This window comes from Nitratireductor sp. (genome assembly GCF_017794765.1).
Taxonomy (GTDB): domain Bacteria; phylum Pseudomonadota; class Alphaproteobacteria; order Rhizobiales; family Rhizobiaceae; genus Nitratireductor.
On record NZ_CP051236.1, the window covers coordinates 3,024,612 to 3,081,560 of the forward strand.

General features: G+C 60.5%; 54 protein-coding genes and 1 other RNA gene (1 of these 55 cut by a window edge). 18 read left to right on the top strand and 37 right to left on the bottom strand.

What is annotated here, in order from left to right; all coding sequences use genetic code 11:
• Window positions 1-103: 103 nt before the first annotated feature.
• A complete protein-coding gene (locus tag HF949_RS14330) occupies window positions 104-685 on the bottom strand; it encodes a transglycosylase SLT domain-containing protein (protein WP_292896345.1) in 582 nt (193 codons plus the stop codon).
• Window positions 686-803: 118 nt separating this feature from the next.
• Window positions 804-1,544 (bottom strand): pyridoxine 5'-phosphate synthase, encoded by a 741-nt coding sequence (locus HF949_RS14335; protein WP_292896347.1) that lies wholly within the window; start codon window positions 1,542-1,544, stop codon window positions 804-806.
• Between the two features lie 119 nt (window positions 1,545-1,663).
• On the opposite strand from HF949_RS14335, the gene HF949_RS14340 reads away from it, so the two are divergent.
• Window positions 1,664-2,071, top strand: coding sequence for an STAS/SEC14 domain-containing protein (locus HF949_RS14340; protein WP_292896349.1), 408 nt, complete (start codon window positions 1,664-1,666; stop codon window positions 2,069-2,071).
• Window positions 2,072-2,107: 36 nt separating this feature from the next.
• On the opposite strand, the gene HF949_RS14345 is transcribed toward HF949_RS14340, so the two are convergent.
• From HF949_RS14345 to HF949_RS14365, 5 genes are all read right to left on the bottom strand, one after another.
• Entirely contained in the window at window positions 2,108-3,235 is a 1,128-nt protein-coding gene (locus tag HF949_RS14345) for an ATP-dependent DNA helicase (RefSeq protein ID WP_292896351.1), read from the bottom strand.
• Between the two features lie 48 nt (window positions 3,236-3,283).
• Entirely contained in the window at window positions 3,284-3,781 is a 498-nt protein-coding gene (locus HF949_RS14350; protein ID WP_292896353.1) for a hypothetical protein, read from the bottom strand.
• 143 nt (window positions 3,782-3,924) lie between these two features.
• Window positions 3,925-4,521 carry a LysE family translocator gene (locus HF949_RS14355; protein WP_292896355.1) on the bottom strand — a complete coding sequence of 199 codons (597 nt, stop codon included), beginning with the start codon at window positions 4,519-4,521 and terminating at the stop codon, window positions 3,925-3,927.
• 128 nt (window positions 4,522-4,649) lie between these two features.
• Window positions 4,650-5,222 (bottom strand): acetolactate synthase small subunit, encoded by a 573-nt coding sequence (ilvN, locus tag HF949_RS14360; protein WP_223021038.1) that lies wholly within the window; start codon window positions 5,220-5,222, stop codon window positions 4,650-4,652.
• An 85-nt stretch (window positions 5,223-5,307) separates the two neighbouring features.
• Entirely contained in the window at window positions 5,308-7,110 is a 1,803-nt protein-coding gene (locus HF949_RS14365) for an acetolactate synthase 3 large subunit (protein WP_292896357.1), read from the bottom strand.
• Window positions 7,111-7,445: 335 nt separating this feature from the next.
• On the opposite strand from HF949_RS14365, the gene HF949_RS14370 reads away from it, so the two are divergent.
• On the top strand, window positions 7,446-9,341 hold the full coding sequence (locus HF949_RS14370) for an ATP-binding protein (RefSeq protein ID WP_292896359.1): 1,896 nt from the start codon (window positions 7,446-7,448) through the stop codon (window positions 9,339-9,341).
• 170 nt (window positions 9,342-9,511) lie between these two features.
• Here HF949_RS14370 and HF949_RS14375 read toward each other — a convergent pair whose 3' ends face one another.
• Together HF949_RS14375 and miaA are read right to left on the bottom strand one after the other, a co-directional pair.
• Complete coding sequence (locus tag HF949_RS14375) at window positions 9,512-10,294, bottom strand: GGDEF domain-containing protein (protein ID WP_292896361.1); 783 nt, start codon at window positions 10,292-10,294, stop codon at window positions 9,512-9,514.
• Between the two features lie 90 nt (window positions 10,295-10,384).
• The gene (gene miaA / locus HF949_RS14380) at window positions 10,385-11,320 is read right to left on the bottom strand and encodes a tRNA (adenosine(37)-N6)-dimethylallyltransferase MiaA (protein ID WP_292900214.1); all 936 of its coding nucleotides are present in this window, start codon (window positions 11,318-11,320) and stop codon (window positions 10,385-10,387) included.
• 30 nt (window positions 11,321-11,350) lie between these two features.
• On the opposite strand from miaA, the gene serB reads away from it, so the two are divergent.
• Both serB and HF949_RS14390 read left to right on the top strand, forming a co-directional pair.
• A complete protein-coding gene (gene serB / locus HF949_RS14385; protein WP_292896363.1) occupies window positions 11,351-12,238 on the top strand; it encodes a phosphoserine phosphatase SerB in 888 nt (295 codons plus the stop codon).
• On the top strand, window positions 12,235-12,798 hold the full coding sequence (locus HF949_RS14390) for a GNAT family N-acetyltransferase (RefSeq protein WP_292896365.1): 564 nt from the start codon (window positions 12,235-12,237) through the stop codon (window positions 12,796-12,798). The genes serB and HF949_RS14390 overlap by 4 nt, the downstream gene beginning before the upstream one ends.
• A gap of 57 nt (window positions 12,799-12,855) precedes the next feature.
• Here HF949_RS14390 and HF949_RS14395 read toward each other — a convergent pair whose 3' ends face one another.
• The 7 genes from HF949_RS14395 to HF949_RS14425 all read right to left on the bottom strand — a co-directional run bounded on the left by HF949_RS14395 (window position 12,856) and on the right by HF949_RS14425 (window position 18,701).
• Window positions 12,856-14,355 (bottom strand): DegQ family serine endoprotease, encoded by a 1,500-nt coding sequence (locus tag HF949_RS14395; RefSeq protein ID WP_292896367.1) that lies wholly within the window; start codon window positions 14,353-14,355, stop codon window positions 12,856-12,858.
• Window positions 14,356-14,547: 192 nt separating this feature from the next.
• On the bottom strand, window positions 14,548-14,733 hold the full coding sequence (locus HF949_RS14400) for a DUF2065 domain-containing protein (RefSeq protein ID WP_292896369.1): 186 nt from the start codon (window positions 14,731-14,733) through the stop codon (window positions 14,548-14,550).
• A 12-nt stretch (window positions 14,734-14,745) separates the two neighbouring features.
• Complete coding sequence (hflC, locus tag HF949_RS14405) at window positions 14,746-15,675, bottom strand: protease modulator HflC (RefSeq protein WP_292896370.1); 930 nt, start codon at window positions 15,673-15,675, stop codon at window positions 14,746-14,748.
• Window positions 15,675-16,781 carry an FtsH protease activity modulator HflK gene (gene hflK / locus HF949_RS14410; protein ID WP_292896372.1) on the bottom strand — a complete coding sequence of 369 codons (1,107 nt, stop codon included), beginning with the start codon at window positions 16,779-16,781 and terminating at the stop codon, window positions 15,675-15,677. The genes hflC and hflK overlap by 1 nt, the downstream gene beginning before the upstream one ends.
• 147 nt (window positions 16,782-16,928) lie before the next feature.
• A complete protein-coding gene (locus HF949_RS14415; protein WP_292896374.1) occupies window positions 16,929-17,423 on the bottom strand; it encodes a dihydrofolate reductase in 495 nt (164 codons plus the stop codon).
• Window positions 17,424-17,436: 13 nt separating this feature from the next.
• Window positions 17,437-18,231, bottom strand: a complete 795-nt coding sequence (locus HF949_RS14420) for a thymidylate synthase (RefSeq protein WP_292896376.1) — start codon at window positions 18,229-18,231, stop codon at window positions 17,437-17,439.
• A gap of 158 nt (window positions 18,232-18,389) precedes the next feature.
• Window positions 18,390-18,701: a DUF2853 family protein gene (locus HF949_RS14425; RefSeq protein ID WP_223021050.1), complete on the bottom strand. Its 312-nt coding sequence runs from the start codon at window positions 18,699-18,701 to the stop codon at window positions 18,390-18,392.
• Window positions 18,702-18,852: 151 nt separating this feature from the next.
• On the opposite strand from HF949_RS14425, the gene ssrA reads away from it, so the two are divergent.
• Window positions 18,853-19,220: a transfer-messenger RNA gene (gene ssrA, locus HF949_RS14430) on the top strand.
• A gap of 117 nt (window positions 19,221-19,337) precedes the next feature.
• Here ssrA and HF949_RS14435 read toward each other — a convergent pair.
• Window positions 19,338-20,543 carry a multidrug effflux MFS transporter gene (locus HF949_RS14435; RefSeq protein ID WP_292896379.1) on the bottom strand — a complete coding sequence of 402 codons (1,206 nt, stop codon included), beginning with the start codon at window positions 20,541-20,543 and terminating at the stop codon, window positions 19,338-19,340.
• 164 nt (window positions 20,544-20,707) lie between these two features.
• Here HF949_RS14435 and HF949_RS14440 point away from each other — a divergent pair, with 164 nt between their 5' ends.
• The 4 genes from HF949_RS14440 to HF949_RS14455 all read left to right on the top strand — a co-directional run bounded on the left by HF949_RS14440 (window position 20,708) and on the right by HF949_RS14455 (window position 22,501).
• Entirely contained in the window at window positions 20,708-21,409 is a 702-nt protein-coding gene (locus HF949_RS14440; RefSeq protein WP_292896381.1) for a TetR/AcrR family transcriptional regulator, read from the top strand.
• Window positions 21,410-21,495: 86 nt separating this feature from the next.
• Entirely contained in the window at window positions 21,496-22,074 is a 579-nt protein-coding gene (locus HF949_RS14445; RefSeq protein ID WP_292896383.1) for an SspB family protein, read from the top strand.
• A gap of 2 nt (window positions 22,075-22,076) precedes the next feature.
• Window positions 22,077-22,274 (top strand): DUF4169 family protein, encoded by a 198-nt coding sequence (locus HF949_RS14450; protein WP_292896385.1) that lies wholly within the window; start codon window positions 22,077-22,079, stop codon window positions 22,272-22,274.
• Complete coding sequence (locus HF949_RS14455; RefSeq protein ID WP_292896387.1) at window positions 22,271-22,501, top strand: ribbon-helix-helix domain-containing protein; 231 nt, start codon at window positions 22,271-22,273, stop codon at window positions 22,499-22,501. Before HF949_RS14450 ends, HF949_RS14455 begins: the two co-directional genes overlap by 4 nt.
• An 8-nt stretch (window positions 22,502-22,509) precedes the next feature.
• Here HF949_RS14455 and HF949_RS14460 read toward each other — a convergent pair whose 3' ends face one another.
• On the bottom strand, window positions 22,510-26,316 hold the full coding sequence (locus tag HF949_RS14460; RefSeq protein ID WP_366931311.1) for an AsmA family protein: 3,807 nt from the start codon (window positions 26,314-26,316) through the stop codon (window positions 22,510-22,512).
• A gap of 195 nt (window positions 26,317-26,511) precedes the next feature.
• Window positions 26,512-27,930, bottom strand: coding sequence for an FAD-binding oxidoreductase (locus HF949_RS14465; RefSeq protein WP_292896389.1), 1,419 nt, complete (start codon window positions 27,928-27,930; stop codon window positions 26,512-26,514).
• 111 nt (window positions 27,931-28,041) lie between these two features.
• Between HF949_RS14465 and HF949_RS14470 the strand changes: the two genes are divergently transcribed.
• From HF949_RS14470 to HF949_RS14480, 3 genes are all read left to right on the top strand, one after another.
• Window positions 28,042-28,530 (top strand): thioesterase family protein, encoded by a 489-nt coding sequence (locus tag HF949_RS14470; RefSeq protein ID WP_292896391.1) that lies wholly within the window; start codon window positions 28,042-28,044, stop codon window positions 28,528-28,530.
• 8 nt (window positions 28,531-28,538) lie between these two features.
• A complete protein-coding gene (locus HF949_RS14475) occupies window positions 28,539-30,176 on the top strand; it encodes a chloride channel protein (protein ID WP_292896393.1) in 1,638 nt (545 codons plus the stop codon).
• A gap of 173 nt (window positions 30,177-30,349) precedes the next feature.
• Window positions 30,350-30,580 (top strand): hypothetical protein, encoded by a 231-nt coding sequence (locus HF949_RS14480; protein ID WP_292896395.1) that lies wholly within the window; start codon window positions 30,350-30,352, stop codon window positions 30,578-30,580.
• A 3-nt stretch (window positions 30,581-30,583) separates the two neighbouring features.
• On the opposite strand, the gene HF949_RS14485 is transcribed toward HF949_RS14480, so the two are convergent.
• On the bottom strand, window positions 30,584-31,462 hold the full coding sequence (locus tag HF949_RS14485) for a dienelactone hydrolase family protein (RefSeq protein ID WP_292896397.1): 879 nt from the start codon (window positions 31,460-31,462) through the stop codon (window positions 30,584-30,586).
• 151 nt (window positions 31,463-31,613) lie between these two features.
• On the opposite strand from HF949_RS14485, the gene HF949_RS14490 reads away from it, so the two are divergent.
• Both HF949_RS14490 and HF949_RS14495 read left to right on the top strand, forming a co-directional pair.
• Window positions 31,614-32,027: a MerR family transcriptional regulator gene (locus tag HF949_RS14490; protein WP_292896399.1), complete on the top strand. Its 414-nt coding sequence runs from the start codon at window positions 31,614-31,616 to the stop codon at window positions 32,025-32,027.
• A gap of 114 nt (window positions 32,028-32,141) precedes the next feature.
• Window positions 32,142-34,640: an ATP-dependent helicase gene (locus HF949_RS14495; protein WP_292896401.1), complete on the top strand. Its 2,499-nt coding sequence runs from the start codon at window positions 32,142-32,144 to the stop codon at window positions 34,638-34,640.
• Between the two features lie 36 nt (window positions 34,641-34,676).
• On the opposite strand, the gene HF949_RS14500 is transcribed toward HF949_RS14495, so the two are convergent.
• Window positions 34,677-35,138 (bottom strand): hypothetical protein, encoded by a 462-nt coding sequence (locus HF949_RS14500; RefSeq protein WP_292896403.1) that lies wholly within the window; start codon window positions 35,136-35,138, stop codon window positions 34,677-34,679.
• Between the two features lie 193 nt (window positions 35,139-35,331).
• The gene (locus tag HF949_RS14505) at window positions 35,332-35,700 is read right to left on the bottom strand and encodes a DUF488 domain-containing protein (protein WP_292896405.1); all 369 of its coding nucleotides are present in this window, start codon (window positions 35,698-35,700) and stop codon (window positions 35,332-35,334) included.
• 283 nt (window positions 35,701-35,983) lie between these two features.
• Between HF949_RS14505 and HF949_RS14510 the strand changes: the two genes are divergently transcribed.
• The 3 genes from HF949_RS14510 to HF949_RS14520 are packed head-to-tail and all read left to right on the top strand — an operon-like array spanning window position 35,984 to window position 37,616.
• On the top strand, window positions 35,984-36,115 hold the full coding sequence (locus HF949_RS14510; RefSeq protein ID WP_292896406.1) for a hypothetical protein: 132 nt from the start codon (window positions 35,984-35,986) through the stop codon (window positions 36,113-36,115).
• Window positions 36,116-36,152: 37 nt separating this feature from the next.
• A complete protein-coding gene (locus HF949_RS14515; protein ID WP_292896408.1) occupies window positions 36,153-36,731 on the top strand; it encodes an SCO family protein in 579 nt (192 codons plus the stop codon).
• A gap of 12 nt (window positions 36,732-36,743) precedes the next feature.
• Window positions 36,744-37,616, top strand: coding sequence for a 50S ribosomal protein L11 methyltransferase (locus HF949_RS14520; RefSeq protein WP_292896410.1), 873 nt, complete (start codon window positions 36,744-36,746; stop codon window positions 37,614-37,616).
• Between the two features lie 77 nt (window positions 37,617-37,693).
• Here the strand turns inward: HF949_RS14520 and HF949_RS14525 are convergent, their stop codons facing one another.
• Window positions 37,694-37,873 (bottom strand): hypothetical protein, encoded by a 180-nt coding sequence (locus HF949_RS14525; protein WP_292896412.1) that lies wholly within the window; start codon window positions 37,871-37,873, stop codon window positions 37,694-37,696.
• Window positions 37,874-38,103: 230 nt separating this feature from the next.
• Between HF949_RS14525 and HF949_RS14530 the strand changes: the two genes are divergently transcribed.
• Window positions 38,104-39,933 carry an aminopeptidase P family protein gene (locus HF949_RS14530; protein ID WP_292896414.1) on the top strand — a complete coding sequence of 610 codons (1,830 nt, stop codon included), beginning with the start codon at window positions 38,104-38,106 and terminating at the stop codon, window positions 39,931-39,933.
• A gap of 6 nt (window positions 39,934-39,939) precedes the next feature.
• Here the strand turns inward: HF949_RS14530 and HF949_RS14535 are convergent, their stop codons facing one another.
• The 14 genes from HF949_RS14535 to ftsW all read right to left on the bottom strand — a co-directional run.
• Window positions 39,940-40,242 (bottom strand): AzlD family protein, encoded by a 303-nt coding sequence (locus tag HF949_RS14535; protein WP_292896416.1) that lies wholly within the window; start codon window positions 40,240-40,242, stop codon window positions 39,940-39,942.
• On the bottom strand, window positions 40,239-40,967 hold the full coding sequence (locus tag HF949_RS14540) for an AzlC family ABC transporter permease (RefSeq protein WP_292896418.1): 729 nt from the start codon (window positions 40,965-40,967) through the stop codon (window positions 40,239-40,241). Before HF949_RS14540 ends, HF949_RS14535 begins: the two co-directional genes overlap by 4 nt.
• A gap of 93 nt (window positions 40,968-41,060) precedes the next feature.
• Complete coding sequence (ligA, locus tag HF949_RS14545) at window positions 41,061-43,172, bottom strand: NAD-dependent DNA ligase LigA (protein WP_292896420.1); 2,112 nt, start codon at window positions 43,170-43,172, stop codon at window positions 41,061-41,063.
• A 125-nt stretch (window positions 43,173-43,297) separates the two neighbouring features.
• Window positions 43,298-44,971: a DNA repair protein RecN gene (gene recN / locus HF949_RS14550; RefSeq protein ID WP_292896422.1), complete on the bottom strand. Its 1,674-nt coding sequence runs from the start codon at window positions 44,969-44,971 to the stop codon at window positions 43,298-43,300.
• An 8-nt stretch (window positions 44,972-44,979) separates the two neighbouring features.
• Complete coding sequence (locus HF949_RS14555) at window positions 44,980-45,822, bottom strand: outer membrane protein assembly factor BamD (protein WP_292900218.1); 843 nt, start codon at window positions 45,820-45,822, stop codon at window positions 44,980-44,982.
• A 169-nt stretch (window positions 45,823-45,991) separates the two neighbouring features.
• Window positions 45,992-46,930 (bottom strand): UDP-3-O-acyl-N-acetylglucosamine deacetylase, encoded by a 939-nt coding sequence (gene lpxC / locus HF949_RS14560; RefSeq protein ID WP_292896424.1) that lies wholly within the window; start codon window positions 46,928-46,930, stop codon window positions 45,992-45,994.
• A 275-nt stretch (window positions 46,931-47,205) separates the two neighbouring features.
• Complete coding sequence (ftsZ, locus tag HF949_RS14565; protein WP_292896426.1) at window positions 47,206-48,900, bottom strand: cell division protein FtsZ; 1,695 nt, start codon at window positions 48,898-48,900, stop codon at window positions 47,206-47,208.
• A gap of 66 nt (window positions 48,901-48,966) precedes the next feature.
• Window positions 48,967-50,283: a cell division protein FtsA gene (gene ftsA / locus HF949_RS14570; protein ID WP_292896428.1), complete on the bottom strand. Its 1,317-nt coding sequence runs from the start codon at window positions 50,281-50,283 to the stop codon at window positions 48,967-48,969.
• Complete coding sequence (locus tag HF949_RS14575; RefSeq protein WP_292896430.1) at window positions 50,280-51,200, bottom strand: cell division protein FtsQ/DivIB; 921 nt, start codon at window positions 51,198-51,200, stop codon at window positions 50,280-50,282. The genes ftsA and HF949_RS14575 overlap by 4 nt, the downstream gene beginning before the upstream one ends.
• On the bottom strand, window positions 51,188-52,114 hold the full coding sequence (locus HF949_RS14580) for a D-alanine--D-alanine ligase (protein WP_292896432.1): 927 nt from the start codon (window positions 52,112-52,114) through the stop codon (window positions 51,188-51,190). Before HF949_RS14580 ends, HF949_RS14575 begins: the two co-directional genes overlap by 13 nt.
• Window positions 52,115-52,422: 308 nt before the next feature.
• Complete coding sequence (gene murB, locus HF949_RS14585; RefSeq protein ID WP_292896433.1) at window positions 52,423-53,385, bottom strand: UDP-N-acetylmuramate dehydrogenase; 963 nt, start codon at window positions 53,383-53,385, stop codon at window positions 52,423-52,425.
• Entirely contained in the window at window positions 53,382-54,785 is a 1,404-nt protein-coding gene (murC, locus tag HF949_RS14590) for a UDP-N-acetylmuramate--L-alanine ligase (RefSeq protein WP_292896435.1), read from the bottom strand. The genes murB and murC overlap by 4 nt, the downstream gene beginning before the upstream one ends.
• Entirely contained in the window at window positions 54,782-55,906 is a 1,125-nt protein-coding gene (murG, locus tag HF949_RS14595; RefSeq protein WP_292896437.1) for an undecaprenyldiphospho-muramoylpentapeptide beta-N-acetylglucosaminyltransferase, read from the bottom strand. Before murG ends, murC begins: the two co-directional genes overlap by 4 nt.
• A gap of 1 nt (window position 55,907) precedes the next feature.
• Window positions 55,908-56,949, bottom strand: the 3' portion of a protein-coding gene (gene ftsW / locus HF949_RS14600; protein WP_292896439.1) for a putative lipid II flippase FtsW. It continues 113 nt past the right edge of the window; 1,042 of the gene's 1,155 nt are visible here — the last part of the coding sequence; its start codon lies beyond the right edge, outside the window; it ends in the stop codon at window positions 55,908-55,910.

Sequence of the window (56,949 nt, forward strand, 5' to 3'; positions counted from 1 at the left end):
CCGCTTCCGGGCAGAATGCGGGGAGCGTATGGACATTCTGTTGCTGCCTGGAGCATTCGCCGCGAGGCAGCACAGAGGCCCTTTCAGGAAAACCGATAAAGCTCTACCGCCCGCACTGGCGCATCTGCTGAGCGTATTGATTGGCCATGCTCGCGGCCTTTCGGGCCGATTTCTGCATATGGGGATTGTTGCGCCACACGCCGCGTCGATATCCTGCATGCCCGGCATAATAGTTTAGATAGAGCCCATAAGCGTCGTTGAGTGCGACACCGTTGGTCCTGTGGCTGGTCTGATGATACCAGCCGACAAAGTCGACGGCATCGGCAAAGCTCGTGCGCCGCGCCATCATATTACCGGTTTCGCGCTTGTAGCGCTGCCAGGTGCCATCGAGCGCCTGCGAATAGCCATAAGCGCTTGAAGCGCGTTTCCACGGTATGAAGCCGAGCAGCTTCCTGCGCGGCGGGCGTGCATCCGCATCAAAGCCGGATTCGATCCGGATCGTCGCCATCAACACCTCCGCAGGCACACCATATTTGCGCTCGGCGCGCTTGGCCTCCGTGTACCAACCGCCAAAAAGGCCCTGCTTCTGGTCGAAGACGGTACAAACATTGTTGATGCTGCGCGGCGTCGAAGCACAGCCTGCCAACGCCAGCGCGAGCAGCATGGTCACTGCAGCTATACGCATGGAACACCTCAAAACCCGCACCCCATGCATAGGCTGGCGAATCCTAAGAAACCCTATTCGCACGCGTTAACGCTCTGGGCAATTCCGTGACCAGATGCGGCTCAAATGGAGCGCAGGCTCACCCTTCGCAGGCCCGCATGAAGCGACGGACGGTTTGTGCCATGCCATGTTCCAGCGCATCGGCAGTAAGCCCATGCCCGATAGAGACTTCACAAAGGCCGGGTATGCGAAGCGCCAGCGCAGGAAGGTTCGCCACCGTCAGATCGTGCCCAGCATTGACACCGAGCCCGACCGCCATGGCGGCATCTGCCGTTTTACCTAGCTTTTCCAGTTCGATAGCGGCTTTTTCGGAATCATCGTGGCAAGCACCATACGGCCCCGTGTACAATTCGATCCGGTCCGCCCCCAGCGCGGCAGCGGTCGGCACCTGCTCCGGATCCGGGTCGGCAAAGAGCGAGACCCGAAAGCCCTGCTTTTTCAGCCGCGCGATAATGGGCTGAAGAAACTCGCCCTGCCCGGAAAAATCCCAGCCATGGTCCGAGGTCGCCTGCGCCGGGTCGTCCGGCACCAGCGTCACCTGTTCTGGCTGGTGCTCTTCCACGAGAGCAAGAAATTCCTCAGTGGGATACCCCTCGATGTTGAACTCGCGGTCGGGAAATTCGTCATCCAGCAACGCCCGGATCTCCGGCAGGTCGGAAAAGCGGATATGCCGCTGGTCCGGTCTGGGATGGACCGTCAGCCCGCTGGCACCCGCCTCCAGGGCAATACGGCCAAGTCCCGTAACGCTCGGCCATGGCAGGTCGCGCCGATTGCGCAGCATGGCAATAGCATTGAGATTGACGGAGAGTTTTGCCGGCATTGTCGATTTCAGCTTTCTAAGACGTTTTGGATCGTCCCCGCTCCATAGCGCGATCAGACGGGAACGGACAGGCCCAGACAGCGTTGATAATGCAAGCAGCAAGCGGTCAGGAGAGAAAAATGACCATCAACGATACTCCTCCGAATGTACGGCGCATCGAGACCAGTCGCGAGGATGCCTACGCTTTCGAGGTCGTGGGACACATCACGGCAGCCGACGTGGAGAACCTTTATGGTCTTCTCGAAGGCGCCTATGAGGTGCATGACAAGATCGACCTGCTTGTGATCATCCACGACTATGAAGGGTTTGACTGGCAGGCGGCCTTCAAGGAACAGACGATACTGGGCAAAACCCACGCACTGAAGCACATTCGCAAATATGCCGTGGCAGGCGGCCCCGCCTGGATGGGCACGACCATCGCCCTTTTCCGCCCGTTCTTCACCATGGAGATGGAACACTTCCCTTATGAGAAGGTCGAAGAAGCGTGGAAATGGCTGGGAGCCGAACCCGCTTCTCCACCGGGATGATCGCCTCTGGCACAATTCCGGGAGCGTGGACGCGCCCTACCGCACGATGGTCAGACGCTCGGAAGCGCGGGTGATCGCCGTATAGAGCCAGCGCTGGCGGGTATCGCGGAAGGCATAACTCTCATCAAAGAGCACCACCTCGTCCCACTGCGAGCCCTGCGCCTTGTGAACTGTCAGTGCATAGCCGTAATCGAAATCGTCGAACCGCTTCTTGGTCTGCCATGGAATTTCCGCTTCCGGATCTTCAAAGGCCGCCTTAAGCAGCTTGATCTTGGCCACGCCGCGATCAGGGTCGTCTTCCTCCGGTGAGACCAGAAGATTGATGCCCGGTTTCACCGTTTCCCTGGAAGAGGTCATCACCTTCCAAAGCGACCCGTTGAGCAGCCCCTTGGCCGGATCATTGCGCAAGCATACGAGCTTGTCTCCGGCCTGAGGATAATCGGCATCAAATCCCTTCAATTCGCGCAGGCGCTGATTGTAGCGCCGGCGTGTGCGGTTGGTTCCTACCAGGACCTGATCTGCCGAAAGCACAAGGTCCTGATCGACCTCGGCCTTCGAGATCACCTTTGCAGCGCCATAATCGCCATGGGAGATTTCGCGCCCTTCACGCACATCGAGCGCAAGCTGAATGATGGGATTGTCCCGCGCTTGCCGATGAATTTCCGTCAGAAGGTGGTCGGGTTCATGCTCGGTGAAAAATCCGCCCCCGGAAATCGGCGGAAGCTGGCCGGGATCCCCCAGAACCAGGATGGGCGTTCCAAACGACATCAGGTCACGGCCAAGTGCCTCGTCAACCATCGAGCATTCGTCAATGATTACCATGGCTGCCTTGGCAATGGGACTTTGCCGGTTGAGCGAGAACGTCGGAGAGATGGACGTGCGCCCCGTCAGTTCATCCTCCACTTCCTCCTCGCCACGCGGACGATAAATGAGCGAATGAATGGTACGGGCATTACTGGCCCCGCGCGAGCGCAGAACCTGAGCCGCCTTGCCGGTGAACGCGGCGAACTGAACATCGCCGTCCACATGTTCGGCAAAATAGCGCGCCAGCGTCGTCTTTCCTGTCCCGGCATAGCCGAACAGACGGAAAACTTGGCTTTGACCGGCCTTGAGCCAGCTTGCCACGGCGTTGAGCGCCGCGTCCTGTTGCGGGGAGAATTCCATGCTGTCCAGAAAGCAGATTCGCTTTCGCCTGAACAGGCCGCAGCAGCGCTAATGATGGGGGGAAAAATCCCGGCCCGGCCAGGTGGTGACCGGAGGCTCCGGCATGACGTCTTCACCAAGATGGCTTGTTACATAGAAGACATCTTGCCAAAGCTCGTCATCGCCCCTGTCGCTCAGCACCCGGAGCATGATGAGATAGCGTTTGCGCGCTCTAACACCACAGACCGGCGGCGACCGCAGACTGTATCGCCTGCGCCAGCGCTGGGCACGCTCACGAACCACGTAATAACCGTTTCCGGCAGGGTCTTCGAAACTCGCCTCAATGATCATGCCATGACGGAGTGGTCGAACTTCCTTGACCGAAAGATCGTACCGGATCTCCGCCTTGTTGTGATCAATGGTAAAACCTCCCCCAACGATATCAAGCAGCGGCCTCTTGGAAGGCGGCTCGTAAGTGGCCCAGCCGATGGTGAACAGAAGGATTGAAACCGCAAATGTGCACAGGAACAACCGCCAGGTCACCGTGGATTCATCGAGTCTCGCCATGCGACCACTCCACCGCGCTGCGGGAAGCATATAAAGTAGCCGGCTAATATATTATATGCAAGCACCCGGCTTGCGATTGCCGTTCCAGCCCTTCTGGGCCGGCGACCCTTCACAAGCTTTGGGAGAAGCAGAAACGCTCTACTCTAGCGCAGCATTGGCCACAGTGTTGCGGCCAGCGCGATGCCCATGGCGATGTTGAACCATTTGAGCCGAACGGGATCGGCCAGAAAGCCACGCAGCGCGACGCCGAAGCTGGCCCATACCGAAACACTTGGAAAATTGACGATCACGAAAGCGAACGCCACCAGGAACACGGTGAGAAACGGTGCCGCCGGATCCGTGTAGACCGCCATCGCTGTCAGGGCCATGACCCATGCCTTGGGATTGACCCATTGAAAGGCCGCCGCTTCAAGAAAAGTCATTGGCTCGGCTTTGCCGTCCCCCGCCTCTCCCAGCGCCCGCGACATGGCAATACGCCAGGCGAGATACAGAAGGTAGGCCCCGCCTGCGATCTTCAAAACGGTGTGGAGCGCCGGCACCGCGGTGAGCACTGCTCCAAGACCGAAGCCAACGGCGAGAAGCAGCGAGGCGAAACCACCGGCAATGCCAAGCATGTGCGGAATTGTACGCCGAAAACCGAAATTCACGCCGGACGCCAACAGCATGAAATTGTTGGGTCCCGGCGTAACAGAAGAAACGAAAGAGAAGACAAGCAAGGCGAGGAAGACCTCAGACGACATCCGTTTGCTCCCAGACAGCCACCCGAAAAGGGCACGAAGGTCAGTATTATTGACCCGGCTTCCGGCGCAGGCCATTTGAAACTTGTCCCCCTGCGCCGAAAAATTGTCCCTCGCCCCGCCCCGGTTCCTTACATTCCCTCGGGGCCCCGGTTCATTGCCGCAACACCCGTGCGGCACACCTCCACCAGGCCAAGCGGCTTCATGATGGCGATGAACTGCTCGATCTTGGAGACCCGCCCGGTGATCTCAAAGATGAAATGCTCTGTATTGGCATCGATCACCTGAGCACGGAAAGCATCGGCCAGGCGCAGTGCCTCCACACGGTCGTCTCCCTGTCCCCTCACCTTCACCAGCGCCAGCTCACGCTCCATCGGGCGATCATGGCCCCGTTCGTCCGCCACCACCGAGAGATCAACCACGCGGTGAACGGGCACGATGCGTTCGAGCTGATGCTTGATCTGCTCAAGAACATGGCCTGTGCCACGGGTCACGATCGTGATGCGCGAAAGATGCCTCTCGTGCTCCGTCTCCGAAACAGTCAGGCTGTCGATGTTGTAGCCGCGGCCGGAAAAAAGGCCGATCACGCGGGCGAGAACTCCCGGTTCGTTGTCGACAAGAACCGCCAGCGTGTGCGTTTGTGCGGCTTCGGTTTCCTTGGTGATGAAGTAGGCAGAGCCGGTGGGTTGTAGTTGCGCGTTCATTGCGTGAATCTCTTCTGCAAAACCATTGTGTAACTGACTGAAATCAAAGCGTCTCTGCCACATCGTGAGACGCACCCCGATACCGTCAGACCAATTGCCGACCCTCTTCGTCGATCGCGTTGGCAACCGCTTCGTCACTTGCTTCGTCGGGAAGCAGCATCTCGTTGTGCGCCTTGCCGGAGGGGATCATGGGGAAACAGTTGGCGAGCGCCGCCACACGGCAATCGAAGATCACCGGCTTGTCCACCGCGATCATCTCGCGGATGGCATCGTCCAGCTCAGCCGGCTTGTCGCACCGGATTCCGTGACAGCCATAGGCTTCAGCCAGCTTGACGAAATCGGGCATGGCCTCCGTGTAGGAATGCGACAGCCGGTTTCCGTGCAGAAGCTGCTGCCACTGGCGTACCATGCCCATATACTGGTTGTTCAGGATGAATATCTTGATCGGCGCGTTGTGCTGAACCGCCGCGCTCATCTCCTGAATGGTCATCTGCACCGAGGCGTCACCGGCGATGTCTATCACCAGCGCGTCGGGATGCGCGATCTGAACGCCCAGCGCGGCAGGCAGACCGTACCCCATCGTGCCCAGTCCGCCGGACGTCATCCAGCGATTGGGCGCTTCGAAGCCGAAATGCTGTGCCGCCCACATCTGATGCTGACCAACCTCGGTCGTCACATAGACCTCGCGATCCCTTGTCAGCTCGTAAAGCCGCTGGATCGCATACTGGGGCATGATCACGTCATCGTTCGGCCGGTAAGCCAGGGAATCGCGAGCCCGCCAGATGTCGATCTGCGTCCACCAGGGCTTGAGCGCGGCCTTGTTGGGCTTGGCGGTCGCGCGCCACAGGCGCACCATATCTTCCAGTATCCGCCCGGCATCGCCGATGATCGGCACATCCACGCGAACATTCTTGTTGATCGAAGAGGGATCGATATCGATGTGGATCTTGCGCGAATTCGGAGAGAACGCGTCGAGGCGCCCGGTGATACGGTCATCGAAGCGCGCACCGACACACAGCATCACGTCGCAATCGTGCATGGCCATATTGGCTTCATAGGTGCCATGCATGCCCAGCATGCCGAGCCAATTGTCACCGGAAGCCGGATAGGCGCCCAGTCCCATCAGTGTCGACGTGATCGGAAAGCCCGTGAGATCCACCAGTTCGCGGAGCAAATGGCTTGCCTCCGGCCCGGCGTTGATCACACCGCCGCCCGAGTAGATCACGGGCCGCTTGGCATGCGCCATCAGCTCGATCGCCGCCTTTATCTGGTTGATGTCGCCCTGTTCCTGGGGCTGGTAGCTGGTACGAGGCGCCGTCTGCGGCGGAGTGTATGTCCCCTTGGCGAACTGGATATCCTTGGGAATGTCCACAACGACCGGTCCGGGGCGCCCCGTGGTCGCCACATGAAAAGCCTCATGGATGATCGCGGCGAGCTGGTTCACGTCCTTCACGAGCCAGTTGTGCTTCGTACAGGGACGCGTGATACCCACCGTATCGCACTCCTGAAAGGCATCCGAACCGATCAGCGCCGTAGGCACCTGGCCGCTGATGCAGACGAGCGGAATGGAGTCCATCAGCGCATCCTGCAGCGGCGTCACCGCGTTGGTGGCGCCCGGGCCGGAGGTCACCAGCATGACGCCGGCCTTTCCGGTAGCCCGCGCATAGCCCTCGGCCGCGTGGCCTGCGCCCTGCTCATGACGCACCAGGATGTGCCGGACCTCTTCCTGTTGAAAGAGCTCATCGTAGATGGGAAGCACAGCGCCGCCCGGATATCCGAATATAGTCTCGACCCCGTTATCCTTGAGCGCCTGCACAACGATTTCCGCACCCGTCATCTCGTTGTGGGCGGATGTATCCGCTGCTGGCTCCGACACTGCCTTGTTCATCTTGGTCTTTCCGTTCTGTCTACCGGCGAAGTTGGTTTAGCCGCCCCGTGCCCCCAGGGAAACACCGGGCCAATAAAAAAGGCCCCCGAAGGAGCCTGTGTTTCGCGCATGGGAGCTTTCGCCAGACGGCTACGCCGCCTTGCCCATGCGCCTTCCTACGATAAGAATGTTTCGTGTCATCATGGTGGCGCACAATAAGGTTGCTTGAGCGGTCCGTCAACCGGCAAACGCAGAACGGTTGAACGGTTCTGTTTACCCCTCCTCAACCATTCCCAAACACGCGGTCTTAACCTCGTGCCTCTAGGCTTGTGGATTAGGGAAAATGGGGTGGCACGATGTATTTGGAAGGCGGAACGACGCAGGGCGAAACCACGTCGCAGGAACGGCGCGCTGCCGATCAGCCGCGCCGGCGCCTGCTCGGTCATGTGGTGCACTGTGATGGCGCCCGTGCGACCATTGCTGCCGATACCGAAGTAGACGATGCAGGCCAGTCGAACTACTGGACTGTCGGCAAGATGATCTCCATCAACATGGGAACGACGCGCACGGTCGGCCTTGTCTACGCTGTCGAACGGCCGCAACATCGCTGGCGCGATGGCGAAGCCAATCCCATTGCCATCTCCGTCGAACTGGTCGGTGAGGTCCGTGACCGTGGTTCGGAACCCGTCTTCGACCGCGGCATCACCGAGTACCCTTATGTCGGTGCGCCCGCTCATCGTATCCGTTCGCGCGACTTGCAGGCGGTCTATGATCTCGCCGGTCGTCAGCAGGCGGTTATCGGCAAGCTTTCGCAGGACGAGGCCATCGATGCGTGCATAGCCGTTGACGACACGCTCAATCGTCATTTCGCGGTGGTCGGCACCACGGGCGTGGGCAAGTCCTCCGCTGTTTCGCTGCTCCTGCGCAAGACCATAGCCTCCCGCCCGGATCTGCGCGTCCTGATCCTCGACCCGCACAATGAGTTTGCCTCGGCGCTGCCCGAACATGCGGTTCGGGTCGACACGAACACGCTGGACCTTCCCTTCTGGCTCTTTCGCCTGGAAGAGCTTGTCGAGGTTCTTTTCAGGGGCCGCGAGCCCGCTCCCGAAGAGGTGGAGCTTCTGCGCGACCTCATTCCCAACGCCAAGCATCACTACCGCAACCCCGGTACGGCGGCCGCCCTGCGACGCAGCAATGATGCCAGCGGCCTGACAGCCGACACACCCGTGCCCTATCGCATGGCTGACGTGCTCAAGGAGATCGACGAACGGATAGGCCAGCTCGAAAACAAGGTGGAACGGCCGCTCTACCGCAGCCTGAAGACGCGCATCGAAGCAGCCATCAATGATCCGCGCTACCGCTTCATGTTTGCCGCCCGGGTTATCGAAGACACCATCCACGAAACCATCGGGAGGCTTTTCCGCGTCCCGAGTCATGGCAAGACCGTGACCTGTTTCGAAATGGCGGGAATGCCGCCGGAAGTGGTCAATTCCGTCTGCTCGGTTATGGCCCGTCTGGCTTTTGACCTTGCACTGTGGAGCGAGGGGAAACTCAATCTGCTCGTCGTCTGCGAAGAGGCGCATCGATATATGCCGGCCGATCCGCGTCTTGGCTTTGCACCCACGCGCCATGCTTTGGCACGCATCGCAAAGGAAGGGCGTAAATACGGTTGCTATCTCGGCGTTGTGACCCAGCGGCCGGGCGAGCTTGACCCAACCGTTCTCTCGCAGTGCTCAACCGTCTTCGCCATGCGGCTTGCCAATGATCAGGACCAGGCGATCATCCGCTCCGCGATTGCGGATTCGTCCGCCTCCATGCTCTCCTTCCTGTCTGCCATGGGCCGCCGGGAAGCGATTGCCTTCGGTGAGGGCGTGGCGACGACCATGCGGATGAAGTTCGAATCTCTTCCGCCACACGCCCTGCCGGGCGTGCGCGATACCGACAGGCGCAAGGCCTCCAACCCCGAAGAGATCGACCGAGAAGTGGACCTTGTCTCCATCGTCAGCCGTTTGCGTGACACCGGGCGCACACTTCGCGCGCAGGCGGAGACACCCCCGCATATCGGAGCACCCGTTCCTTCCAGTCTGCAGGCTGGTGATCGGGGTTATGCCGCCGGCTATGTCAGCCAGCCGGGTGAAACCGGGGTGAGCCGGCCATCGGCACTGTCCCCCTTGCATCCGGCGGGTGAACCGTCGCTCGGCCGCTACACGAGCGCGGCCCCCAACCCCCGGGGAAAATTCGGAACCCGCTGAAAATTCGGAACCCGCTGACGGCTCGTCTCTTCTTCACAAGTTGATAGACACTGCTGATCTTCGGCAAGGTTCGCTGCGGTCAGAGCACTTGCTTGCCCGTGCGATCATCCGACAGACGGGTTCTTCAGAAAGAACCGGCTCTTCTTGACAGGAAAGAAAAGCGCCGCAGCTCAGGCGCAAACGCGATTGCGCCCCAGGCGTTTGGCCTCATAGAGCATTTTGTCGGCGCGGCGATAAAACTCTTCGGCGGATTCCCGACCGTTCCAGATCGACAACCCGACACTTATCGTCACCCGAATGTTCACATTCGAGGTTTCGATAACAAGCGCGCCAACCGCACGGCGAATGCGCTCTGCGAGTTTCACTAGAGATTCGTTGTTCATGTTCGGCGCAACAATGGCGAATTCCTCGCCCCCCATGCGCGCCACCACATCGTGATAACGTGTGAGGTCCTTCAGGCAACGTGCCACCGCGCGCAGCACCTCGTCCCCCACATCGTGACCATGCGTATCGTTCACCTGTTTGAAGTGGTCGAGATCGAGCACCATCAAGCCGACAGGCTTCTCGATACGGCGGAACTCCTGGAGATATTCCCGCAACGCATCATCGAAGAAGCGCCGGTTTTGCATACCAGTAAGACTGTCTGTCAGCGCGGCGTGCTGGAGAGATTCTGATCGTGCGCTGAGTGTTTCCGTCATCGCCCGTAACTTCCCCTCCTCCTGCACCTGGGTGCGGATCAACGGATAGATGAAGAACAGACCGAAGAGGGTGGCTGTGGCGAGCAGAACACCTGAAATGAACAAAAGCTGGATAAAGCTCCCAGGCTCCCGGGGAGCAGGAAGTGTAGCGATATCGGAGCGCAGGAGCCAATAGGCATAGGCGAGCATCCCACCCGCTCCAAGGACGAGCGAAATGAATACAAAAAACGCCGACTCCGCTTTGTGGAAACGCATGCTGGCCCCGAACGACACCCTTTCAGCCGTTCTCGCACAGCCTTACTTACGCAAGGTTAATCTCCACAGGTAGAAGTGGCGGGATGTCGCCTATTTGAGATTGTTTTTGATGAAAATCACAAGATCATCCGTTGTTTCTGTGCGCGCGCTGATGGGCAGCCTCCACCACTGATCGTCGAGTTGGTGGCGAAACCAGGTGGCCTGTCTCTTGGAATAGCGCCGGGTGGCAGTTTTTGCTTTTGTTACGGCCTCGTCCAGAGTGCACTCGTGCCGCAAATACGCAGCCAGTTCTGGAACCCCGATAGCCTTCATCGCCGGAAGGGACGCGGCAAGATCAAGTGCAAGGAGAGCCCTGACTTCGTCGAGCGCTCCCTCGTCGACCATACTGTCAAAACGGCGCTCGATACGGTCGACAATGAATGAGCGCTCCGGCTCAAGGACGATACAGGTGCTGCTCTTCCGGTTGACCAATGGCGTGCTTGTTTCGCCCTGCCAGACGCTTAGCGCCTTGCCCGTGGCATCGTGAACCTCCAGGGCGCGCGTGATGCGCTGCCCGTCCGTGAGCCCAATTGCAGCCGCAGCCGTGGCATCGCGCTCCGAGAGGAGACGGTGTAGCGCTTCCGGTCCTTCAACCGCAAGCCGTTGCCGCCAATGAAAGCGCACGGCTTCCGGCACCGCTGGCGTGGGTGCGATACCATTGAGAAGTGCATGAAAATAAAGCCCCGTACCGCCCACAAAGATCGGGCGACAACCTCCCAAAACACCCTTTTCACAGAGTACGGCCACGTCGTCCAGCCATGCCCCGGTAGAATACGCGACGGAAGGTGGTACGTGACCATAAAGATGGTGCGGTACCCTCGCCAGATCATCTGCCCCCGGTCGCGCTGAAAGAACGCGAAGCACGTCATAGACCTGCATGGAGTCGGCATTGATGATCGCACCGCCAACCTCCATGGCCAGACGCAGCGCCAGCGCAGACTTGCCGCTGGCCGTTGGCCCGGCTATCAGGATCGCATCGTTCAGCATGCCTGCCATTCAAGCTCCTGGAAAGCGCCCATGTCCCTCGTTGCAACCCTCATCTCACATCCGGAAAAACGTATGCTCACGCCGGACGTTGCGACTATGGCCATGAAGGCGCTCGATGCAAGCGCCATCGACTGGCTGGGGGAAAACCTCGCTTGTGATATCGCTGTCAAACCCGGGGTCGAGTCTGCAGAGGCAGACGCCAAGCTGCGCGTTACCCTCGCCCGCATACCAGTGGACATCGCGGTGCAAGAAGCACAGAACCGCCGCAAGAAAATGCTGATCGCCGACATGGATTCAACCATGATTGATCAGGAATGCATCGATGAGCTGGCGGCCGAACTCGGGCTAAAGCAAGCTGTAGCAGAGATAACCCGTCGGGCCATGAACGGCGAGATCGCATTTGAGCCCGCACTTGAAGAACGCGTCGCTTTGCTCAGGGGCTTGCCCCTCGATGTCATCGACAGCGTCATTGAAAAACGCATCACGCTCGCTTCCGGCGGTCGTACTCTGGTCGCCACAATGAAGGCGTCTGGAGCATTCACGGCCCTGGTGTCGGGCGGCTTCGAGCAGTTCACGGGGCCCGTCGGCGGAAAACTCGGCTTTCATACCCAGCAGGCGAATCGGCTCCTTACCCATGAAGGGAAGCTCAGCGGCGAAGTGGCAAAACCCATTCTGGGCCGCGCCGCCAAGGCCGAAGCGCTTGATCGCCTCATCGCCCAACTTGGCATCACACGGCAGGATGTGCTGGCTGTTGGCGATGGAGCCAACGATCTCGACATGATCGAACGGGCCGGCCTCGGCGTAGCGCTTCACGCCAAGCCCGCCGTTGCGGCTCAGGCCGGTGTGCGCATCGATCACGGAGATCTCACCGCACTCCTCTTCCTGCAGGGTTACCGGGAAGCGGAATTCGTCCAATGACGCTTTTGAAGACCGAGCGCCTGATTCTGCGCAACTGGTGCGAGGAAGATCGTCCGTTCTTTCATCGTATCAATTCCGATGATGAGATCATGGAGTATTTCCCTTTCCGCCGGAGCCGCGGGGAGGCGGACGCCGTCATGGAACGAATTCGTGATGGCATCGCGCAAAACGGCTTCGGCTTCGCGGCTGCGGTTCTGAAGGAGACCGGCCAGCCGATCGGCTTTGTGGGGCTCCACAGGCCGTCGGGACTAGCTAACCTGCCGGAAGGAACCGTAGAAATCGGCTGGCGGCTGGCACCGGAATTCTGGGGCAAAGGCTACGTCACGGAGGCCGCTCGCGCCTGGCTCGCTTTCGGCTTTGAAAAGCTTGGGTTTGAGGAAATCGTCTCTTTTGCGGTCGTTGACAATGAACGTTCCACTGCCGTCATGCGCCGTATCGGCATGCACCATGACCCGAATGGCGACTTTGACCATCCCGGCGTTCCAGACAGCCACCCGCACCTGAAGTCCCATGTGCTTTACCGACTTCGGCGGTCGGATTGGCGCGCCACGCAAAAATGATAAAGCCCGGTGGTTACCACCACCGAGCCGTTTTGATTTGGCGGAATATGGATGAAGTCAGTCCATCCGCAAAGTGACAAAGCGAAGCTCACCATTCTTCGAGGCCAGCATCAGCAGTGCATTCCGGCGCCCCTGCCCTTTCAGCTCCTCAAGCCGGTCCAGCGCTTCCTTGGGTGTTGAGACCGTAGCCTGTGCGATCTCAACGATGACGTCGCCCGCGGCCACACCTTTTGTGGATGCCGGCGAGCTCTCATCCACCTTGGTGATCACCACACCGCTGACATCGGCGGAGATTTCAAACTGTTCTCGCAGTTGGTCATCCAGAGTGGCCATGTGCATTCCCAGAACAGCCGCCGAGGAGACAGCCTCGCTGTCACCAGCGGACTTGTTCGTTCTTGTCTCTGCAGAAGCCAGTTTCTCGCCGTCTTCAAGCCGTCCGAGGGTCACCCGCACGGTTTGCTCCTCGCCCTTGCGGACCACGACGACGTCCACTTCCTTGCCAACCGGGCTCTCGGCAACGACGCGCGGCAGTTCGCGCACATTCTCCACAGCCTTTCCGTCGAACTCCACGATCACGTCACCGGGTTGAATGGAGCCATCGTCCACTGGGCCACCTTCGATGACGCCACTCACCATCGCACCCATGGCTTTTTCCATGCCCAGGCTTTCGGCGATCTCGTCGGTAACTTCTTGAATACGCACACCGAGCCAGCCGCGCCGCGTCTCCCCGAACTCACGCAACTGATCCACCACCTTGATGGCCAGCGCCGAGGGGATGGAAAAGCCGATGCCGATCGAGCCACCGGTTGGCGAAATGATGGCCGTGTTGATGCCGATCACCTCACCGTCCATATTGAACAGCGGCCCGCCGGAGTTGCCACGATTGATGGCCGCATCCGTCTGGATGAAATCGTCATAGGGACCGGAGCCGATCTCGCGGTTGCGCGCCGAGACAATGCCGACAGTCACCGTTCCACCAAGACCGAACGGATTACCAATCGCCATCACCCAGTCGCCGATCCGCATCTTGTCGGAATCCCCGAACGGAACGTCCTGCAATTTGCGTTGGCCGGGATCAATCTTGAGCACAGCCAGATCCGTCTTCGTGTCAACGCCCAATAGTTCCGCGTCGAGTTTACCTCCGTCAGTGAAATTGACGACGATCTCGTCTGCGCCGGAGATCACGTGGTTGTTGGTGACAACAATGCCTTCTTCCGCGTCGATCACGAAGCCAGAGCCCAGAGACTGCGCCTGCCGCGGTCCCTGCTCCTGTTCAGGCTCATCCTGGAAGAAGTCGTCAAAAAACTCCTGCAGCGGCGAGCCTTCCGGCAGCTTTGGCAAAGGGACCCGCCCCGAAGCGCCACTGTCCGTGGAACGCGAAGTGGAGATGTTGACCACCGCGCCAGCAAGCCGCTCGGCCAGGTCCGCCACCGAGGCCGGACCTTCCGCCCTTGCTTCCTGAGCCAGGATCACGGGAGCGGAGCTGAGACCACCCAGCGCGATCAGCGCGGCGACTGGTGCCACCCGCGTGGCGCGTAAAATCTTCGTCGGGAACATTGAGAGCGTTTCTCCAGATGGCTTGCTTGGTGGAACGGCCTGTAGCTGGAACGGTAAACAGGGCCCCTGGTTGAACTTTAGGCTCAACACTGACCAAATTCCATTAACAGGCGTTTCACATCTGCATGATTGAGCCTGATTACGGCACGTTTGCGGCCCGCACGGGAATTCCATGCGGGCCGCAAGATTGCTTCATCCTCGAATGAGCCAGATCACCATCACACCGAGCACCATGGCCGAGATGCCAGCCGTGCGAAGCGCACTGTCCGGCATTTCGAGAACCTGCTCGGCGAGCCTTCTGGCCAGCCTTGGCATGCCGCCGTAGACCAGACCCTCGATAACGAGAACCAGGCCCAGGGCGGCAATGAAATCGCTCATGTCAGCCGCCGGTCACTGGCCGGTGGTCGCGCCCTGAGCAGCCGGCGCTGACGAACGGGCTCCACCACCGCTGGAGTCGTTGAAGAAACGGAAGAATTCCGAATCGGGCGACAAAAGCATGGTGGTGCCGTTGGGGTCCAGCGCCTGCTGATAGGCGTTCATCGAGCGATAGAACTCGAAGAAGTCCTGATCCCGCGAAAATGCCCCGGCGAAGATGGCGTTGCGTTCCGCCTCGCCCTCACCGCGCAGGATCTCGGCTTCACGCTGTGCGGCGGCCAGAATTTCGACCACCTCACGGTCGGCACGGGCGCGGATGCGGGCTGCGGCCTCACGGCCACGGGCACGCAGGCGTTCGGCCTCCGCCAGACGCTCGGCCTTCATGCGGTCATAGGTCTGCTGTGAGACCTCGGCCGTCAGGTCCGTACGACGAATGCGAACATCTTCTATCTCAAGCCCCAGAGACGCGGCGGCAGGCCGCAGCTCCTCGGCCACCTCGCGCATCATGGACGCTCGTTCTTCCGAAAGTGCCGCTTCGAAGCCACGCAGACCGTAAACCCGGCGCAACGCAGCGTCGAGACGTGTGCGCAGCCGCTGTTCAGCCAGCGTGACACTGCCCGAAACAGCCTGACGGAAACGACGGGGATCGTTGATCGAATAGGCGATGAACGCATCCACTTCGTAGAACTTGCCGCCCGAAACCTGCACGCGGATATCATCGAGATCGAAGCGCAGAATCCGGTCTTCGATGATCTGCACATTGTCTGCCTCAACAAACGCGAAAGGCAGTTTGAAATAGAGACCGGGTTCGGTCTTCACATCGACGATCTCACCGAAACGAAGAACGATGGCCTGCTGACGCTCGTTGACGACGAAGATCGCCGAATAGAGCAGGAACAGCAGGACCGCGCCGATCACGACGAGTATGGGAAGACGGTTGGACATCAGTTGCTCCCTCCCGCGGTTCCACGCGGCTGCTGCTGGGATTGCTGGCGAAGCTCGGGCAAAGGCAGGTAAGGCACGACGCCCTGGCCGCCATTCTGCTCGACGATCACCTTGTTCGAACCACGCAGCACGCCTTCCATGGTCTCCAGGAAGAGGCGTTTGCGCGTCACCTCGGGAGCCTTGGCATACTCGTCATAGACGGAGATGAAGCGCTGCGCCTCACCCTCGGCTTCCTGAACGACACGGTTTTTGTAGGCAGCAGCCTCTTCGCGAATCTGCGCCGCTTCACCACGCGCCTGACCCAGTTTCTGGTTGGAGTACTGGTTCGATTCCTCGACAAAACGGTCTTCGTCCTGCTCGGCGCGCTGCACCTCGTCGAACGCGTCTGCCACCTCGCGCGGCGGCGCCGCGTCCTCGATCGAAAGTGCGTTGACCGTCAGTCCCGTCCCGTATTCGTCGAGCGCGGTCTGGATGGTCACCCGAACATCCTCGGCTATGCCCTGGCGGTCGTCACGGAAGATGTCCTGTGCCGGGCGCCGGCCGACAACCTCACGCATGGCGCTTTCGGCGACCTGGCGCAACGTCTCGTCGGGATTGGCCACGTTGAAGAGATAGGCAGCAGGGTCGGCAACCTGATAGGCAACGGAGAATTTCACATCAACGATGTTCTGGTCGCCAGAAAGCATGAGCCCGCTTGAAGCCCCGCCCCTGGTCTGGCCGATATCCACCAGCCGTTCGGCAACGGAAGCTTTCTCGACAGTCTCGATGGGCCACCAATGGAAGTGCAGTCCCGGCTCTGAAAGTTCGGGTTTCGGCTTGCCGAAACGCAGCTCCACGGCCAGTTCGTCCGGCTGCACGGTGTAGACGGATTTGAACAGCCACAGGCCGGCAAGCGCCAGAAGCACCAGGCCGATCATCGCCGGGCTGACACCGCCGCCACCGGGCAGCGCGCTTTTCAGCCTGTCCTGGCCTCGCTTGATGATCTCTTCCAGATCCGGCGGAGATCCCTGCGGTCCACTCGGCCCACGCGGCCCCTGATCCCAGGGGCCTCCGTTATTGCCGCCGCCCCAAGGGCCGCCTCCGCCACTTTGATTGTTCCAGGGCATTCTTGTTCCTTTTCTCGATCCGGGTTCCGTCCGTCGAGGACAGCTCTCCCATCGGTCAGTTATAGGTAGCGGCAAATCCTCTTTCAACGCGGCAGCCCGCCGCGTTTTCCGCTCTTTTCAGCGATTAGAGAGCCCTGCCCTGCCTCGTCACCGTCGTTGGTAGACCACATAGGAGGTGGCGTAAACGTCCTTTTCGCCGGCGGGCACCTCCAGGCGGGTCAACTCTTCCCATATTTCCGGGTCGATTTCCGGGAACACGGTGTCGCCGTCGATCTCCGCGTGCACATGAGTGACATGCAGGCGGTCGGCCTTGTCGATCGCTTCCCGGTAAATCTGTCCGCCCCCAATCACGCAGACATCCTGGCCGGGGTCATCCGCGGCTGCCAGCGCAAGCCCCACTTCCAGGGAAGACACGCATTCAGCCCCTTCGGCCAAATAGTCCGCCTGCCGTGTGACGACGATGTTGCGCCGCCCCGGCAGTGGCTTGCCGATGCTTTCCCAGGTCTTGCGCCCCATGATTACCGGCTTTCCCATGGTAACGGCCTTGAAACGCTTTAGATCGGTCGAAAGTCGCCACGGCAGATCACCGTCGCGCCCGATGACCCCGTTCTGCGCCATTGCAACGACCAGTTCGACACTCATCATCCCCTCCCGGTCATACCGCAATCGGTGCGCGGATCGTCGGATCGGCCACATAGCCATCGAGCCGGAAATCCTCGAACCGGAAGGCGAAGAGATCGGTTACGTCCGGGTTGATCCACATGGTCGGCAGCGGCTTGGGCGTCCGTGTCAGCTGCTCGCGCGCCTGTTCGAAATGGTTGGAATAAAGATGTGCATCGCCCAGCGTATGCACGAAATCACCGGCGCGCAGCCCCGTCACCTGCGCCACCATCATGGTCAGAAGCGCATAGGAAGCGATGTTGAAGGGCACGCCGAGAAAGATATCGGCCGACCGCTGGTAAAGCTGGCAGGAGAGCCGCCCGTCAGCCACATGAAACTGGAAAAGGCAGTGGCACGGCGGCAGCGCCATGGAATCGACCTCGGCCGGGTTCCAGGCCGAAACCACATGCCGGCGCGAATGAGGATTGTCACGCAAACCTTTAAGAAGATTCGCGATCTGATCGATCTGCCCACCGTCCGGAGCAGGCCACGAACGCCATTGGGCCCCATAGACGGGGCCGAGGTCGCCATTCTCATCCGCCCACTCGTCCCAGATCGAAACCCCATTGTCCTTGAGATAGGCGATGTTCGTATCGCCCTTCAGAAACCACAGCAATTCGTGAATGATGGAGCGCAGGTGCAGCTTTTTCGTGGTGAGAACCGGAAACCCCTCCTCCAGATTGAAGCGCATCTGATAGCCGAAAACGCCGCGCGTACCCGTTCCCGTACGATCGTCGCGGTCGACACCGTTTTCGAGGACATGGGAAAGAAGATCGAGATACTGGCGCATGGCGGTCCGATTCGGGCTGGCGTTATCGCCGCATCATAAAGCAGCTGACCGGCACGAAAAGTGCGGGCCCTGCGAATATCGGTCTCGTCCACACGCGCGCATGAAAACGCCCCCACCGGCAAGGGAGGAGGCGTTTGAAGGTCAGGTCGCGTGGCGGTTCAGAGGCTGGAAAGCTTGCCCAGATGCTTCGCGACGAGATAGTAAAACGTCACGCGGCTTTTCGAATTGTCGCCGGACATCGTCTCGCAGACCTTTTCAATGATGGAATCGCATTTTGCGCCATCGGTTTCGCCGAGCTTCTTCATGCACCAGCTCTCGCGCACGCGATCAAGTTCGCTGGAATCGCTGCAGGAGACCAGCGACGAGTCCCGGTTGCGCAACGCGATGCCAAGATGCTTCACGATCTTCTTGACGACGTCTTCGTCAGCGGTTGCATCATATTTGCGGACATCCGCGAGATAATCGGCCATGATTTTTCCCTCGTTTCAAATCGTGGGCCCCTTCGACACGATCCGGCCAACAACGCAACCTCAACGTTTGCCAAAGTTCTTCCCACACCGTTGCAGACATTCCGCAAAGCATGACGTCAAGTCAATGCCGAAAAGACTTTTCGCCAGAATCCCCCTTTTCTTGCTCCGGCGGCCTCACTATATTCGCACCGTCGGCTCGACCGACTATGGCGATAAACTGCCGGTGTAATAAACCATTCGGACCCGGGGGCAGTGCCCGGCGCCTCCACCACAAACCGTCGAAGACCATGCGTCCGCTGACGGCTTCTGATGGGGGCGAAACAGGATCGACGAGGGTGTAAAGATCGGACTTTCGCTCGGCATGATACCACCGTTATCGGGTCAAACCAGTAGTTGCAAACGACAACTATGCGGAGGCACGTCTCGCTGCTTAATGCAGTGCGACAGCTTCACTTAAACTCCTGAGGGTTCGCACCTTCAGGCGGGGTTCGGAGGCACCTGGCAACAGAAGCCTCCACTCCTCCTTTTGTTGGTTTTGCCAGTTTCCGCCTTCCCGGCAGGCGTCAGCCGTTCGCATGCAAAAGAAAGGGCGCCTCAGCGCCCCTCCAGAACCAATCTTGCCAGTCGTATCCGACCTCATTCGGCGGCAGCCCGCGCAGGCTGTTGATCGCGTCCCAGCGTCAGATGCGTCAACGCAAGCGCAAGCACGGCACACACGGCAATGCTCGTCACCATCGGCAACGGTGTTCCGTCGAAGAACAGGCCTGAAACAGCCATCGCCAGAGCCCCGGTGGCAAAATGCAGCGTTCCCATCAGTGCCGAGGCCGTGCCGGCAATAGTGCCGTGATCATCCATCGCAAGAACCGATGTCGTGGGAATGACGAGCCCCAGAAACCCGTAGCCGACGAAAAGGAATGAGGCCAGCACCCATAGCGACTGCAGACCGGATGCCATCACGACCAGCATGGCCACGATCATCGTCGCATAAGAAACGACGGCGAGCCGCACGACACGACGCAAACCATATCGCTCCGTCAGCCGCCCCGTGAGCTGCGACATGGTGAAAAATGCCACCGCATTCATGGAAAAGAAGACACTGTAGAGCGTCGGCGACAACCCGTAATGGTCTATCAGCACAAAGGAGGAGTTGGACAGATAAACGAAGAAACTGGAAATGCCGAACCCTCCGATGAAGGTCAGGCCCATGAACTTCCGGTCCCCGAGAAGAAAACGGTAGCCGGCAAGCGCCGTGCGCAGTGAACTGCCTTTCCTTTCCTCAACGGGCCTGGTTTCCTTGAGGGCCGTTGCCAGAAGAAAAAGGCCAAGAACCGCAGCGATGGTTACGGACCAGAACACGGCCCGCCAGCCGAGAGAAGCGATGATCATGCTTCCCGTCAGCGGAGCCAGAATGGGCGAAATGGAGAAGACGAGCATCAGGAGCGACATCAGCCGCGCCGCTTCCGTGCCGGTATGAAGATCGCGTACCACAGCGCGCGGCACGACCATCCCGGCCGAAGCCCCGAGCCCCTGCAGAAACCGAAACGCGATCAGCATTTCGATGTTGCTGGCCAGCGCCGATCCGATACTACCGATGATGAAAACGACCAGGCCCGCATAGAGTGGCGCTTTGCGGCCCACCATGTCGGAAATCGGCCCAACGATAATCTGGGCCAGTCCCATCGAGAGAAAGAACACCAGAAGAGACATTTGCACCGGCACGGTGCCTGCATCGAGATCCGCGCCAATCGAGGGAAGCGCCGGCAGATACATGTCGATGGCGAACGGACCGACGGCAGTCAGAAGGCCAAGAACCAGCGCAATGCGCAAAAATCTTGTGGTCATGGATTTTCACTTTCAGAAAAGATGGCGCCACGATCGGCGTCAAACTAAAGACAAAACACTGGGGAGAGGCCCGGCACAGGGTTGCCGGAGGGCACAGCCCGCAAAACTGATCTGTAGCGACTATATTTTTGGACAGCCTTGTCTAATATGTCAATCGCACATATATGTTTTTTATGGATGCGATCAACGCTACTGACAGGCTCCCGACACGCGGACATGCGGCCAAGCGGCTGTCCATTCTCGAAGCGGGCGCGCGTGTTTTCTGCCGGGAAGGCTATTCGGGCGCGAACATTGACATGATCGCTGCCGAAGCCGCGGTCTCGCGACAAACCGTTTACAATCACTATGGCGACAAGGATAAGCTGTTCGCAGCCGTCGTCACCGAGATCACCCAGCGCTGCAACGCCCGCAGCTTCGAAGTGCTCGCAACCTTTCCCGATCAACCCGAAAACCTCGAGAACGAGCTCATCGCCTTTGCAGTGCGCCTGACACGGAACTGTCTGTGCGACGAAGACGGGAAGTATCTTCGCAAACTCATTCAAAGTGAGGGTGAGAGGCATCCTCAGCTCTTTGCAGGCTGGCGCACGGACGGTCCGGGCAAGGTGTGGTCAGCGCTCGCTGCCCGCTTCGCCCGTCTTGCCTATGCCGGACACCTCGATCTGGACGACCCTGACATCGCGGCGCGTCAATTCCTCGCCCTCGTGAACACCGAACTGCAGATCCCCGCTCTTTTTGGCGAGAAGCTGGAGAGCAGCCGACTACAGGAAACAGCCGCCTGCGCGGTCAGGACCTTCCTGCGCGCCTATGGCAGAAACCGGTCGGACAGCCAGGAAATGGCGCGCGGCGAGCGGGCTTTGCGTGCCTGACGCTGCGGAACTCTCCTTTTGCCGGTTTACCTGAGCACTGTCCTTGATTAGAGGTAGGGCGAAGATTCACAAACCGGTTCCCGTTGATGGCCGAAGACCGCATAAGATACGATATTCTCGCTCAGGATGCCCTGCGTGGCGTTATGCGCAAGGTTCTGGCAGAGGTTGCGCGCACCGGGCTTCCCGGTGAGCACCACTTCTTCATCACCTTCCTGACCAACGCTCCGGGCGTCCGCGTCTCCTCACGGCTCCGTGAGCGTTATCCCGAGCAGATGACAATCGTATTGCAGTATCAGTACTGGGATCTGAAAGTGAGTGAGACTGGCTTTGAGGTCGGTTTGTCCTTTGCCGACGTTCCCGAAATGCTGAGCGTGCCCTTCTCCGCCGTCCGCGGTTTCTACGATCCTTCGGTCAATTTCGAGCTGGAGTTCGACGTCAAGCCGGAGCAAGGCGAGCAGTCCGCGGATATCACCGAGGTCTATCCCGAAGCAGCAGACGAACCGCAAAAGCCTGCTGCCAGGAAGAAGCCTGCCAAAAAGGCCAGGAAGGAAAAGGCGGAGACTGAAAACGACTCCGCAAAGGAAGAAGCTCCCGCATCCGAAGGCAAAGGGACTGAAGGCAAGGGGGCCGACGTCGTCTCTCTCGACGCATTCCGAAAGAAGTGACGATGGGCGAACTGATCAATCTCAGGCAGCGGCGCAAGCGCCGCGCCCGCGAAGAGAAAGAGCAGCGAGCCACAGAAAACCGTGTTCTTCACGGTCGCACCAAAGCCGAACGCACCCGGCAAGAGAACGCAAAGGCCCGTTCGGTAGCCCGGCTCGAAGGGCACAAACGCGAAGAGAACCGGGACGAAGCTCCCAGATGAGCCGGATCGCCAAGCGTTCGGTCAGCATTCGTGGCCATCGGACAAGCGTATCTTTGGAAGAGCCGTTCCTCGCCGAGCTGGAGAGCATCGCCCACCGCAGAAACATCTCGTTGGCAGCGCTCATTGCTGAGATAGACGCCGGTCGTGAAGACGAAAACAATCTCTCTTCCCAATTGCGTCTCTATGTCCTCCAGGATCTGAAGACCCGGACGCTCCCCCGCTCCTGACCGTCAGTTCACCCTCCGTCTGAGCCCAGAAGTTCGCGCAGTCTTTCGGGTGAAAGGTTCTTCGAGCGAAAAAACTCTGAAACCGCATCAGGTGAGTTCGCGCCTTCCGGAGCCTCCAGCGGCGCTCGCTCGACTTCTGAGGGTGTGGTGCGTCCCCGGGGGACACTTTGCTGCTGGCGCTTGCGCGCTTCGGCTGCCCGCGCCGCCTCCCGGGCCCGGCGGCGCGCGGCTTCGGCCTCTCGCTGCGCCTGTCGACGTGCCGCTTCCTCCGCCTCGCGCTTCTGGCGAAGTTCGCGCTCCAGTCTCTGGCGCTCTGCTTCTGCCCGCTCGCGCTCGGACTGGAGTGCCGCGAAATAGCGTGCCTCCCGGCGCAATCTCTGCTTTTCAAGTAGCACAGACTGCATGCGCTCGACCCGCACCTGTTCACGTTCCAGCGCCCGCTGGGTCAAGAACTGCGCGAGCGGACCGGCCGAAAGCGAAAGCCCTACATCGCCGAACGGGCCCGACGCGGCCAGATCCACACGAGGCTCCGCCCCCACAACGGCTTCGAGACCGGGATCGAAGACCAGTGCCCCGGTCGTCTCGACCGTCATGCGCTGCAGATCGGCCGACGCGGTCGTGGTCAAGATGGCTCCCTCTGCCTCAAGCCGCATCGGTGGTGTACGAACAACGCCACCGGCAACGGTAAAGGCGAACTCTGTGCTCCCCACCTGAAACGTGCCATTGCGGATGATGGGGGGCGCGAAAATCTCGGTTTGTGCGACATCGATCTCATTGCCCAGCGCATCCGCTTTCTCAAGAATCAGCGGCAGCGCCTTCGGGTTGAGATCTCGGATGCTCAAATCGTTCACGGTGACCGAGCCGGACCCGGTCAGAGCCGAGGCCATGCCGTTCACCGTCTTGCCGCTGGCGGTCACGCTCGCATGGCCACTCAGGCGTCCTTCAAGGCTCCCCTGCGGCATAAGCGCTTCCAGCGCCGTATCTTTCAATCCGATTTGCGCCGTGAGCAAGCCTGTTCCGGCATTGTTTTTGAGCGTTGCAAACCCCTCGATCGAACCGTCAAAAGCCGCCGCCTTCAGATCGGAAACCGTCAGCCCCTCATCGTCGAGCTTCAGCTTCAGGCTGGCCGCCTGTCCAGCCGGGAAAAAACCGGCCCAGAGCGCATCCGTCTGAAGGTCGAGATCGACTGCAAACGGCAAATCGACGTCACCGCTGAACGGTTCTTCGGGCCAGGCCCCGCTCTCCTCCCCCGACAACACATCCGGCCCCAGAACGAGCTCCGCCGCCGGCGCAAGGTCGAAACGCGCCAGGCGAAGCGCGCCGTCGATACGCGGTTTGCCGCCATCGCGCAGGATGTTGAAATCGCCACTCAGGTCAGTTCCGGCCACCACGCCGGAAAGCCCCGAGAGCACGACAACCTCCTCGCTCCACTCGAGCCCGGCTTCCAGCTCAACCGGCAATCCAAGTCCGAAGCCCGGCAATACGACACCGCCAACGGCCAGCCATGGCTCGACATCATCGCTTTCGATCCGCACCTTCCCGGCAAGAGCCGGGGTCGAAAGGGCATTGGCCAGCCCTCCGTCGAAACTCGCAGTAAAGCCCTCGCCCGTGACGGAGGCCTGTGTGCTGACCGCGTCTGCCAGCGAGCCCGCAGCCGTGAGTTCGAGCTTGGCATCTCCGACCAGCCCGAGCGGAAGCGCCGGCAGGCCCGCAAGGCCATAGAGCACCGCAGCATCGTCATTTCTGGCCGTCACCGAAAGCTTGAAATTCCCCTGCAGCGGATCGTCCCGGGGACTGCGATCGGAGAGCGAAAAGCTGAGATCAGTGCCACCGGCCTCCCCTTCCGCGCTCACCGCAAGCCCCACCGTGCCATCCCCGTTATCGGCAGCGCTGGCCACGAGATTGATTTCCGCGTTCTCAAGCAGGCCGGGGAAAGCCTTAACCCGGTGGGCAATGGCCTCCAGAGCACGATTTTGCGGAAAACGGCCAGCCGCCATCATGGCAAGGTCGGCGAGATCGGTCGACAGGATGGTTGCATCAATCTGGCCCGTCAGCGCGGTGGAGAAATCGCGGAGCTGCCCCGTGGCGCTGATTTGTGCGCCTGCAAGCCCACCCAGTGTCAGCCTGTCGATCTCAAGCACGCCCGCGCGCAGACGCAGCGCGGTATCAACCGTTTCCGCCTCAACACCCCCGGCAGCGACAGGCCCCGCCTTGACGGCGAGATCCACATCATGGCCGGAAAGCCTGTTCACACCGGCATCATTCACGAAAAGCGAGACAAAAGCACGAATACCGTCAAGATCGAGTGCCTCCCCCTCGAGCGCAATGTCCAGAGAGGGTTTGGCATCGTCCGGCGCCTGCCGTTCAACGCGGCCATTGAAGCGTGCGCCGCCCAGGATGAGTTCCAGCGTTTCGAATGTCTGTGCGCGCTGCGAGAGGTCCACATCGGCGCTGAAGCCAGCCGAAGAGAGGCGCCGGATGGCATCATCCACATCGCGCGAAATCCATGCAGCAAAACCCGATGGCTGCGCGATCGCCAGCAGCATGCGCCCCTTGAACGCGAGGGCATCGCGCGTCGTCAACAGACCGCTGGCTTCCAGCCGCGTCCGACCGGGCAGGGTCGCAGCCACCGAGCCGATAGACCAGCCGCGGTCCGCCGGCTGCGCACGCAGTTCGATATTCCGGATCGTCGTATCGCCAGCCACAATGGCCGGCAGATTGATTGCGATCTCACCGGGGATGCCCGGTGCCGGCAGAGCCCGCATAAGAGCCGAAAACGCGTTGAAACGCGCATTGAGGTCCAGTCCGGCAATAGAGCCGCTTTCTCCATCCTCCGCTTCGAAACGAAGCTGGGCTCCGTCCGCCTCGACCAGAAAACGCGGAGCGCCGCCAAACTCGATGCGCGCCCTGCCCTCGGCACTATAGGGAGCATCAACCGGTCCCGTCTCGAAGCGAAACGCGTCCACCAAAAGCCGATCGTGCCTGAGGTCGAAGCTGCCGGTCAGTCGGTTGCTCGCCGCCGCCGTGGTGAGCGCCGGAGCTCGCCCGTCCTCCTCGCGCAGCGCGGCCATCGCCTCCTGGCTATAGGTGTTCAAAGTAAAAGTGCCGTCATAGTAGGCGGCTTCGTCTTCGATACGAGCCTGGCCATCCATGGCAAGCCTGACGGGAAGATCGTCAGGCAACGCGTCGATCCGCAACCGCATCCGCCCATCATCCCCAAGCGTACCGGTCGAAACGGAAACCTGCATCGGCAAACCATCGAAAGCGAGCGATCCGCCAATCCGCCAGGGTCCTGCCAGGCTGCGAGCGGAAAGCTCCGCATCGATATCGGACACCTGATGAGTCTGCCCACTAGCTTCATGGCGAAGCGTCACCGAGCCATCGACAATGCTGACGCTTTCAAGCGTTACCTGCCGCGGGTCGAAGGGGCCGGAAGGACGCACGGCCCAGTCGATGCCACCATCTGCAGCCACAGCAATACGCGCCTTTGGCCGCGTGAGCTGCATGTCGAAAATCAGCACCTCGCCGCGCAGAAACGGAGCAAGCTCGGCATGCATGGAGAATTCATCCACCGTCATGCCCGGTGCATCCGGCGTTTCGCCGGCCACAACCACATCGGTGAAGGTCAGCGAGGGAAATGGCAAAAGCCGTGCCCGCGCAGTGCCCTCCACCCGCACATCGCGGCCAAGCACGCGCCCCGCTTCCCGCTCAAATGCGGAACGGTAGTGGTTCCAGTCGATGAAATAGGGGGCAATGAGCGCCGAGGTGAGCGCCAGCACCACAAGTCCACCGAAGAATACAAACAGCCGGGCCAGATCGCTCTCCCTGGTTCAAACGCTGTTGGCCTACACTAGTGCAATTCCAGGCAAAGTGGAAACCGCTTTCCGGATGGAATTGCGTAAAAACAACAAGTTAGAGCGCCTGACATTTCAGCGAAAAGCGCAAACGCTCCAGCGTGTTTTCGACGGCATTAAACAGGCTGTGGCTCACATGGTTGCATAAGGTGTTGCTTATAGCCGTCGGGATCCGACGATCTTGCCCGGGTTCATGATGTTGAGCGGATCGATAGCCTGTTTGACCGCCCGCATCACGTCCACCGCTTCGCCGAGCTCTTCTTCCAGGAAGCGCATCTTGCCCTGCCCGATCCCGTGTTCACCCGTGCAGGTGCCGTCCATGGCGAGTGCCCTCTTGTTGAGGCGCGCGACAAAAGCTTCTGCCTGCTCGATTTCCTTCGGATCCTCCATGTCCATCAGGACGAGCACATGAAAATTGCCGTCGCCCACATGGCCGAGCACCGTGGCCATAAGCCCCTGCTCCTCGATATCCGCCTCGGTTTCCAGAATGCACTCGGCCAGCCTGGAGATGGGAACGCAGACATCGGTCGAGATGCCGCGCGTTCCTGGTCGCAGCGCCACGCTCGCCCAATAGGCGTTGTGGCGTGCCTTCCACAGCTTGGTGCGCTCCTCCGCGACACTCGTCCACTGAAATGGGCCGCCACCGAACTCTTCCGCGATTTCGCCAAAGGTTTCAGCCTGCTCCTTTACGCCGGCATCACTCCCGTGAAACTCGACAAACAGACACGGGCTTTCAGGGTAATTCAGATCGGAATAGGCGTTGATCGCCTTCATCGCGAGTGCATTGACGAACTCGATACGCGCCACCGGCACACCCATCTGGATCGTCGTGATCACCGCCTGGCACGCCGACTCCACGTCAGGGAACGGACATACGCCACCCGAGATGGCCTGGGGAATGCCATAAAGCTTCAACGTCAACGCGGTGATGATGCCCAGCGTGCCCTCCGCACCGATCAGAAGCCGCGTGAGATCGTAGCCGGCGGATGTCTTGCGTGCGCGCCGCGCCGTGGTGATCAGCCGTCCATCCGGCATCACGGCCTGCAGGTTCACCACATTGTCGCGCATCGTGCCGTAGCGCACCGCATTGGTGCCCGAGGCCCGCGTTGAGGCCATGCCTCCCAGGCTTGCATTGGCGCCGGGGTCGATCGGAAAAAACAGGCCCGTATCGCGCAGATAGTGGTTGAGATCCTCGCGGGTCACGCCGGGTTCCACCGTGCAATCCAGATCTTCGGTATTGACCGACAGGATGCGGTTCATGTTCATCAGGTCCAGCGAGATCCCGCCACCTGGCGCATTCACATGTCCCTCCAGGGAAGACCCGGTTCCGAAAGGGATGACGGGCACACGATGCTCTGCGCACATGCGCACCACATCCTGAACCTCCTCGACAGTATGCGGCGCGAACACCGCATCCGGCAGCTGCGGAGGAATATAACTGGTGGAATGGGCATGCTGCTCGCGAACCGAATGTCCGGTAGCAAGTCGCTCCCCGTAACGCTGACGCAAAAGGTTCAGCACAAGCCGAACACCTTCTTCGTTCCTTGCTACCTGTTCCAGTTCCGCAAGCGCCATTCAGCTTCTCCAATCAGGTGGTCCAACCCTTGCCGCACAGGATCGTTTTCGTTTCTATCCGAATCTGATGCAAGTCGAACATAGTCCGCAGACCAGGGATAGAGAAACACAATGCCAGACGAAGCACCTCATTGCTCATCTGTCTTCGAGCTGCAGAAGGACTGGATCGACTTCAACGGTCATCTGAACATGGCCTATTACACGGTTCTTTTCGACCGCGCCTATGAAGAAGTGTCTGAGGGGTTTGGAATGGGTGCGCGCTATGCGGCAGAGCGGCGCCTGACCACCTACACGGCAGAAATCCACCTTTGCTACCTGCGCGAACTTCATCTTGAAGACAAGGTTCGTGGCACCTATCAGCTGCTTGATCATGACGAAAAGCGCCTTCATTCCTATCAGGAGCTGCGCCATGCGGAGGAAGGCTGGCTGGCGGCCACCTGCGAGACGCTGACGCTGCACATCGATATGTCAGGCCCGAAGGTCACGCCCTTTCCCGCAGATGTGCTTGGCCGCATCGAAACGATGTACGCGATGCACAAATCGCTCCCGCAACCGGAACAGGCCGGCCGCTCCATCGCCATCCGCCGCCGGACGCGCTAGGGTTTCGCATGCCTCTTCTCAAGCTGATACAGCGCCTGCCACAGATTCTGCGAACGTGGATCGAGCCGAATATCAGCGCCTTCCTCGAGGCGCGGCTACCACTCGTTTGGCTCCTGTCGCTGTTTCTCGGCCTTGCAGTGGCGGTCGCGGCCATTGCATTCCGCGAGCTGATCGGCTTCTTCCAGCTCTTCTGGCTCGGCACCAGCTCTGAACGCGTGTTTACAGCGGCCCTCTCCCTGCCCTGGTACTGGATCATGGCAGGTCCAGTTGTCGGTGGTCTCCTGGTCGGCATTCTCCTCACACGCCTTGAAGCGCGGCGCACCGGCGCCGTGGCCGATGTGATCGAAGCCCGTGCCTTGTCAGGGCGCAAACTGAGATTTCGTGAGGGCCTGCTTTCCGCTTTCGTCACCGCACTGTCACTCGGCTCAGGCGCAAGCGCAGGACGCGAGGGCCCTGTGGTCCATCTGGGCGCCGTTCTGGCAACAGCGATTGCATGGCGCGCCAGTCTTCCCGAATGGTGCCGGCGCACCCTCTTGGGTGCAGGTGTTGCCAGCGCGATTTCCGCCTCCTTCAACGCCCCCATTGCCGGTGTTCTTTTTGCCCATGAGGTCATCCTCGGCCATTACGCCATGCGCTCCTTCGTCCCCATCGTCATCGCGTCAGCTGCTGGCGCGGTGGCATCCCGGCTGTGGTTCGGGAGCGCCGCCGCGTTCCTGGTCCCCACACACCAGATCAGCTCATTCTGGGAATTCCCGGCCTTCGCCCTTCTGGGAGTCACGGCTGCCGTGGTGGCGATCCTCTTTCAGTTCTCGCTCTTCGTCTCGGATTATGCGGCTCGTGGGATCCGTATCCCGCTCTGGACGCGTCCCCTTGTCGGCGGTCTGATTGTCGGGGGCATCGCCGTCATCTTCCCGCATGTGCTGGGCGTGGGCTACGAAGTTACCGACATGGCTCTGTGGAACCGTCTGCCGCTCATGACCATGCTGGCGCTGATCGTTGTCAAAACGGCCGCGACGTCCATAACGCTCGCCATGCGCTTTGGTGGCGGCATCTTCTCGCCTGCCCTTTTTCTCGGCGCGCTCACCGGCGGTGCGTTCGGGATCATTGCCGCATCGGCTTTTCCCACCATGGCCTCGAGCGAAGGGCTCTACGCCATCCTGGGCATGGGAGCCGTCGCCGGCGCTGTTCTCGGCGCGCCCATCTCCACAACCGTCATCGTGTTCGAACTGACCGGCGGCTATGAACTCTCAATCGCGCTTTTGCTGACCGTTGCAGTGGCTCACGGCATCACCCAGACCATTCACGGCCATTCCTGGTTCCAGTGGCAGCTCGAGATGCGCGGTCTTTTCCTCGTCGAAGGCCCTCACCGGGCCCTCGGCCAGTCCATTCGCGTCATGGATTTCATGGAGCCGCTGGATGATGAGGACGAGCCGGTCACCTATGACCCCGAAACTGGTGCCCCTTCACTCAAACCGACCGATACGCTGGAAGCTTCGTTGCGCGCATTCGACAAGGGCGGGCACGACCGCCTGCCGGTGGTCGATCTGAAAGATCCGAGCAAGGTCATCGCCTTCGCCAGCCATGTCCGTGCCCTGCGCTTCTTCAACCGCGCGCTCGTGGATATGAGCGAGGAAGAACACCGATAGGCTGCCAGATCACGAGGTCGCCGGCTCGCATCATGAAAGCAGGGTTTCATTAACCATATCGGTTAAGGCAGCATCTTTGCACAAGTTTAACCATGCCCTCCGCTTGAAGCGTTTGAACGGCACGCTGACCATCCTTGGTAAATCCATTCGATTCGCGGTTGGCGGAAAACCCGGTGTTGAACGAGGAAGCCAAAGCCCTGTCAGACGGTCTCGCGCGCTCACACGAGTTCACGGATTACGACTTCTGGCGCGCGCTGAAATCCATTGAGGACGAACTCTATTGGCTCGAACGAAACCGCAGGCCAATTCCCATCGACCTGATCTATGTCCGCGCCATCGTCCGCACCGCGCGCCAGAAGCGTCTTTTCATCGCCTGGGACCCGGCGCCATTCGACGCCTTTTGAGTTTCAGGACAGGTGTTCCTTCAGGAACGCCACCGTTCTCTCCCAGGCCAGATCAGCGGCTTCCTTGTCATAGCGGGCTTCCGACGTGTCGTTGTTGAACGCGTGGTTCACGCCCTCATAGACATGAATGGTGAAGTCCTTGCCTGCCTCTTCGAGCGCGGTGCGATAAGCGTCGATCCCTGCGTTGATCCGCTCGTCGAGCCCGGCATAGTGGAGCAGCAGCGGCGCTTCGATCTTGGCAACTTCAGCTGCATCAGCCTGGCGTCCGTAATAGGCAACACCTGCGTCAAGCTCTGGATCGTTCACGGCAAGCTGGTTGACCAGCCCTCCACCCCAACAGAAACCGATGGCACCGACATTCCCGTTGGACGCATCGTGTCCGGCCAGATACGCCTGCGTTGCAACTGCATTGCGCAGGGTCTGGCCGCCGTCGAGCTGACCGATCATTTCGCGCGCCTTGTCCTCGTCTTCCGGCGTGCCGCCGGAGGGAGAAAGAAAATCGGGTGCCAGCGCAACGAAGCCCTCAAGCGCCATGCGCCGAGCGACATCGCGGATATGTGGATTGAGGCCCCGGTTTTCGTGGATGACAATCACCGCCGGAAGTTTTCCCTCCGTTCCGGTCGGGCGCACGAGGTATCCCGCCATATCGCCGCCATCGCCCGGGTAAGTGATATCCTCCGCCGCAAGGCGATCATCGTCCTCGGCGACCATGGCCGCCCGCGCAGAATTGGCGGCGAGCAATGGCACGATAGCCGCAGCCGCGGCTCCCGAACCTGCAAGCTTCGTCATCTTGTTCATGAAAGCGCGGCGATCGAGTGTGAGATGCGTGTATTCGTCATACGCATCAATCATCGCCTGTGTGATCTTGGGCTGATCCTGCATGAATTCACTCCCGATTGTGATTGGCCCCCGCTGTGCAAAGACTATAGTCCGTGTGGCTGAGGTCCATTCACACCCGCGTGAGCGACGGCAGACTTTCGCTCCTGACCGCCAATCCCTATATCTCCGGCAATAAAAGTTAGGAGCGATCCTCATGTGGTCCATCGGAGAACTATCGAAGCGGGTGGGCGTGAAAGTACCGACAATCCGGTACTACGAAGAAACCGGCCTGATCGAACCGCCCGAACGATCTTCGGGCAATCAGCGGCGCTATGGCCGGGAAGCCCTGGATCGCCTGACCTTCATCCGGCATGCCCGCGATCTCGGACTCGGCATAGACGCCATCCGCTCGCTCATAGAACTGAGCAGCCACCCCGAAAAACCGTGCGAGGCAGTCGACAGCATTGCACAGGAGCACTTGCGGGAAGTGCGCCAGCGCATTGCGCGCCTCCGGAAACTTGAACATGAACTTCAACGCATCGTTGATAGCTGCGACAGCGGCACAGTCTGCGATTGCTATGTCCTGAGAGCGCTGGCCGACCATTCTCTTTGCGAGAGCGAACACTGATTACAGGCGCGGATGGATTTGCCGGCTGTCAGCATCTTGGTTCAAGGTCCGCAAACCGGTACAAATGGAAAACATCCTTGGGCTTTGCCCCCCGAATCACCATATGCAGGTCCGATGTCCGGCTTTCCTGACGATATTCCGTTCTTCGATGAGGACGACCCGACCCCGCCTCCCCCGGCTGCGCAAAAGCCTTCCGGCATTGCAGCGCGTGCCATGGCGGCGCGCACGGGTGGTCCTGACACACGCTATCTCAATGCGCTCAATCCCGAGCAGCGGCTTGCCGTGGAGACCACCGAAGGACCCGTCCTGGTGCTCGCCGGCGCCGGCACCGGCAAGACGCGCGTACTGACCACCCGCATCGCGCATATCCTCGCATCGGGCCGCGCCTATCCCTCGCAGATCCTCGCCGTGACCTTCACCAACAAGGCCGCGCGCGAGATGAAGATGCGCATTGGCACCCTGGTCGGCGAGGCCATCGAGGGCATGCCCTGGCTCGGCACGTTCCACTCCATCGGCGTCAAGATCCTGCGCAAGCATGCAGAGCTGGCGGGACTGAAAAGCTCCTTCACCATTCTCGACACCGATGACCAGATCCGCCTCATGAAGCAGATCATCCAGGCCGAAGGTCTCGACGACAAGCGCTGGCCGCCGCGCCAGTTCGCGCAGATGGTCGATGGCTGGAAAAACAAGGGGCTCGCACCCAGGGAAATTCCCGAGGGCGACGCCCGCGCCTTTGCCAATGGCAAGGGCCGTGAACTCTACGCCGCCTATCAGGATCGGCTGAAGACGCTCAACGCCGTCGATTTCGGCGATCTCCTGTGCCATCCGATCCGCATTCTGCGCGACAATCCGGATGTGCTTGCCGACTATCATCGAAAGTTCCGCTACATTCTCGTCGACGAGTATCAGGACACCAACACCGCGCAGTATATGTGGCTCAGGCTTCTGGCTCAGCGGCCGAAGAGCACCGAACCCGTCAACATCTGCTGTGTGGGCGATGACGACCAGTCCATCTATGGCTGGCGCGGTGCCGAGGTGGACAACATCCTGCGTTTCGAGAAGGATTTTCCCGGTGCCGCCGTCATCCGGCTGGAGCGTAATTACCGCTCCACCGCGCATATTCTGGGCGCCGCCTCCCACCTCATCGCCCACAATGAGGGGCGGCTCGGCAAAACGCTTTTCACCGAACAGTCCGATCCCGACGATCCCAAGGTAAAAGTCCATGCCGCATGGGATTCGGAAGAGGAAGCCCGCGCCGTCGGCGAGGAAATCGAAGCGCTTCAGGCCAAGGGCCACGCGCTGAACGACATCGCCATCCTGGTCCGTGCCTCCTTCCAGATGCGCGAATTCGAAGACCGTTTCGTCACGCTGGGCCTCAATTACCGCGTCATCGGCGGACCCCGCTTCTACGAGCGCATGGAAATCCGCGACGCCATGGCCTATTTCCGCATCGTCGCGCAGGCCGCCGACGATCTCGCCTTCGAGCGTATCGTCAACACACCCAAGCGTGGATTGGGCGAAGCCAGCGTCCGCCAGATCCACGATGTCTCCCGCATGCGTGAGGCAACGCTCCTGCAGGCCGCGCGCGATCTCGTCGGCACCGAGGAAATGAAGCCCAAGCCGCGCGCCTCGCTGCGCACGCTCGTCGACAATATCGAACGCTGGCAGGGCATGCTCGACCGCACGCCCCACACCGAACTTGCCGAGATCATCCTTGAAGAGTCCGGCTATACGGACATGTGGAAGAACGACCGCTCCGCCGAGGCACCCGGCAGGCTTGAAAACCTCAAGGAGCTGATCCGCTCCATGGAGGACTATGACAGTCTGCGCGGCTTTCTCGAACATGTCGCGCTCGTCATGGATGCCGAACGCGACGAGGAACTCGACGCCGTCAGCCTGATGACGCTTCATTCCGCCAAGGGTCTCGAATTCCCCACCGTGTTCCTGCCCGGCTGGGAGGAAGGCCTCTTCCCTCACCAGCGCGCGCTCGACGAGGGTGGCCGCTCGGGCCTCGAAGAAGAGCGGCGCCTGGCCTATGTCGGCCTCACCCGCGCAAAGAAGAACCTGCACATCTGGTTTGCTTCCAACCGGCGCATTCACGGCCTGTGGCAGTCGACCATCCCCTCACGCTTCCTCGACGAGCTGCCCGAAGCGCATGTGGATGTGGCCGAGGAAAGCAACAGCTATGGCGGCTATTCCGCCGGCCAGCCCGGCCGGCCCAACCCCTATGGCAAATCCCGCTTCGACGATCAGCCTGCCTTTTCAAACAGCTATGCCACGCCCGGCTGGCAGCGCGCGCAGAAAAACAGGACTGAAGCAACCACCCGCAACTGGGGCAACCGCTCCGGCCATCAGGTGGAGCGCATCGGCTATGGCGAGGCGGATTCGGGCTATGGCGCAGGCCGCGGCTCGGTCAAGGGGCGCGTGATCGAAGGCGAACTTGTCGCCAAATCCGTGTCCGACACGCCCTCTGCCTTCAAGGTCGGTGACCGGGTGTTCCACCTCAAATTCGGCAATGGCAACGTCTCGGCGATCGAGGGCAACAAGCTCACCATCGATTTCGACAAGGCAGGCCAGAAGCGCGTACTTGATGGCTTTGTCGAACGGGTCTAGCCTCGCACCGCGCAGCGGTCGATCCTGCCTCCGCGCTCAGTCAGTCCCCGGCTTGACGTAAACGAACTTGCCGTCGGCATTCTTCTCCCGCGACAAGACGCCCGTGCGCGCATGGCGCGAGAGCGGTCCTGAAAAGGCATTCGACTTGTAGCGCATGCCGAATGTCTCCTGGCAGCGAGCAACAATATCGCCGATGGTTCGGGGGGTATCGAAAAAGTCGCTCTCAAGCAGATCGTTCAAGGCAGCCACGGCGCCCTTGGCACTGTCAGTGGTTGTCTTGCGTCGACCGGGGCGAGGCGTGCTGCGCACGACATTCATCATGCCGGGACCGGCGATGAAGTCGTTGATCCCCCCCTCGGAAAACCCGCCGGGTCGAGCATCGTTCTGGCCCAGTACCAGTTCAACCACACGCAACTGCACGGCTTCCGACTCAAACTTGTTCACTGCCTCCGAAAGCTCGTTGAGCTGCTGCTTGAGCTTGTCGAAATCCTTGATCATAAAATCCGCCCCAACACCGTAATTACCACCATAAACAGGTGAAACGCGCACATATGTCTCTATAAGTATTCAGTAAGTCAAGAGCGCGACAGGGCTGTATAGGCTAAACGCCTACGCCGCGTAGGCTCGTCCCCTGATTTCCCGCTTTCCATGCCCTATCAGGGCAGAAACAATCAGTGGTTGAGGTCAGGTTTCAACGCGAATCGCTTTTTTCCTGCAACAGCTGGCGAACGACCACAGCCTGGTTGCGATCGCGATTCGTTGCGGAAAACAGCAATGTCAAAGGCCCCTCCTCCGCCGCTTCCATCAGTTCCTGCAAAAGCTCAGTCCGACGGGCCAGTTCCTCCCGATATCGCTCGCAGAATTCGCTCCAGCGCTCGGGTCTGTGCGCATACCACTTGCGCAACTCATGGCTCGGCCCGATATCAGGCAGCCACGCATCGAGTGCCGCGCGCGTCTTGCTCATGCCACGAGGCCATAGTCTGTCAATGAGGATTCGCTTCCCGTCATTGCCCCCTACGGGGTCATATATCCGCTTTACCCGAATATCGGCATTCGCCATGGCAAACCTCCCGCAGCCACTCGATGCTATCGATTACACGCACTGATTGAAGCCCGCGCCAATCATTTCCAAACCATATATCGTTAAAGTGCATATGTGGGGTTGACCCGTCCCCATAGCCGTTATGGCAACTTAACCTCAACCCTGAACCTCCCGTCGGCCTCCAGGCGGCGGGAGGTTGCTTTCAGGCCCGCTCCCACTTGCGACAAGATGAGGCTTTGCGCGAAGCCCGAACTTGCGCCTATTATGGGGTATGAAAACAGAGCACTCAGGGCACACAGCCATGTGGTTCAAGTTGGGCGTGGCGACGCTGCTTTTGGCCGCGTTCACCGGGCTGGCCTTCGCCATGTGGCTGGAAAACGGGGCCGGGATTTTCCTTGCACTCGTCGAATCCGGGTTGTCCTGGTGCTTTTGACGCTGCCTTCCAGCATTCTCGTTTCAGGTAAACATCAATGATGCGATCCATTCTCATCGGCATCCTGGCGGTCATGGCCGTCGGCGTCGGCCTTCTCACGTTTCAGTGGTACCAGCAGCAGAATTCGGGCGAAGCCTTCGGCGTCCCGTTCGAACTCGTCGATCAGGATGGCAACACCATCACGGAAGCCGCATTCAAAGGCGGACCCAGAGTCGTCTTCTTTGGCTTCACCCATTGCCCGGAAGTATGCCCTACCACCCTGTTCGAGCTTGACGGTTATCTCGAGCAACTGGGAGATGAAGCCGCCGACATCAAACCCTATTTCGTCTCCATTGACCCGGAGCGCGATACTCCCGAGGTCATGAAGACCTACCTGTCGAATTTCTCGGACCGTATCACCGGCATCACCGGCGACCCCGAAGAGGTCGCCGCCATGGCCAAAGGCTTTTCGATCTATGTACGCAAGGTCGAGCTTGAAGACGGTGATTACACGATGGATCACACTGCTTCGATCCTTCTGCTCGACAGCGATGGCGACTTTTTTGGCACGATCGCCTATGAAGAAAACAGTGAAACTGCCATCGCCAAGCTGAAGCGTCTGGCAAACGAAACCTGACATCGGAAATTCATGGGCCAGACACGACTTTACCTGACGGCGCCGCGCGAGCAGGCCGAAACGATTTTTTCAATTCTCGACACGCATTTTGAGGATGATGGGCTGCCGATCAGTATTTTCGAGCCCGAGGAAGACAGTGGCATCTTCCAGATATCTATTTATACCGAGGAGGACGCCGACAAACTTGAACAACGGGTGCTGGAAAGCCTCTCGGATGTTTCCCCTCTCCCCCCGCTCGAGCGGGAAGAGGTTCCGGAGATAGACTGGGTCAGCCACTCGCTAGAAGGCCTACGCCCGGTCCGTGTGGGCCGTTTTCTGGTCCACGGAAGCCACGACCGGCATTTGCAGCGTATCGGCGACATCGCCATAGAGATCGATGCCGGCCTCGCTTTCGGCACCGGTCATCATGGCACCACGGCCGGCTGTCTGTGCGCGCTTGCCAACATTCTGAAAAGCGAGCACCCGCGCAATGCGCTGGATCTGGGCACCGGTAGTGCCGTGCTGGCCATCGCAATTGCAAGGGCCGCCCGTATTCCGGTTCTGGCAACCGACATTGACCCCATCGCCACAGAAGTGGCCGCGTCAAACGTCCGCCTCAACCGCGTCGCTGATCTGGTCGAGACGCACACCGCGCCCGGCTTTCATCACGCTGTCTTTGCCCGCAGGAAGCCCTTCGACCTCATCGTCGCGAACATTCTTGCCCGTCCGCTCATGGCTTTGGCTCCCGCGATGGCAAATCACATAACTCCGGGTGGTTCACTTGTCCTGTCGGGCATTCTCGAGCGGCAGAGGCGGGCAGTCGTTGCCGCTTATGGCGGACAGGGGTTCCGCCATGTGCGCACTCAGGCGCGGGAAGGCTGGGTCACAATCCACATGAAACGCTGAGTGAGCGCGGGCCTCCGACAAGCAAAAACCCCGAAAGCTGGGCTTCCGGGGTTTGAATCAACGCTCTTTAAAGCGGATCAGAACATGTGGGAAACGCTGCGGTTGCGCTTCAGTTCGTCACGGTTGTATCCGTGTGCACGCAGTGTTTCGTCGTCCAGCATCAGAAGCGCGCCGTTCACATAGCTCCGGACCTGCTTCTGACGGGCTTCGATCAGCGCGTCGAATGCGCCACGGAAAAAGCCACGCTTTTGGGCCATCTGATTTCTCCTTGAATTCTTGCAACGAAAGCTCCGTTGCTCATGGTCTCAAGATAGGCCTGAAGAGCCCTCTCAACCAGCGCCGTTTGCGCATGGCTACCATCTTATTTTGCATTGCAACAAATCGATTGTGCAGCGCGGCAGAGATATTCCTTTGTCGGGGCCCGTTCCGCTTTTCTCAGCCATGCTATAGGTTCGGCTCGATTTTTCAGACCAAGCGGCAAGGCTCCATGTTTCAATCTTTCGATGTTACCGCCGACCCCAGCCAGGGCATCGCCCGCGTCAGACGTCTCCGTGATGCAATGGCGAAAGCAAATCTGGACGGCTATCTCGTTCCCCGTGCAGACGAGCATCAGGGCGAATATGTCGCTCCCTCATCCGAGCGGCTCGCCTGGCTGACTGGCTTCACCGGATCGGCGGGCACAGCCCTGATCCTCAAAGATCGCGCCATTCTCTTCGTCGATGGTCGCTACACACTTCAGGCCGCTGAACAGACGGACCCGTCGATTTTCACCATAGAGAGCCTGATCGACAATCCGCCGCGCGAATGGATCGCCAGAAACGCGAAGACCGGCTGCCGCATCGGTTTTGATCCATGGCTGCACACCATTGCAGAGCTTCGCGCTCTCCGTGGCAAGGCCGAAGCGCGCGGCATCGAGCTCGTGCCCACCGACGACAATCTGGTCGATGGGATTTGGGAAGATCGCCCTTCCCCGCCACTGGCGCAGGCCCGTATCCATCCGAAAGACCATGCTGGAGAACGCGCCACCTCAAAGCTCGACCGCATTGCAAAAGCCATCGGCGAGGCCGGCGCTGCATGTTCTGTCCTTACCGATCCCTCATCGATTGCCTGGACATTCAACATTCGCGGGCAGGACGTGCCCCATACACCACTGGCCCTCGGCTTTGCCACAATCGTGGCCGAAGGGCGGCCCTCGCTGTTCCTCGACAGGCGCAAGCTCAACCGCGAAACCGAAGCCTATCTGACCCAGCTCGCAGATCTGAAAGCACCTTCAACGCTGGAAGCGGAACTCTCGGCTTTGGCCGGAAACCCGGGTTCGATCGGCCTCGATCCATCGCTCGCAGCCGAGCGGCTGCGGCTGGTTGTGGAGGAGGCTGGCGGCCGCATCGCGGATCTTGACGATCCGGCCCGGCTTCCTCGGGCCATTAAAAACCCCACCGAGCTGGAAGGCGCTCGATCTGCCCATCTCAGGGATGGTGTCGCCATGGTACGCTTCCTCGCCTGGCTCGACCGGCAGGAACCGGGCACGGTCGACGAGATCAGCGCTGTGCGAAAGCTGGAGGAGAGCCGTACAGAGACAGGCCAGAGCCTGCAGATGCCCCTTCGCGACATCTCCTTCGACACGATCTCCGGTGCTGGCCCCAACGGCGCGATAATCCACTATCGCGTGACAACAAAGACCAATCGCACCCTGAGGGCAGATGAGCTCTATCTCGTCGATTCCGGCGCGCAGTATGACGATGGAACCACCGATATTACCCGGACCATCATTATCGGTCGTCCCAGTGATGAGATGCGGGAACGCTACACGCGTGTTTTAAAGGGACTGATCGCGCTCTCCGCAACACGCTTTCCCAAAGGCACACGTGGTATGGATCTTGACCCGTTCGCACGCCACGCCCTGTGGCAGGCCGGTCTCGACTATGCCCATGGCACCGGTCACGGCGTCGGATCCTATCTCGCCGTCCATGAAGGACCGCAGCGCATCGCCAAAACCGGAACGCAGGTTCTGGAAGCGGGCATGATCCTGTCCAATGAACCCGGCTACTACAAGCCTGGCGGCTATGGCATCAGGCTAGAAAACCTGATCGTCGTGGAACCAACGACCGCTATCGCTGGCGGAGACATCGACATGCATGGTTTCGAGACACTGACGCTCTGCCCGTTCGACCGCCGTCTGATCGACACGGCCCTCCTCTCCTCCAGCGAGCGTGCCTGGCTTGATGCCTATCATGATCGCGTTCGCGAAAACCTGACGCCGTTGCTCGACGGCGAAACCCTTGGCTGGCTCGAAAAAGCGACCGCCCCTCTCCGTTAAGGGCTCTTATTGGCCGATCAGGTGGCGGAGCAGGATAAGCACCGCCGCCGAGGAGAGGAACATCGGCATCATCCCACCGGCAACGAGCGAAACCACCACGCCGACCGTCAGAGCAGCGATTTCAGGGATCCCGCCATTCATGGCAGCCGGCGCGACCAGCGTGGTCAGAACGGCGGCGGGCACGGCATTCAGCCCCGCTTCCACACGCGGGTGAATACGCTCGAAGCGGGATAGCACCATGTGGCCGCCGATGCGCGTCAGGAAAGTTAGCACGGCACCGGCAAGAATGATCCAGACCGTGGTGCTCATCGCGCTTGCCTGCCTTTGCGCGCGTCCGGCGCCATGATCGCCGCCAGAGCAACACCGGCGATGGCGCCGATGGAAACATGCCAGGGTGAGCCGACAGTGCGATAAGCCAGCATGGAAACAGCCGCGCTCATAAGCACCACCGGGAGCCAGAAGGAGCGCTTGCGGAAACTCATGACCAGACCCAGAAAATAGATTGGCAGCAGAAAATCGATGCCCAGCGCATGTGGATCGGGAACCAGATTACCGAACAATGCGCCGAGCCAGGCTTCGGCAATCCAGCAAATGTAAAGCGGCAGCGCCGCTCCCATATACCAGCCGAAGGATACGGTTCCATGCGTCTCGCCACGCCGCTCGGCCTCAGCGAACATCGGGTCGACCAGCATGAAGAATCCGAGCAACCGCTGGACAGGCCCCCAATGCGCGATCCGCCGCCCCGTGGTTGCGGAATAAAGAACATGCCGAAAATTCACCGCAAGGATCGAGAGAACGATCAGCCACGGAGCCACTTTCTGCCCGAACAGGTCGATCCCGACCATCTGACTCGCACCGGCGAAAATCGTGGCGCTCATAAGCACGGCCTCGAAAACCGAAAAATTGTTCTCCACCGCCAGTGCGCCAAACAGCAGCCCGAACGGCATTGCCGCAACCACCACGGGCACGCTGTCGCGCACCCCTTGCGCAAAATCGCGCGGGCGCGCGCTGTCCTTGGCAATGTCGGCTGTCATGAATCCTCCAGAGGACCTGATCTTAGGTCAACAAGGCTGACCAGTCATATGAATTCCATTGAGCCACGCATCAAAGCGGATGACAGGGATTGCTTACCCGCCCACCCTTTCAAACCAGGTATCTTCGTCGATCACTTCGATACCCAGATCCGCAGCTTTCTTGAGCTTCGAGCCCGCCCCCGGCCCCGCGACCACCAGGTCCGTCTTCTTGGAGACGGAGCCCGCCACCTTCGCGCCCAGCCGCTCGGCCATGGCCTTGGCTTCATCGCGTGACATTCGTTCCAGCGCACCGGTGAACACGATGGTCTGGCCGGCAACCGGCGAATCCATCGTCGGCCGTTCCGCCTCCTGCACATCGATTTCGCTCGCCAGTGCCTCGACCAGTTCGCGGTTATGTTCCTCGCCGAAGTAATGCGCCAGCGAATCGATCACCGCATCGCCGATATCGTCGAGCGCGTCCATTTCCTCGCGCGCCTGCGCATCGCCATCGGCGACCGCCAGAACGGCATCGTGAAACTCCTGCCACGAGCCGTAAGCCCGCGCCAGCGTCTTGGCCGTCTGTTCGCCCACATGGCGAATGCCAAGCGCATAGATGACCCGCTCCAGCGCGATGGAGCGCCGCGCCTCGATCGCCGCAAACAGATTGGCGGCCGAGGTCGCGCCCCAGCCTTCCTTGTCCTTCAGCTTTTTCAGATTATCGCCATCGCGCCTTGCAAGCGTGAAAATGTCGCCCGGCGCCTTCACCGGCAGATCGGGATCGTTGAAGAAGAACTCGATCTGCTTCTCGCCCAGCCCGTCAATGTCGAAGGCGCGCCGTGACACGAAGTGCCGCAAATGCTCGACCCTCTGAAACGGGCAGGCAAATTCGCCCGAACAGCGGCGCACCACACCCTCCGCGCCCGAACCAATCCCCTCGCGCACCACCGGCGTCTTCAGTTCACACGGACACAGGCTCGGAAATTCGAACGCCTGCGCATCCTTCGGTCGCTTCTCCTCGATCACACCGAGTATCTGCGGGATCACATCGCCGGCGCGCTGCACCGTCACCGTGTCGCCGATCATCACCCCCAGCCGCTCGATTTCCTCGGCATTGTGGAGCGTCGCATTGGTCACCACCACACCGCCAACGGTCACGGGTTCGAGCCGGGCAACGGGCGTCAGCGCGCCCGTGCGTCCCACCTGAATGTCGATGCCGTTCAGGATGGTCGTGGCCTTTTCGGCCGGAAATTTGTGGGCAATCGCCCAGCGCGGGCTGCGTGATACAAAGCCCAGCCGCTGCTGCAGCGCCAGATCGTCCACCTTGTAGACCACACCGTCGATGTCATAGGGAAGCGTCGCCCGCTTTTCCTCGATCAGACGGTATTGCGCCAGAAGTGCCTCCGCACTCTCGCAGCGCTTCATCAGCTCGTTGACGCGAAAGCCATAGGCTTCCAGCGCCGCCACCATGCCCGTCTGCGTGTCTGCGGGCATGTCGGAAACCTCACCCCAGGCATAGGCGAAGAACTTGAGCGGCCGCGCCGCCGTCACCGAGGAATCGAGCTGGCGCAGTGAGCCCGCCGCCGTGTTGCGCGGGTTCACATAGGTCTGCTTGCCGGCCTCCTCCTGGCGCTTGTTGAGCGCAAAGAAATCGGCATGGGTCATGTAGACCTCGCCGCGCACCTCAATCACCTCCGGCGGGTCCCCGTCGAGCACATTTGGAATGTCCGTCACCACGCGCGCATTGGCGGTGACGTTCTCCCCCTCCTGCCCGTCGCCACGGGTGGCGGCCGAGACAAGACGCCCGTTCTCATAGCGCAGCGAAAGTGAAAGACCGTCGATCTTGGGCTCGGCCGTCATCGCCACCGGCGCATCGGTGTCGAGCTTCAGATAGCGGCGTATGCGCCCGACAAAATCGACCACATCCTCATCGGAAAACGCATTGTCGAGTGAAAGCATCGGCACCTTGTGCCGCACCTTCTCAAATTTCTCCGAGACAGGCGCGCCCACACGGCGCGAGGGCGAATCCGCCCGCACGAGCTCCGGAAAGCGCTGCTCGATGGCCAGATTGCGCCGCCGCAGCGCATCATACTCCGCATCCGAAATCGTTGGCGCGTCTTCCCCGTGATAGCGCCTGTCATGCTCTTCGATCTCCCGGGCAAGCTTTTCCAGCTCGTCCCTGGCTTGGGCCTCCGTCAATGTATCAACGGCTTGCTTGGCTTTGGGCATGACAGTCTATCCGGATGTGAACTGGAACGCAGTGTAGTCGATCTGCGCACGGTTTTTGCAGTCGTCTTTTTACGTGGCTCATCCCTGCTGACAAGGCCAGCCACCGGACCGTGAACAGAAACCCGTCAGGAAGCGGCTCTGCTTCCCTGCAAGAGGCGCTGGGCGGCGGCGCGCGCCTCGTCGGTCACGGTGGCGCCGGCCAGCATCCGGGCGATCTCTTCCTGGCGCGCATCCGTATCCATGACCGAAACCCCGGTCGCGACCCGGTCGGTGTCGCCGCTCTTGGCTATCAGATAATGTGTCCCCGCACGCGCGGCCACCTGGGGGGCGTGCGTCACCGAAAGCACCTGGATACGCTCGGCGAGCCGCGCAAGACGCTGGCCGATGGCGTCCGCAACCGCGCCACCCACGCCCGTGTCGATCTCGTCAAACACGAGCGTCGGTGCCGATCCACGATCAGCCAGCACCACCTTGAGCGCCAGAAGAAAGCGTGAAAGCTCACCACCGGAGGCGACCTTCATCATCGGGCCGGCCCGCGTTCCGGGGTTGGTGCGCACCCAGAACTCCACGTGATCGATGCCATCTTCACCGCGGTCATCCGCCTCCGTGGCAATCTCGACGATGAATTCGGCCCGTTCCAGTTTCAGCGCCGGCAGTTCGGCCATCACCGCCCTGCTGAGTGAGGCCGCCGTCTCCCGACGCACTTGGGAAAGCTCCGTTGCCGCAGCGTCATAGGTCTCCACCGCTGCCTTGGCTTGCTGCTCCAGCGCCGCCAGACGCTCCTCGCCGGCATCCAGCTCATCCAGATCACCCACCATACGGGCACACAGTTCGGCGAGATCGTCGACCTGCACATTGTGCTTGCGGGCAACGGCGCGCAGCGCAAAAAGCCGTTCTTCCGTATCTTCCAGACGTTGCGGATCGAACTCCGTCGCCCGCATTGCCTCATCCACCGCAGATTGCGCGGCATCCAGCGAGAGAAGCGCTGAATCGAGCGGCTCGATGATGCCATCCAGCAGGCCCGGTGCATCCTGCGCCTTACGCTGCAGGCGGCGCAGGAGGCCGGAAAGCTGTGACACGGGCGAAGCGTTGCCCGAAAGCACCTCCTGTGCGTCGGAAATATCACTGGCGATCTTTTCGGCGCGCATCATGCCGGCGCGCTCCTCAGCCAGCACCGCTTCCTCATCAGGCCGTGGATCGAGCTTGGAAAGCTCCTCCACCGAGGCTCTTAGAAAATCGGCCTCCCGTGCGGCCGCCTCCACACGCGCCCTGTGCCGCGCCAGCTCCTGTTCGCATTTGCGCAGATCCCGCCATGCAAGCCGCACCCGCGCGACAGCCTCGCCATGCCCGCCAAACGCATCGAGGAGTTCGCGGTGGATGCCCGCATCCACCAGCGCACGCTCGTCGTGCTGGCCATGAATTTCCACAAGCTGACGTCCCACCTGGCGCATCAGCGCCACGCTGGAGGGCTGGTCGTTGATGAAAACCCGCGTGCGCCCGTCAGCGCTCTGCACGCGGCGCAGGATGATGTCACCCTCATCGTCTATTGCGTTTTCTGCAAGCAGGGCCCGCACGGGGTGCGAGGCCGGCAGGTCGAAAACGGCGATCACCTGTCCCTGATCCGCACCATGGCGCACCAGTGACGCATCGCCACGCCCGCCAAGCGCCAGCGAGAGGGAATCGAGAAGAATGGATTTGCCGGCGCCGGTTTCACCGGTGAGCACGGAGAGCCCCCCGGAGAAATCCATGTCGAGGCGTTCAATCAGGACGATATCGCGGATCGACAGGTGAGACAGCATGGCTAGGGTCAGCCGCCCAGAATCGCCGCCCCGGCCTTGGATATCCACGAACCGGTGTTCTCACGCGGTTCCAGTCCGCCAGACTGAAGAAGGGCATAGGAATCCTTATACCAGTCGCTGTCCGGGAAGTTGTGTCCAAGAACAGCGGCAGCCGTCTGCGCTTCCGAAACGAGCCCCATCGCATAATAGGCTTCCGTCAGGCGTGCCAGCGCTTCCTCGACATGGCGCGTGTTGGGATAACTCTCAACCACACCACGGAAACGACGCACCGCGGCAACATACTCACGCCGCTCCAGATAATAGCGCCCGATCTGCATTTCCTTGCCGGCGAGCTGATCTCGGGCAAAGCGAATCTTGGCCTGCGCATCCTCGACATACTCTGAATCGGGCCAACGCTGCACAACCTCTTCCATCGCTTCGAGCGTCAGGCGCGCCTCACGCTGATCCTGGGTGACGTCGCGAATCTGGCGGAAATAACTCAGTCCCACGAGATACTGTGCGTAGGCCGCATCTTCCGTGGTCGGGTAAAGGGCGACATAGCGTTTACCGCCATTGATCGCCTCATCGTACTTGCCCTGCCGATAGTTGGCGAATGTGTTCATCACCATCGCCTTGCGGGCATATTCCGAATAGGGATGCTGCCGGTCGATGGATTCGAACTTGGCACTGGCCTCCTTCAGACGGCCGGCATTCATGTTCGCCAGGCCCTGATTGTAAAGCACATCCGCCGGATCGGTCTGCTCGACATACGTCGACAGATCCAGGTCTTTCTCGGCATTGCACGCAGCGAGAAGAAGCGAAACACCAAGCACCGAAGCCGTGGTAACGGCTGCCCTGCCTGTCCTGGTCATGCCGGCAACAAAAGTTGAACGCATTTCGCCTCTCGCAAACGGAAAATCAATTTCGGAACGCAGTCATAGAGCAAATGACCGCCACGCGGCAACGCTATTGCCCGCCAATCGTACAATTTTGTGGCGTTTGAGCGGGAAAGCCCGTTCGCTCTTGCAGCAAAAACCGGGTTCAGAGCATCCAGGGCGCGTAAACCGGCGCGCTTACGGCAACCATCTCGGCCCGACGACCCTGCTCACGGCGTGTGGTCTCGACGATCTCATAGGCAGAGCGATCGGTCAGAAGATGCCGCAGCGCCGCTGCATTGAGGCGGTGGCCACCCCGATAGGAACGGAAGCAGCCGATGAAGCGGGCTCCGGCGAGAGCCAGGTCGCCGACCGCATCGAGCATCTTGTGGCGCACGAATTCATCGGGATAACGAAGGCCTTCCATATTGATGACCTTGTGATCCTCACCGATCACGACCGAGTTTTCCAGCGAAGAACCCAGCGCATACCCAGCGGCCCAAAGGCGCTCGACATCCTTGATGAACCCGAAAGTGCGCGCGCGCGCGACTTCCTGACGGAAATTCGCGGCATTCAGATCGAGGCCAAGCGACTGGCGACCGATTGCCGGCGTCTCAAAATCGATTTCGACCTCGAAGCGCGTACCGTCATAGGGACGAAACTCCGCCCAGGAGCCGCCATTGTCGATCCGCACCGGTTTCACGACACGGATATACCGGCGCTTGACGGCAAGTGTGGCGATGCCGGCCTGCTCAAATGCATCCACAAAGCCGATGGCACTGCCGTCGAGAACAGGAACCTCGCTGCCATCAATCTCAATGACGACATTGTCGATCCCGACAGCCAGGAGAGCGGCCATGAGGTGTTCAACCGTGGCGACGGATTCGCCGCGCGCGTCACCAAGAGCAGTGCAAAGATCGGTCTGGCAAACTTCCGAGGCAAGTGCGCGAATCACACGGCCCGTGCCGTCCTCATCGATGCGCTGAAAGACAATGCCGGTGTCGGCCTCGGCCGGGGAGAAATGAATGGAGACAGGCTTGCCGCTATGGACACCAATACCCGAAAGTGAGCAGCGTGCTTTGAGTGTCGTCTGATATTCGAGCAAAATGGTCCCCGTGAGCTCTTCAAGGCCGCGCTTCTCAGCGCTGGCTTGTCCAACGTTTCAGGACGACACCCCCAAAATGCGTCCCACACCCCACCGTTATTCGCAACGCAAGATAATGTTGCGGAATACAGACTCCAAATCACGCTTTCTTACTTCATGTTACGGCATAAGAAAAACACGAGTGTCTTATAACTTTCTGAATTGTTTACTGAATTTTAACGAAAAGGGGGATGCATCGCATCCCCCCATCAAACGTTTGTAACAGAGTCTTTCGCCTAGTTTGCTTGCCGGCGAAGAAACGCGGGAATCTCCAGGTGGTCCTCTTCCTGGATGTTCCGGGCCTGTGTGGTGAGTCGGCCATGCTCATCCAGCCGCCCCTGACGCGGTGCGTAGAGCTGCCCTTCGCTTTCCGCCGCGCGACGCGGCTGAGGCGCTGCCTGACGCAGCTTGGGTTCGCGGGGCTGCTCGGCATAACCTTGATCGCCGTCGCGGCGGGAAAGCCCGTGGGTAAGGCGCTTGATCAGCCCCATCGGGCCACGATCTTCATGCTCCTGCGATTTCGCTTCCATCTCGGCTTTCACCACCGGTGGGAAGTCTTCAACGCGGGGCATCCGGGGAGCGGAGACCTGTTCCTCCTGAACCCGCATCTGGGGCTGCGGCTCGAGGTGCTCGGCCACCGGTGCCGATTGGACCGGCTTGGGTGCCGGAGCAGCGGCTCGCGGAGCCGGCTGTACCGGCTGGGCACTGCGAAAGAGCGAGCTTTGCGGCTGAAAACCGCCATTGCTCATGGCCGGTCGCGCAGCCTGAGAGGCTGCTGGAGCCACTGCAGGCGCAGAGGCAGGCTCTGCCGTTGTACGCTCAGCCTGGCGAATGGCCTCGGCCACCGGATCGGCAGCAGGCTGCGGCTTCGGTTCAACGGAAGCGGCCGCCGGCCGCTGCGCCTCGATCGCTCGCGGTTGCTGCATTGGACGCGTAGCCGTAGCAGGAGCGGAAATCTCGGCAGCGGACTTGTCGATGCCTGTCGCCACCACAGAAACGCGGATCACACCTTCGAGATCTTCGTCGAACGTCGCACCGAGAATGATGTTTGCGTCCGGATCGACCTCCTCGCGAATGCGGGTAGCTGCCTCGTCCACCTCGAACAGTGTCAGGTCGCGGCCGCCGGTGATCGAGATCAAAAGACCGCGAGCACCCTTCATGGAGCTCTCGTCCAGCAACGGATTGGCGATTGCCGCCTCGGCAGCGGCCATTGCACGGCCTTCGCCGGAAGCCTCGCCCGTGCCCATCATGGCCTTGCCCATCTCGCGCATCACCGAGCGAACGTCGGCGAAGTCGAGGTTGATCAGGCCTTCCTTGACCATCAGGTCGGTGATGCAGGCAACGCCTGAATAGAGCACCTGGTCAGCCATCGCGAAAGCGTCGGCGAAGGTGGTCTTGTCATTGGCGATGCGGAAGAGGTTCTGGTTCGGAATGACGATCAGCGTATCGACGCATTTCTGCAGTTCCTCGATACCGGCTTCCGCCGTCTTCATGCGGCGCTGGCCTTCGAAATGGAACGGCTTGGTGACGACGCCGACAGTCAGAATACCCTTCTCACGGGCAGCGCGCGCCACAACGGGAGCAGCACCGGTGCCGGTACCGCCGCCCATGCCTGCGGTCACGAAGCACATATGGGTGGAGGACAGGTGATCGACCAGCTCGTCGATGCATTCTTCGGCGGCGGCTTTGCCAACTTCGGGCTGCGAACCGGCACCCAGCCCCTCGGTCACGGCAGCACCAAGCTGGATCAGGCGTTCGGCCTTGGATTGGGTCAGAGCCTGTGCGTCCGTATTGGCGACGACGAACTCGACGCCACGCAGGCCGGCATTGATCATGTTGTTGACGGCGTTTCCGCCCCCGCCTCCGACACCGAACACGGTGATGCGTGGCTTCAGCTCGGTAATATCCGGCTTCTGCAGATTGATAGTCATTGTCCTCGTCCTTTCCGCCTTTGCCGCCGCCTCGCCGCCGCGGTCGTCATTTGGGGCGCGCCCCCGCTAGAAGTTGCTTTTCAGCCATTGGCTGACGCGCTGGAACCGGCCGCCAGTGCCGGTTGCGCGAGTGAAAATGCCGCTCTTGCCGCTGCGGCCACGGTTTTCGAACTCCGCTACCTGCGGATAAATCAACAGCCCCACGGACGCGGAAAAAGCCGCCCCCTTGGCCGCTTCGGGCAACCCCGCCACGCCGAGCGGACGCCCGAGCCTGACATTGCGCCCGAACAGTCGCCGGGTTGCTTCCGGCAAACCGACGAGCTGGCTCGCGCCCCCCGTCAGAACCACCCTGCGCCCGACAAGGCCGCCGTAGCCGGAGCGGCTGAGCTTGTCGCGAGCCATCTCCAGCGTTTCCTCGATGCGCGCACGGATGATCCTTGTCATAACCGCACGTGGCACCTGTATCGGCTGTTCGCTCGGATCAGCCCCCATCGGGTGGATCGAAACGATATCCCGGTCGTCGCTCGAAGACATGAGCGCCGAACCGTGCATCACCTTGAGCCGCTCGGCATCCTCGAGCCGCGCCGAAAGGCCACGCACCAGATCCATGGTCACATGGTTGCCTCCCACCGGCAGCGCGTCGGCCCACACGAATTTTCCTTCTGCGAAAACAGAGATCGTCGTCGTGCCGCCACCCATGTCGATACAGGCAGCACCCATCTGCGCCTCATCGTCCACCAGTGCTGCCAGACCGCTCGCATAGGGTGTTGCCACCATACGCTCGACCGAAAGATGCGAACGGTTGATGCAAAGCTCCAGATTGCGCAGCGGCGCCGCATCCGCCGTCAGGATGTGCATGTCGACACCAAGCTCCGCGCCGACCATCCCGCGTGGATCGCGAATGCCGCGCTCTGCATCGAGGCTGAACCCTGTTGCCAGCGAATGCACCACTTCACGCTCGGTCTCGAGCCCCTGCCGCGCACCGGCCGCGAGAACACGGTTGATGTCGGACTGGGCGACTTCGTGACCGCCAAGATTGATCGACGCCGAAATCGTCTCGCTGCGCAGCCGCCCCGCCGACACGTTGACGATCAGCGAATCCACGGTCAGCCCCGCCATGCGCTCGGCCGCATCCACAGCCAGCCGGATCGCCTCCTCGGCCCGGTCGAGATCGACGATCACACCGGACTTCATGCCCTGCGACTGCTGATGGCCGATGCCGATGACTTTCACACGGTGAGTGCGGTGCCGCAGCGCCCGCCCCTCTTCCGCCGGCATGAGCCTGGCTATGATGCAGCAGACCTTGCTCGACCCGACGTCAAGCACAGTGATGATGCCGGAGCGGCGGGCAGCGCCTTTCTTGGGATCTGATAACCAGCTCATATCTGCGCCCCGTCTGCAATTCGCGTCTTGTAGCGCTCACGCATCGCGTCCTGGTGCGCCTTGGCAGCTTCTTCCGAAAGACCGATCGCCATACGATCGGCGAGCCGCATATCCACCGAGATGATATCGCGCGACAGAAGGCCGTTCTTGCGATCAAGCGCGGCAAGCGTTGCCAGTGTCAGCGCCTCGTTATTCTCGGGCAGCTTCACGGTCACACCGTTCTTAAGCCGCAGATCCCAGCGCCTGTCTCCAACACGGATATAGGCCCGCACCTCGTTTGCGATGGCTGGATGCCGGGCAACCTTGGCGATGAATTCAGGCCCGGCCTCGCGCGCGCCAACGCCGATCACCATCGGCAGCGCCGCATGACGTCCGCCATCGAACGGCGCGATCACAGCTCCGTCTTTCTCGATCAGCGACAGCTCATTGCCATGCTGCCAGATCGCAAAGGGCCTCTTCTCGGTGATGTCCACTTCGAGAGTGGCCGGATAGACCTTGCGCACGGCAACGCCTTCGACCCAGGGCAGACCGGAAAGACGCTGCCTGGCATCCTCGGCATTGAAGCCCACCAGAGCCGTCCAGCCGTTCAGGCCGACTTCCTGCAGAACATCGATCTCCGAGGTTTCCTGATTGCCGATCACGTTGACCTGCGCGATGGCAAGCCCCGTGCGCGCGGTGACGCTCTGCAGAACCTGCGGCAGATGCCCGCCCGCAACGATGCCGTAAACCGCCGTGGTTCCAAGCAGAACCGCAGTTGCGATCGTAGCGCCATAGCGTGGCGCTTCGACTTCCCCTGCATTGACCCTGTGCATGAAGCGCGCCGGACGGCGCAACCAGCGCGGCAATACGATGTCGCCTCCGCGAAAGCGTCCGCCGCTCCGGCCCGTTCCGGCTTGAGATGACGTCAGCGAGAACACGAGGCGTCCTCCACAATCCAACTCAACAATTCACCAAACCCAATTCCCGCCGCAGCGGCGATCTCGGGCACCAGAGAGGTTGGCGTCATGCCGGGCTGCGTGTTTACCTCCAACCAGACAAGCTCCCCATCATCGGATTTGCGATCGTCGAAACGGAAGTCGGACCGGGACACGCCCCGGCAGCCAATAGCCTTGTGTGCCTTAAGGGCCAGTGTTTCTATTTTTTGGTAAATATTTGGTGAAAGTTTTGCCGGGCATTCGTGTTTTGAGCCGCCGGGAACGTATTTTGAATCATAATCGTAGAAGGCGTGCCCGACCGGAATGATCTCCGCGATGCCAAGCACCCGGTCCCCCATCACCGCGCAGGTGAATTCACGCCCGGCAATGTAGCGCTCCACCATCACGCGCTCGCCGTATTGCCACTCGGTGGACCCGATAATCTGCGGCGGGTTGCTCTGCCCTTCGGTGACAATGACCACACCGAAGCTCGACCCCTCATTGACAGGCTTCACCACATAGGGCGGCGCCATGGGGTGCTCGTTGCCGATCTCGAAACGGTTCACCACCAGCGCATCGGCAACGGGAATACCCTCAGCCTTCGCCACCGTCTTGGCGAGCTGTTTGTCCATAGCCAATGCGGATGCGAGCACTCCCGAATGCGTGTAGGGGATGTCGAGATATTCGAGAATCCCCTGGATCGCCCCATCCTCACCGAACGGACCGTGCAATGCATTGAAGGCGACATCCGGGTTGAGTTCGGACAGAACACGCGCCACATCGCGCCCGACATCGACGCGCGTGACGGCATATCCCTCAACCTCGAGAGCATCGGCGCAGGCAGTGCCGGAAGAAAGACTGACCGGCCGTTCAGAGGAAAAACCTCCCATAAGTACGGCAACGTTCTTTCTCTTCATGGTCCGGCTACCCCCTTGTCCGGCCGCCCAGAATTTTGGGCGATAAGCTGCATTGGCCGAGTGAGACCTCCTCGATTAGGAAAGCCCCCGACCCGAACGCCGCGACTCAAATCAGTGATTACTTATGAGCCAAAGAATCAGAGGTTTGATTCCATGGCAAGGGCTTGAGATTCCCGACGATTCAATTTTCTGAAAATTTTACACTTTGTGAACGCGAACACCCGTGTCGCGCAACTTGACACGGCACGGCTGTATGAGCGTCAAAATCGTAAGAGAACCTTGCGTCGCGCGAAAAGTCGCATGCGAGCTCAGAGCATCTGCCCCAACAGCGGATCGATCTCGCGCCCCGGCCTGAATTCGCCAATGCGCTTGATCTCCCAATCCAGGCGAATCCCTGAATGCTCAAGCACACGAGCCCGGACCGTTTCACCCAGATATTCAAGGTCGTACCCGCTCGCCGTACCCGTGTTGATCATGAAATTGCAATGCATGGGCGACATCTGCGCCCCGCCGATGGTGAGGCCGCGGCATCCCGCCTTGTCGACCTCTTTCCAGGCCGATGACCCGGGAGGGTTCTTGAACGTTGAACCGCCTGTCTTTTCACGTATCGGCTGCACGGTCTCGCGATGATGCTGCACGGCATCCATCTCTTTCTGGATCGTCTCCCGGTCTTCGGGATAGCCCTCCATCAGCGCAGAGGTGAAGATCAGATCTTTCGGCACCGAGGAATGGCGGTAGTCGTATCCCATATCGGCGTTCGAGAAGATGTGTAGTTCGCCCTTCCGGTCAAGCGCGCGCACTTCCACGACCCGCTCCCTGGTCTCGACGCCATTGGCGCCCGCATTCATGCGCAGCGCACCACCCAGCCCGCCCGGTATGCCGTGGTAAAAGTGAAATCCACCGATGCCCGCCTCCAGCGCCGCGGCTGCGAGACGTTTGTCGGGGATGGCCGCTCCTGCACGGATTCGCGTATCCGAAACAATCTCTGCCTGCCCGAAGCCCTTGGCCGACAGGCGAACCACAAAACCACGAATGCCACCTTCGCGCACGAGAAGGTTCGAACCGATCCCCACCATGGTCACCGGAATGTCTTCCGGCACCGCCTTCAGGAAGGCAGCCAGATCCTCTTCATCAGCAGGCTGAAACAGCGCGTCGGCGGGCCCGCCGGCGCGAAACCAGGTGATCTTGTCCATGCCGGCGTCGGGTGTCAGACGCCCCCGCAGCCCCGACAGACGATCCCCGAGACGGTCGAGCAGAGCGGCCCCACTCATCCCTTTGCCCCCAGCTCGTCAGGAAGCGCATAGGCCCATTGCGTGATGTTGCCGGCGCCCAGATAGACGATAAAATCGCCCTCTTCCGCCCAGCTTCGCACTATGGGTTCCACCGCTTCCGGCCCTTCGATATGGGCAACGTCTCGATGTCCGGCCGCACGGATCCGTGCCACTAGCGTTTCAGACGACACGCCTTCGATCGGGTCTTCACCGGCAGCATAGACCGGGGCAATCAACACCTTGTCGGCCTCGTTGAAACATGCCGCAAAATCATCGTAGAGATCGTGCAGCCGCGAATAACGGTGCGGCTGAGCAATGGCGAGAATACGCCCCTTGCAGGCTTCCCGGGCGGCTTTCAGAACCGCACGGATCTCCACCGGATGATGCCCATAATCATCGAAGACGCTCACGCCGTTCCAGCTTCCGGTGAGCGTGAAACGGCGTTTGACGCCGCCAAAGCCCGCAAGGCCAGTACGGATCGCCTCATGGTCGATGCCCAGTTCATGCGCCACGGCGATCGCCGCCGTCGCGTTCGAAACATTGTGTTTTCCGGGCATGGGCAGGCGCAGTCCTTCGAGCGTTTCCGTGCCACCCGTCTTGCGATCGCGAAAGGTCACGTCAAACACGGAAACCGGCCCATCCATCCGGTGATTGGCAAAGCGCACATCCGACTGCGGGTTTTCGCCATAAGTGATAACCCGGCGATCCTCGATCCGCCCGACAAGCGCCTGAACCTCGGCGTGGTCGATACACATGGCAGCAAAGCCATAAAACGGTACATTCTCGACAAACTGGCGAAACGCTGCGCGCAGTTTGTCGAAATCACCATAATGATCGAGATGCTCCGGATCGATATTGGTGATGACGGCAATTTCAGCCGGCAGCTTCAGGAAGCTTCCATCGCTTTCATCGGCCTCCACCACCATCCAGTCACCTTCGCCCATACGCGCATTGGTGCCATAGGCGTTGATAATCCCGCCATTGATCACGGTTGGATCGAAACCGCCCGCATCGAACAACGCGGCCACCATCGACGTGGTTGTGGTCTTGCCGTGCGTTCCGCCAATGGCGACCGCCTGGCGAAAGCGCATCAACTCGGCCAGCATCTCTGCGCGACGCACGATTGGCAGGTGTTTCTCGCGCGCAGCCACCAGTTCCGGATTGTTCTTCCTGATGGCAGTGGAGACGACGATGACTTCAGCCTCTCCCAGATTCTCTGCGGAATGACCGACGAAAACCTCGATCCCCTTATCGCGCAGCCGCACGACATTGGGGTTTTCGGCCTGGTCCGAGCCCTGCACCTGGTACCCCAGCGTATGCAGCGCTTCCGCGATACCACTCATGCCGATGCCGCCGATGCCGACGAAGTGCACGGTTCCGATCGTCTCCGGCATTTTCATGCGTGGCTTCCTTCTTTCACTGATTTGGCAGATTGGCCGGAGGCAATAGCCTCAACGAGGTCCGCAAGCAACGTAGCCGCATTCGTTTTACCCACGCCTTGCGCTGCCACAGCCATGTCGGCGAGGCGTTGAGGCTGCTCCATCGCTCCGCCGATCAGTTCGGCAAGCCGCTCCACGCTGAGCGTGGCCTGCGGATGGAGTTCAGCTCCCCCGGCGCGCTCCAGCGCTGCTGCATTGGCTGCCTGATCGTGGTCGAGAGCATGTGGATATGGCACCAGAAAGGCCGGTCGGCCAATCGCCGCAATCTCCGAAACGGTCGAGGCACCCGAACGCGATATCACCAGATGGCTCTCGGCAATGCGCCGCGCCATATCGTTGAAAAATGTCGAAACCTCTGCCGGCACACCGAGCTTGTCATAAGCGGCACGAACATCCGCTTCGTCTTCCGGCCGCGCCTGTTGAGTGACGCGAAGTCGTTTGACCTGCTTCGGTGCGAGTTTTGCAATGGCCGTCGGGATGGCGTCGGAAAAAAACTGCGCGCCCTGGCTGCCGCCAAAGACAAGCAGACGAAACACCTCTTGAGAACCCGCCGCGCGATAGGTCTCGCCAGCCGCCTCGATAACCGCCGGACGGACCGGATTGCCCGTGGCGATAATTTTGTCCGCAAACGGTCCTTCATCGGCCAGAAAACCACCGGCAATGGCCTGAACACGCGATGCCAGCGCCTTGTTGGCGCGCCCCATCACGGCGTTCTGTTCATGGATAAGTGCCGGAATGCCTCGCCGCGTCGCCGCCCAGAGCGGCGGCAGGGTCGGGTATCCGCCGAAACCGACCACCGCGGCTGGCTTCAGCCGTTGCATCAGCGCCGAAGCCTGCTTGACGCCACGCCAGATGGTCCAGCCTGCTTTCAGGAGCGCTACCGGGTTTTTCGAACCGAATGTGGCGCTCTCGATGATATGGGTTTCCTCGGCCGGAAAATCGCCTGAGAAACGCGCCGCCCGCTTGTCAGTCGCCAGGTGCACCTGCCAGTCACGCGCGCGTAGCGCATGTGCCAGCGCTTCGGCCGGAAAGAGATGACCGCCGGTCCCACCGGCGGCAAGAAGTATCGCGCCTTTACCCATGTCAGTTCGCAATCGCCTCGTGTCCCGCTGGGGGCGCATAGGACACCGGACGGCGCTTTTCAGGTTTGCGACGGGTCAGCGCAAGGACAAAGCCCATGGAAATGGCCATGGCGATCAGCGAAGAACCGCCATAGGAGATGAAGGGCAGCGTCATGCCCTTGGCCGGCAGCATGCGGACATTCACGCCCATATTGATAATCGACTGAAAGCCAAACAGTATGACAAGACCGCTCACCGCATAGCGTGTGAAGTCGTCCTCCTCACGCCGCGCTTTCGTCAGCCCGCGCAACACCACAAAGGCAAACAGCCCAAGCAGGATCAGACACAGGATGATGCCGAACTCCTCACCGGCAACCGCAAAGACAAAATCCGTGTGGCTGTCGGGCAGGATACGTTTGACGGTCCCTTCGCCAGGACCACGTCCAAACCAGCCGCCGCGGGTTATCGCCTCGATGCTCATATCCACCTGATAGGTGTCGCCCTCACCGGTCAGGAAGCGGTCGATGCGGTCGGCCACGTGAGGGAAAATCGTGTAGGCAAGAAAGGCCCCGCCTGCGCCCAAAGCGCCAAGCACCGCAATCCACAGCCACGGCATGCCGGCGATGAAGAACATCGCCCCCCAGGTGCCGAGAACCAGCATGGTCTGACCGAGATCGGGCTGGGCCACCAGAAGCGCGATCACAAGCCCCAGAAGAAGCATGGCGAACAGGTTGCCCGGGATCTCCGGCTGTCTGGCGTGCTCGTGAAAGAGCCATGCGCAGATCACCACAAAGGCCGGTTTCAGATATTCGGAAGGCTGAATGGAAACGCCGAACACATAAAGCCAGCGCCGCGAACCCTTGACTTCCATGCCTGCGAAAAGGGTGACCACCATCAGAACCAACGCGCCCGCAAGCATGACGAGAGCGACCCGACGCACCTGACGCGGACTGAGGAAGGAAATCGCGATCATGACCACCAACGCCGGCAGCATGTAAACGATCTGGCGCGTGACAAAATGAAAACTCGACAGGCCGATGCGCTCCGCCACGGCGGGGCTTGCC

Coding starts and splice junctions, on each gene's coding strand:
- ftsZ (WP_292896426.1), bottom strand. CDS start 48,900: ATGACTATCAATCTGCAGAAGCCGGATATTACCGAGCTGAAGCCACGC.
- HF949_RS14540 (WP_292896418.1), bottom strand. CDS start 40,967: ATGACAGCCGACATTGCCAAGGACAGCGCGCGCCCGCGCGATTTTGCG.
- HF949_RS14340 (WP_292896349.1), top strand. CDS start 1,664: ATGACCATCAACGATACTCCTCCGAATGTACGGCGCATCGAGACCAGT.
- hflC (WP_292896370.1), bottom strand. CDS start 15,675: ATGTCCAACCGTCTTCCCATACTCGTCGTGATCGGCGCGGTCCTGCTG.
- murC (WP_292896435.1), bottom strand. CDS start 54,785: ATGAAAATGCCGGAGACGATCGGAACCGTGCACTTCGTCGGCATCGGC.
- serB (WP_292896363.1), top strand. CDS start 11,351: ATGTCCCTCGTTGCAACCCTCATCTCACATCCGGAAAAACGTATGCTC.
- HF949_RS14510 (WP_292896406.1), top strand. CDS start 35,984: ATGTGGTTCAAGTTGGGCGTGGCGACGCTGCTTTTGGCCGCGTTCACC.
- HF949_RS14520 (WP_292896410.1), top strand. CDS start 36,744: ATGGGCCAGACACGACTTTACCTGACGGCGCCGCGCGAGCAGGCCGAA.
- HF949_RS14330 (WP_292896345.1), bottom strand. CDS start 685: ATGCGTATAGCTGCAGTGACCATGCTGCTCGCGCTGGCGTTGGCAGGC.
- HF949_RS14370 (WP_292896359.1), top strand. CDS start 7,446: ATGTATTTGGAAGGCGGAACGACGCAGGGCGAAACCACGTCGCAGGAA.
- HF949_RS14495 (WP_292896401.1), top strand. CDS start 32,142: ATGTCCGGCTTTCCTGACGATATTCCGTTCTTCGATGAGGACGACCCG.
- HF949_RS14485 (WP_292896397.1), bottom strand. CDS start 31,462: ATGCAGGATCAGCCCAAGATCACACAGGCGATGATTGATGCGTATGAC.
- HF949_RS14450 (WP_292896385.1), top strand. CDS start 22,077: ATGGGCGAACTGATCAATCTCAGGCAGCGGCGCAAGCGCCGCGCCCGC.
- HF949_RS14355 (WP_292896355.1), bottom strand. CDS start 4,521: ATGTCGTCTGAGGTCTTCCTCGCCTTGCTTGTCTTCTCTTTCGTTTCT.
- HF949_RS14425 (WP_223021050.1), bottom strand. CDS start 18,701: ATGGCCGATTATCTCGCGGATGTCCGCAAATATGATGCAACCGCTGAC.
- HF949_RS14535 (WP_292896416.1), bottom strand. CDS start 40,242: ATGAGCACCACGGTCTGGATCATTCTTGCCGGTGCCGTGCTAACTTTC.
- HF949_RS14525 (WP_292896412.1), bottom strand. CDS start 37,873: ATGGCCCAAAAGCGTGGCTTTTTCCGTGGCGCATTCGACGCGCTGATC.
- hflK (WP_292896372.1), bottom strand. CDS start 16,781: ATGCCCTGGAACAATCAAAGTGGCGGAGGCGGCCCTTGGGGCGGCGGC.
- miaA (WP_292900214.1), bottom strand. CDS start 11,320: ATGCTGAACGATGCGATCCTGATAGCCGGGCCAACGGCCAGCGGCAAG.
- HF949_RS14435 (WP_292896379.1), bottom strand. CDS start 20,543: ATGACCACAAGATTTTTGCGCATTGCGCTGGTTCTTGGCCTTCTGACT.
- HF949_RS14345 (WP_292896351.1), bottom strand. CDS start 3,235: ATGGAATTCTCCCCGCAACAGGACGCGGCGCTCAACGCCGTGGCAAGC.
- HF949_RS14555 (WP_292900218.1), bottom strand. CDS start 45,822: ATGACCAGGACAGGCAGGGCAGCCGTTACCACGGCTTCGGTGCTTGGT.
- HF949_RS14515 (WP_292896408.1), top strand. CDS start 36,153: ATGATGCGATCCATTCTCATCGGCATCCTGGCGGTCATGGCCGTCGGC.
- HF949_RS14350 (WP_292896353.1), bottom strand. CDS start 3,781: ATGGCGAGACTCGATGAATCCACGGTGACCTGGCGGTTGTTCCTGTGC.
- HF949_RS14490 (WP_292896399.1), top strand. CDS start 31,614: ATGTGGTCCATCGGAGAACTATCGAAGCGGGTGGGCGTGAAAGTACCG.
- HF949_RS14365 (WP_292896357.1), bottom strand. CDS start 7,110: ATGAACAAGGCAGTGTCGGAGCCAGCAGCGGATACATCCGCCCACAAC.
- HF949_RS14470 (WP_292896391.1), top strand. CDS start 28,042: ATGCCAGACGAAGCACCTCATTGCTCATCTGTCTTCGAGCTGCAGAAG.
- HF949_RS14580 (WP_292896432.1), bottom strand. CDS start 52,114: ATGAAGAGAAAGAACGTTGCCGTACTTATGGGAGGTTTTTCCTCTGAA.
- ftsA (WP_292896428.1), bottom strand. CDS start 50,283: ATGAGCTGGTTATCAGATCCCAAGAAAGGCGCTGCCCGCCGCTCCGGC.
- HF949_RS14400 (WP_292896369.1), bottom strand. CDS start 14,733: ATGAGCGATTTCATTGCCGCCCTGGGCCTGGTTCTCGTTATCGAGGGT.
- ilvN (WP_223021038.1), bottom strand. CDS start 5,222: ATGAACGCGCAACTACAACCCACCGGCTCTGCCTACTTCATCACCAAG.
- HF949_RS14390 (WP_292896365.1), top strand. CDS start 12,235: ATGACGCTTTTGAAGACCGAGCGCCTGATTCTGCGCAACTGGTGCGAG.
- HF949_RS14530 (WP_292896414.1), top strand. CDS start 38,104: ATGTTTCAATCTTTCGATGTTACCGCCGACCCCAGCCAGGGCATCGCC.
- HF949_RS14440 (WP_292896381.1), top strand. CDS start 20,708: ATGTTTTTTATGGATGCGATCAACGCTACTGACAGGCTCCCGACACGC.
- HF949_RS14445 (WP_292896383.1), top strand. CDS start 21,496: ATGGCCGAAGACCGCATAAGATACGATATTCTCGCTCAGGATGCCCTG.
- murB (WP_292896433.1), bottom strand. CDS start 53,385: ATGAGTGGGGCCGCTCTGCTCGACCGTCTCGGGGATCGTCTGTCGGGG.
- recN (WP_292896422.1), bottom strand. CDS start 44,971: ATGCTGTCTCACCTGTCGATCCGCGATATCGTCCTGATTGAACGCCTC.
- HF949_RS14335 (WP_292896347.1), bottom strand. CDS start 1,544: ATGCCGGCAAAACTCTCCGTCAATCTCAATGCTATTGCCATGCTGCGC.
- HF949_RS14500 (WP_292896403.1), bottom strand. CDS start 35,138: ATGATCAAGGATTTCGACAAGCTCAAGCAGCAGCTCAACGAGCTTTCG.
- HF949_RS14455 (WP_292896387.1), top strand. CDS start 22,271: ATGAGCCGGATCGCCAAGCGTTCGGTCAGCATTCGTGGCCATCGGACA.
- HF949_RS14465 (WP_292896389.1), bottom strand. CDS start 27,930: ATGGCGCTTGCGGAACTGGAACAGGTAGCAAGGAACGAAGAAGGTGTT.
- ligA (WP_292896420.1), bottom strand. CDS start 43,172: ATGCCCAAAGCCAAGCAAGCCGTTGATACATTGACGGAGGCCCAAGCC.
- HF949_RS14395 (WP_292896367.1), bottom strand. CDS start 14,355: ATGTTCCCGACGAAGATTTTACGCGCCACGCGGGTGGCACCAGTCGCC.
- HF949_RS14475 (WP_292896393.1), top strand. CDS start 28,539: ATGCCTCTTCTCAAGCTGATACAGCGCCTGCCACAGATTCTGCGAACG.
- murG (WP_292896437.1), bottom strand. CDS start 55,906: ATGGGTAAAGGCGCGATACTTCTTGCCGCCGGTGGGACCGGCGGTCAT.
- HF949_RS14505 (WP_292896405.1), bottom strand. CDS start 35,700: ATGGCGAATGCCGATATTCGGGTAAAGCGGATATATGACCCCGTAGGG.
- HF949_RS14420 (WP_292896376.1), bottom strand. CDS start 18,231: ATGCGCCAGTATCTCGATCTTCTTTCCCATGTCCTCGAAAACGGTGTC.
- HF949_RS14375 (WP_292896361.1), bottom strand. CDS start 10,294: ATGCGTTTCCACAAAGCGGAGTCGGCGTTTTTTGTATTCATTTCGCTC.
- HF949_RS14415 (WP_292896374.1), bottom strand. CDS start 17,423: ATGAGTGTCGAACTGGTCGTTGCAATGGCGCAGAACGGGGTCATCGGG.